Raw genomic sequence first — 55,580 nt, forward strand, 5'->3', positions numbered from 1 at the left:
GACGGCACGCTCAACGTGGCGCAGTCCAAGGGCGGCCAGTTCGGTGCGGGCATTTACCGCCTGATCGACTACACCGGCACGCTCACCAACAACGGCTTGGACATCGGCAGCGTGCCGGTTGCGGCCACAGACCTTCAGGTGCAGACCTCGGTGGCCCAGCAGGTCAACCTGGTCAACCGCGCGGGCCTCGAGCTGAAATTCTGGGACGGCGGCGACGCCGGCAAGTACAACGACGGCAAGATCGCCGGCGGCGCGGGCACCTGGCGCGTGGGCGTGCCCGGCGACGGCTGGACCGGCACCGACGGCAAGATCAACGCGGCGTGGGCACAGGACCAGGTCGCGGTGTTCGGCGGCACGGGCGGCACCGTCAATGTCAGCAACGCGGGCGGCACGGTGCGCATCATCGGCGCGCAGTTCGCGGCCGATGGCTATGTGGTGCAGGGCGATGCGATCGAACTCGGCGCCTCGGGCACGGTGGTGCGCGTGGGCGATGGCTCGGGCATCGACACCGCGCGCAGCGCGACGATGAATGTCGCGCTCACCGGCACGGGCGGCCTGGTCAAGGACGACGTGGGCACGCTGGTGCTGCGCGGCACCAGCAGCTACACCGGCGGCACCACCGTCAAGGCCGGCGTGCTGGTGGGCGACACGCTGAGCCTGCGAGGCAACATCGTCAACAACGCGGAGGTCGTCTTCGACCCGAACCTGTTCGTCGTCGGTTCCTATAACGGCGCGATGAGCGGCAGCGGCCGGCTGCGCAAGATCGGCGGCGGCATTCTGCTGCTGGGCAGCGCGAACAGCTACACGGGCGGCACCTTCGTCGATGGCGGCTTGCTCTCCACCGATGTCACCGGCGCCCTGGGCAGCGGCCCGGTGAGCGTCGCGGCCCCCGGCAGGCTGCTGTTCGGCATCAACGCCGATGCGGGCGGCGCGGCCATCTACAACCAGGGCTCGGTGCGCTTCCAGACAAAGGCAAGCGCCGGCACGTCGACCATCACCAACGCCGCGGGCGGGGTGCTGGACTTTGCCGACTACGCCTCGGCCGACAAGGCCACGGTGATCAACCAGGCCGGCGCGCAGGTGCGCATCGACCAGGCGGTCATCGGCGTGAGCTTCGGTTCGCTCAGCGGCGCGGGCGATCTGGTGCTCGGCGGCAGCGCACTCACGCTCGGCGGCAGCGGCGGCGACAGCACCTTGTCGGGCACGATCAGCGGCACCGGCGGTGCCGGCGGCTCGATCATCAAGGAAGGCGGCGGCACGCTCACGCTGACGGGCGCCAACACCTACACCGGCGGCACCCAGGTAACTGGCGGCACGTTGAGCGTGAACAACAAGAGCGGCAGCGCCACGGGCACGGGTGGCGTGCAGGTGCGGACGGGCGCCACGCTCGCGGGCAGCGGCACGATCGCGGGCGCGGTCTTCGTCGCCGACGGCGGCATCCTCGCCGCGGGCAACAGCCCCGGCACGCTGACGCTCGGCGCGCTCGCACTGGGCGGCGGCGCCACGCTGAACTACGAACTCGGCCAGGCCGGCGTGCCCGGTGGCGCGCTCAACGACCTGATCGATGTCGCGGGCAACCTGCAGCTGAACGGCACGCTGAACATCGCGCAGTCGGCCGGCGGCACGTTCGGACCGGGCCTGTATCGCCTCATGAGCTACGGCGGCACGCTGACCGACTTCGGCCTGGACATCGGCACCGTACCGGCCGGCGCCAAGCTGGCCGACCTGCAGGTGCAGACCTCGGTGGCGAACCAGGTCAACCTGGTCAACCGCGCGGGCCTTGAGCTGAAATTCTGGGACGGCGGCGACAGCACCAAGTACCACGACAACCAGGTGGCCGGCGGCAGCGGCACCTGGCGCGCGGGCAACCCCCAGCCCTCGAAGGACGGCTGGACCGACGTGGACGGCAAGCTCAACGCCAACTGGGCGCAGGGCCAGTTCGCGGTGTTCGGGGGCAAGGCCGGCACCGTGACGGTCGACGGGGCCGGTGGCGCGGTGCGCATCGCGGGCGCGCAGTTCGCGGTCGACGGCTACACGGTCCAGGGCGACGGCCTCACGCTGGACAACGCCAACTCGGTGGTGCGCGTGGGCGACGGCATGGCCGGGGGCGCGGCCATGACCGCCACGGTGAATGTCGCGCTCTCGGGCGCAGGCGGCATCTCGAAGGAAGATGCGGGTCGGCTGATCCTCGGCGGTATCAACACCTACACCGGTGGCACCACCGTGAAGGGCGGCGTGCTGCAGGGCAGCGCCACCAGCCTGCAGGGCAACATCGTCAACAACGCTGAGGTCGCGTTCGATCAGGACAAGACCGCTGGCACCTACGCCGGCGTGATGAGCGGCACCGGCAAGCTGCGCAAGATCGGCGCCGGCACGCTGACGCTGGCCAGTGCCAACAGCTACAGCGGCGGCACGCTGGTCGATGCGGGCACGCTCGCCACCGACACCAGCGGCGCGCTGGGCACGGGCGCGGTCAGCATCGCCCCGGGCGCGGCGCTGCAGTTCGGCGGCAAGGCCGATGCGGGCATGCTCACCATCGCCAACCAGGGCACGCTGCGGCTGCAGGACGGTGCGAATGCCGCCAGCGCCACGGTGACCAATGCGGCCGGCGCGCAAGTGCACATCGACCTGGCCACCACCGGTGCGAGCATCGGCTCGCTCGGCGGCGCGGGCGACGTGGTGCTCGGCGCGAAGGCGCTGACCACCGGCGCAGTCGGCAGCGACAGCACGATCTCTGGCGCCATCAGCGGCGCCGGCGGTTCGCTCGTGAAGGTCGGAGCAGGCACGCTCACGCTCGCAGGCACGGCCAGCTACAGCGGCGAGACCCGCGTGGTCGCAGGCATGCTCAAGGCCGGCGCGGCCAACGCCTTCAGCGCTGCGTCGAGCGGCGTGGTGGCCAGCGGCGCCACGCTCGACCTGGCGGGCTTCAGCCAGCAGATGGCAGGCCTGAACAACGCAGGCACCGTCTCGCTGCTGGGCAGCACGCCCGGCACCACGCTCACGCTGACCGGGCCCTACGTCGGCAGCAACGGCGTGCTGCGCCTGGCCACGAAGCTGGACAACCCCGGCACCGCCGACCGCCTCGTGCTCGACGGTGCTGCCGCCAGCGCGAGTGGTCGCACGACGGTGCAGGTGTCCAACCTCGGCGGCCTGGGCGCACGCACCAGCGGCGCGGGTATCGAGCTGATCAGTGCACGCAACGGCGCGACCACCACCGCGCAGACCACCAAGGACGCCTTCGTGCTCTCGGGCGGCCATGTCGATGCCGGGGCCTTCGAGTACCGGCTGTACGCGGGCGACGCCAGCGGCGGTGGCGAGAACTGGTATCTGCGCACCGAGGCCGAACTGGGCGCTCCGGGCGTTCCAGGCACTTCCGGCGGTGCTGGGCTGCCGACCTACCGCGCCGAGGCTTCGCTGTTCGCGGCGCTGCCCCATCAGCTGCGCCAGGGCAACCTGGGCATGCTCGCGAGCCGCAGCCAACGCGTCGGCGACGACGATGTGCGCGGCGGTGCGGGAGCAACGCCGGGCACCGACGGCAATAACCGTCGCGCCTGGGGCCGGCTGATCTCCACCGACATGGACATCCGCCAGGGCGGCACCGTCTCGCCGCACGGCGAGGGCCGTCTGACCGGACTGCAGGCCGGCACCGACCTGTGGGCCAACCCGGATTGGCGCGCGGGCATCTACGTGGGCCAACTCGACGGCAACGCCCGCACGAGCGGCTTCAGCGGCGGCCTTCTGAACACCGCCGCAGGCAGCAACGATCTGCGCAGCCAATACCTGGGTCTCTACGGCACCTTCACCACTGAGGATGGCTTCTATGCCGATGCGGTGCTGCAGGCCGGTCGCCACCGCTACACGGTGCAGCCGCTCCTGAGTGCGGGCGTCTCGGGCAAGGGCAACAGCTTCCTGGCATCGATCGAAGTAGGCAAGGCCTTCGCGATCGGTGCGAGCGGCTGGTCGGTGGAGCCGCAACTGCAGCTGATCCATCAACGGCTGCGGCTTGACGACGTGTCCATCCCGGGCGCACTCGTGCAGCAGGACGCGGACAGCGGCTGGATCGGCCGCGCGGGCGTTCGCATCAAGGGCAGCTTCGCGACCGGCGCCGGCACGCTGCAGCCCTATGCGCGCCTGAATGTCTATCGCAGCGCCAAGGGCAACGACGTTGCTCGCTTCGTGAACCCGGCGGCCATCACGCCTGTCGGCGCGCCGATTGGTGGCACCAGCACCGAGCTGGCTGCGGGCTTCACGCTGGCGGTGAGCCAGCGCACGAGCCTCTACGGCGAACTCGGCAAGCAGTGGGCCACGGGTGGCGGGGCGCGGGTGGGCAGCTCCATCAATGCGGCGGCGGGCGTGCGAGTGAAGTGGTGAGCAGGTGACGTGAGGCGGCGCGGCGGAACTGCCTGTCGCGACCGCTTCGAAAGAAAGCGTCGGCACGGCCGACGCGCCACCGGTTCAGCTCAGATCAGGTTGCGCATCGCCTGCGCCGTCTCGCGCAGCACCGGCAGCACGCGGGCCACCGCGTCTTCCGAACTCTCGTGCCCCATCGGCATCGTGATGTTGAGCGCGCCCACCAGCGTGCCGTGGCGGTCGCGCAGCGGCACGGCGATGCCGCGCGAGTTCAGGTCGAGCTGCTGCTCCGACAGCGCCCAGCCCTGGGCGCGGATGCGTGCCAGCTCGAGCTTCATGCGCTCCATGCTCGCGATGGTGTGCGAGGTGAACACCGTGAGCTGGCGCGTGGCCAGCCAGCCGTTCAGCTCGGCGTCGCTGCGCAGCGCCAGCATCAGCATGCCCGAGGCCGTCACCTGCGCGGGCACGCGCGCACCCAGCACGTAGCCGGTGCTCATGCTGCGGTTGGGACCGTTGCGCGCGATGTAGACCACCTCGTCGCCGTCCATCACGCTGAGGTACGCGATCTCGTTGGTGCCGGCCGCCACGCGCTGCAAGAAGGGCTGCACCACGCGCGGCAGGCGGGCCGACTCGAGGTACGACTGCCCCAGGCGCAGCACGCGCGGCGTGAGCCAGAAGAGCTTGCCGTCGCTGGCCACGTAGCCCATGTGCTGCAGGGTGAGCAGGTAGCGCCGCGCGGCGGTGCGCGTCATGTTCGTGCGCTGGCCAGCCTGGCTGGCCGTGAGGCGCGGGTTGGCGTCGTCGAAGGCCTCGATGATGCTCACGCCGCGCTCCAGACCGGCGATCCAGTCGCGCTTGTCCAGGCCGGCGGGCGGCGTCGAGTCGTCGGGGCTGGTGCTGTTCATGGGCGGAAGTGTGCCCGCGTCCGGCGCGGCAACGGGGGCCGAATGGCTAAGTAAAAACCCGCAATTTGATCGATTGACGAACTTGAAAGATCGATTATCGAACGTTTGACGCCCAATGTGCCAGCAGGCTGCGCGCGAAGGGACTATAAAGCCCGCTGTTCCGCCCCGAAACGAGCGATTGACGAACGGAAGCACGCCCATGAGCCCTTTCATCACCGGCAGCACCCAGGCCTACCTCATCCCCGGCGACCCGGTCCGCAACGTGCGGCTGCCGCGCATGTTCAACGCGGCCTTCGCGCGCTACGGCATCGACGCGGTGCTGGTGCCCATGCAGGTGCCGGTGCGCGACTTCGCGGTGTTCATGAAGTCGGCCTTCCTGGCGCGCAATGTGCGCGGCATGGTGATCGCGCCGCCGCACAAGCCGCGCGTGGTCGACCTGCTCGACGGCTGCGGCCTGTTCGGCCGCGTGGCGGGCTCGGTCAACGTGGTGCGCCGCACCGAGGGCGACCAGCTCGAGGGCGACCTGTTCGACGGCGAAGGCCTGATCGGCGCGCTCGACCGCTGCAACGTGCCGTTCCGCGGCAAGCGCGTGCTGATCCTCGGCGCGGGCGTGAGCGCCGCCGCCATCGGCGTGGCGCTGGCCGAAGGCGGCACGGTGAACGGCGCCGAGCACATCGCCCTCTTCGACACCGCCTCCGGCAAGGCAGCAGGCGTGGCCGCCAAGCTCGACGCCTTCTTCGATGCGACCGTGGTCGCGGTCGACAGCAACGCGCCCGAGGGCTACGACCTCGTGATCAACGCCACGCCGCTGGGCCTGGCCGAAGACGACGCGCTGCCGCTGGACGTGGCGCGCATGGAACCCCACGCGGCGCTGTTCGACATCCTGCTGCGCAACCAGCCCACGCCGCTGGTGCGTGCGGCGCGTGCGCGCGGGCTCAACGCACAGGCCGGCTTCGAGATGCTGGTGCAGCAGATGCCGCACTACTTCCGCTACTTCGGCCACATCGACGCGGCCGATGCGATGCAGGCCGACGCCGACTTTTTGCGCGAGCTCATCTATCCGCCGGCGATGCACGCCGAGATCGCAATGCCCCTGCGCTACCAATCCCCGAGCGTGGCCTGACCCCGCACCTTCCTGAACAAGACGACTCCCATGATCTCCGGCAAGACCACGCTCATCGCCCACATCGGCTACCCCACCGAGGCCTTCAAGGCGCCGATGATCTACAACCCCTGGTTCGACAAGCAGGGCATCGACGCGGTCGTGGTGCCCATGGGCGTGAAGCCCGAGGACTACGCGGCGTCGCTCGCGCAGATCTTCAAGTTCTCGAACCTGCGCGGCGCATTGGTCACGATGCCGCACAAGGTCACGACGATGTCGCTGGTCGACGAGGTCACGCCCACCGCGCGCGTCGCGGGCGCCTGCAACGCCGTGCTCAAGCGGCCCGACGGCAGCCTGCTGGGCGACCAGTTCGACGGCGCGGGCTTCGTGCGCGGCGTGGAGCGCAAGGGCCGCCTGTTCAAGGGCACGCGCGTGCTGGTGTCGGGCACGGGCGGCGTCGGGTCGGCCATTGCGGCATCGATCGCGGCGGCCGGCGCGGCCGAGCTGATGCTGTTCGACATGAGCGACACCTCGGCGCAGGCACTGGCCGCGCGGCTGCGCGAACACTATCCGCAGATGAAGGTCACCACCGGCTCGAAGGACCCGGCGGGCTACGACGTGGTCGTCAACGCCACGCCGCTGGGCATGAAGGACAGCGACCCGCTGCCCTTCGACGTGGACCGCATCGCGCCCGACACCTTCGTCGGCGAGGTCGTCATGAAGACCGAATACACGCCGCTGCTGCAGGCCGCCAAGGCCAAGGGCTGCCAGGTGCAGGTCGGCACCGACATGCTGTTCGAGATGATCCCGGCCTACCTCGAGTTCTTCGGCTTCGGCACCGCCTCGCCCGAAGAACTGCGCGCCGTCGCGCAATTGAAATACTAGACATCGGAATACGCATGAGCATTTTTGAAGGCTTCCTTTCCACCTCCGAGACGCTGGGCGCCTTCAGCGACCGCGCCTTCGTCGACGCCATGCTGCGCTTCGAGGCCGCGCTCGCGCGCGCGCAGGCGGCCGAGGGGCTGATTCCCGAGAGCGCCGCGCATTCGATCGTCGGCAGCTGCAAGGTCGAGCTGTTCGACGTGGCCAAGATCGTGCGCGAGAGCGGACGCGCAGGCAGCGTCGCCATCCCGCTGGTGAAGGCACTGCGCGAGGCCGTGGGCCTGTTCAATGCCGAGGCGGTGCCCTTCGTGCACTTCGGCAGCACCAGCCAGGACGTGATCGACAGCGCGATGGCGCTGGTCACGCGCGAAGCCGTCGCGCTGGTCGAGGCCGACCTGGCCAAGGCCGCCGACGCACTGCTGCGCCTGGCGGTGCAGCACGCCGACACGCCGATGCTCGCGCGCACGCTGATGCAGCCGGCCTCGGTCACCAGCTTCGGCTTCAAGTGCGCCGGCTGGGCCGCGCCGCTGGTGCGCAGCCGCACCCGCCTGCGCGCCGCCGCGAAGCACGCGCTGCAGCTGCAGCTCGGCGGCGCCGTCGGCACGCTGGCGCAGATGAAGGGGCAGGGCGCCGCGGTGCGCCAGCGCATGGCCAAGGAACTCGGCCTGGGCGACCCCGGCGCCACGTGGCACACGCAGCGTGACGAATGGGTCGCGCTCGGCTGCGAACTCGGTCTGCTCACGGGCAGCCTGGGCAAGGTCGCGGTCGACATTTCGCTGCTCGGCCAGTACGAAGTGGCCGAGGTCGCCGAGCCCAGCGAACCCGGGCGCGGCGGCTCGTCGGCGATGCCGCACAAGCGCAACCCCGTGGCCTCGATGGTCGCCATCGCCGCCGCGCACCGCGCGCCGCAGCGCGTGGCGGCCTTGCTCGGCGCCATGCCGCAGCAGCACGAGCGCGCGCTCGGCGCCTGGCAGGCCGAGCTGGCCGAATGGCCGCAGCTGTTGATGTCGGCGCACGGCAGCGTGCGCGCCATGGCCGGCGCCTTGCCCGGCCTGCAGGTCGACGCCGCGCGCATGCGCGCCAACATCGACCGGCTGCGCGCCGAGCTGCCGCGCGACGCGGCCGACGAATGGTTCGACCCCGCGCTCGCCGTGAATGCGGGGCACATCGCTGTGGCAGAGGTGAAAGCCCTGCAAGCCCAACTCTCATCCGACAAGGAACTCTCGCCATGACCGCCCCCGACACCCCGAGCAATCCTTACGAAGACGGCCTCGTCAACCGCCGCCGCGTGCTCGGCGACGCCTGGGTCGACAAGTCGCTCGCCAACCGCAACGGCTTCAACGCCGAATTTCAGGAGCTCATCACGCGCCACGCGTGGAACGACATCTGGGGCCGCCCCGCGCTGGGCGACAAGACGCGCCGCTTCATGGTGCTGTCGATGATGCTGGGCATCCATGCGTACGAAGAGTTCGCCATGCACGTGCGCGCCGCGCTCGACGGCCCGCCCGAGTCGCGCCTCACGCCCGACGAGATCAAGGAAGTGATCATGATGGCCGCGATCTACTGCGGCGTGCCGGTGGCCAACCACGCCTTCGGCATCGCGACGAACATCCTGCGCGAGAAGGGCCTGCTGCCGCCAGTGGCGGCGCAGTGAGCGCGACGGAAGGCCGGGGCGGCAAGGGCCGCTTCGACGTCGGCTTCACGCTGCTGTTGCCGCTGCTGCTTGCGGCGCAGCCGGTCGCGACCGACAGCTACCTGCCGGCGCTGCCCGCCATCGCCGGCGAACTCGGTTCGGCCAGCACCAGCCTCACGCTGTTCGTGCTGGCCTTCGGCTTTGCGCAGCTGCTGTGCGGCCCGCTGGCCGACCGCTTCGGCCGACGGCCGGTGCTGCTGGCGGGGCTGGCCTGTTATGTGGTCGCGGCTTTCGGCGGTGCCTTTGCGGGCAGCGTGGCGGTGCTCGCGGGCTGGCGCACGCTGCAGGGTTTTTCGATGGCGGCGATTCTCGTGTGCTCACGCGCCGCGGTGCGCGACCTGTATCCGGCGCACGAGGGCCCGCACGTCATGGCGCGGGGCCTCACGGGCCTGGGCATGGTCGGGCTGGTGGCGCCGCTGTTGGGCGCCTGGCTGGTGCAGGGCGCGGGCTGGCGCTGGGTGATGGTCGCGATGGCGGTCTATTCGCTGGCGCTGTTCGCGCTGTGCTGGCGTTCGTTCGATGAAACGCGCCGACCGATGACGGGCGAATCGTCCGCACCGCGCGGCAGCACGCGCGCGGTGTTCGCGAGCCGTTCGTTCCGCGCCTGGGCCTCGGTGGCGGCGACCACCTATGGCGGGCTGTTCTGCTTCCTGCTGCTCTCGCCGATGGTCTACATCGGCTACCTCGGCTGGTCGCCCGCGTGGTACGGCTGGATTCCGGCCGGCGGCTCGCTGGTCTACATCTTCAGCACCACGATGTGCCGCAGCCTGCTGCGCCGTTTCGGGCCGATGCGCACCGTGCGGTTGGGCGCAGTGCTGAGCATCACGGGCGCCTTGATCCAGGCGCTGGGCTGCTGGCTGATGCCGCACAGCGCGGTGCCGCTGCTGGCGGGCCACGCCGTGTACTGCCTCGGCCATGGCATCCACCAGCCCTGCGGGCAGGCCGGCGCCGTGGGCGACCTGCCGCACCTGGCGGGGCGTGCCGTGTCGTGGTCGGGTTTCGGCATGATGATGGTCGCGTTCTGCGTGGGGCAGGTCGCCGCGCTGTTTGTCGACACGCGTTTTTCGTACGGCGCCTGGCCGATGGTGGTGCCGATGCTGATGGCCGGCACCGTGCTGCTGGCCATCGCGTTCCTGTGGCTGCCGCGCCTTGCGCAACCTGCTTCTCCATCCTCTCCGCTGAAGGACTCCACACCATGACCACTTCCTCCCCCCGCCTGAATGTCGTGCGCGAAGGCGACGGCCCCTTCGTCGTGCTCAGCCATGCGCTCGGCTGCGATCTGCACATGTGGGACGGCGTGGCCGCGCAGCTCGCGCGTGCCCACACGGTGATCCGCTACGACCACCGCAACCACGGGGGCTCCGAGGTGGTGCCCGGCGTGCTGCGCGTGGAAACGCTGGCGCAGGACGCGTCCGAGCTGATCGCGCGCGAGACGGGCGGCGAGCCCGTGCATTTCGTGGGCCTGTCGATGGGCGGCATGACCGCGCAGGCGCTGGCGGTGCGGCACGCCGCGCAGCTCAGGACCGTGGTGATCGCCAACTCGGCCGCGCACTACCCCGACCAGGCCCCGTGGCGCCTGCGCGCGGAAACCGTGGCCGCCAAGGGCGTGGCCGCCATCGCCTCGGGCGCCGTGGCGCGCTGGCTCACGCCGGCCTACGCCGCCACGCCCGAGGGCGCGGTGGCCGCGCGCACCTTGCACGACACGCTGGTGCGCACCGACGCGCAGGGCTACATCGAGAGCTGCAACGCCGTGGCCGCCATCGACTTCCGCGACAGCAACCGCCGCATCGCCACGCCCACGCTGGTGATCGGCGGGCTGCAGGACGAGGCCACGCCCCTGGCCATGTCCGAGTCCATGGTGGCGCAGATCCCGGGCGCGCGGCTGGCGACCATCGACGCCGCGCACCTGAGCGCGGTGGAGCGCCCGGTCGAGTTCGCGCAGATGCTGATCGATTACTGGCGCAGCCTCTGAAAAAACGCCCGGCCCGCACCCCCGTGCGGGCTAGGTGTAACCCCTATTTCGTGCGAATGATGATCGGTAGCGTGCGATCATCGATCAGGCAGGGCTGATTTGCGTTGTGGCGCGCCCGGGCTCTTTCTACAGTCCATCCCCATGCACCGCGCCATTGCCACCGTCTCGCTCAGCGGCACCCTCCGCCAGAAGCTCGAAGCCATTGCGGCCGCGGGCTTCGACGGCATCGAGCTGTTCGAAGCCGACTTCGTCAACTTCCGCGGCACCGCCGCCGAGCTGCGCCGCATCGTGGCCGACCTGGGCCTGGCTATCGACCTGTACCAGCCGTTCCGCGACTTCGAAGGCATGCCCGAGGCGCAGTTCCACCGCAGCCTGGAGCGCGCCGAACGCAAGTTCGACCTCATGGAAGCCATGGGCGCGCCGCTGGTGCTGTGCTGCTCCAACACCTCGCCGCTGTCGGTGAACGACCCGGCGCGCGCCGCCGCCCAGCTGCACGAACTGGCCGAGCGCGCCGCGCGCCGCAACCTGCGCGTGGGCTTCGAGGCGCTGGCCTGGGGCCGCCACACCTCGCGCTACGCCCAGGCCTGGGACATCGTGCAGCGCGCCGACCACCCGCACCTCGGGCTGATCCTGGACAGCTTCCACACGCTGTCGCTGAAGGACGATCCGGCGGGCATCGCCGCCATTCCGGGCGAGAAGATCTTCTTCGTGCAAATGGCCGATGCGCCGCTCTTGTCGATGGACGTGCTGCAGTGGGCGCGCCACCACCGCTCGTTCCCGGGGCAGGGCGATTTCGACGTGGTCGGCTTCTTCGAACAGGTGCTGCGCGCGGGCTACACCGGGCCGCTGTCGCTGGAGATCTTCAACGACATCTTCCGCGAGACGCCGAACCGCCGCACCGCCGTCGATGCGATGCGCTCGCTGCTGTACCTCGAAAGCGAAACGCGCGAGCGGCTCGCCAACGGGAATGCCCCCGTGCAGCCGCAGCGCGTGGAGCTGTTCAACCCGCCGCTGGCGCCGGCGCTCTCGGGGCTGTCGTTCATCGAGTTCGCGGCCGACGAGGCCTCGGCCGTCACGCTCGGCGCGCTGCTCGGGCAACTGGGCTTTCGCCGCGTGGGGCGCCATCGCTCCAAGGCCGTCACGCTGTACCGCCAGGGCGGCATCCACTTCATCGTCAACGCGCACCCGGACTCGTTTGCGCGCCGCCGTTTCGAGGCGCACGGCACCTCGGTCTGTGCGCTGGGCGTGCGCTGCGCCGACCCGCTCGCGGCCGTGGGCCGCGCCAGCGCCATGCGTTCGCAGCGCCACGACAGCCCGGTCGGGCCGAACGAGCTGCGCGTGCCGGCCATCGTGGCGCCGGGCGGCAACCTGATCCATTTCGTGCCCGAGGCGCTGGGCGCCAACGGGTTGTACGAGACCGACTTCATCCTCGAGGACGCAGGGCCCGATGCGCACGATGCCGGCCTCACGCGCATCGACCATGTGGCGCTGGGCCTGGCGCTCGACCAGCTCGACACCTGGGTGCTGTTCACGCGCGCCGTGCTCGGCCTGGAGCCCGGCGAGAGCCTGGAGCTGGCCGACCCCTTCGGCCTGATCCGCAGCCGCGGCGTGGCCAATGCCGACCGCAGCCTGCGCCTGGTGCTGAACGTGTCGCTGAGCCAGCGCACGCGCACCGCGCGCACGCTGAGCGTGACCGGCGGCGGCGCGGTGCACCACATCGCGCTGGATTGCGACGACATCTTCGACACCGTGGCCCGGCTGCGCGCCAATGGCACGCGCTTCGTGCCGATCTCGGACAACTACTACGACGACCTGGCCACGCGCATCGACGTGGCGCCCGAGCTGCTGGCGCGCATGCGCGAAGCCGGCGTGCTGTTCGACCGCTCGGCGGCCGGCGACTACCTGCACATCTACACCGAGAGTTTCGACGGCGGCCTCTTCTTCGAGGTCGCGCAGCGCGTGGGCGGCTACGACGCCTACGGCGCGCTCAACGCACCCGCGCGCATGGCGTCGCAGGCGCAGCAGCCCCAACAACAAGACTGATTTTTTCCCCTCGCATCCGACACCTTCGTCACACCACTGGAGACAACCCATGGCCCATCCATCCGCCAAAGAGCCGCAAGGCAAGCACCAGTCGAGGAAAGCCGCCGCCAGCGGCTGGATCGGCTCGGCGCTGGAGTACTACGACTTCTTCATCTACGCCACCGCCGCGGCGCTGATCTTTCCGCAGATCTTCTTTCCCAAGGGCGACCCGACCACGGCCATCATCGCGTCGCTCGCGACCTACGGCGTGGGCTATGTCGCGCGCCCCATCGGCGCCTTCGTGCTCGGCCACTGGGGCGACACGCATGGGCGCAAGCAGGTGCTGGTGCTGTGCATGTTCCTGATGGGCTTCTCGACCGTGGCCGTGGGCCTGCTGCCGACCTACGACCAGGTCGGCCTGCTGGCCCCGGCGCTGCTGGTGTTCCTGCGCCTGGTGCAGGGCTTCGCGGTGGCCGGCGAAATTTCGGGCGCGAGCTCGATGATTTTGGAGCACGCGCCGTTCGGGCGTCGCGGCTTCTTCGCGAGCTTCACCTTGCAGGGCGTGCAGGCCGGCCAGATCCTGGCGGCCGCCGTGTTCCTTCCGCTGGCGCACTACATGCCTGAAGAGTCCTTCAACTCGTGGGGCTGGCGCATTCCGTTCCTGCTGAGCTTCATCGTGATCGTGGCCGGCTACATCATCCGCCGCGAGGTCGACGAGACGCCGGCCTTCGCCGAAGTCGACCAGAAGGGCGAAGTGGCCAAGGCGCCGATCGTCCAGGCGCTGACCGACAGCTGGGGCGACATGCTGCGCGTGATCTGCATGGCGCTCATGAACGTGATTCCCGTGGTCGCCACCGTGTTCGGCGCGGCCTACGCGGTGCAGGCCGCCTACGGCATCGGCTTCCAGAAAGACGTGTACCTGTGGATTCCCGTGCTGGGCAACATCCTGGCCGTGCTGGTGATCCCGTTCGTGGGCAACCTGTCGGACCGCATCGGCCGCAAGCCGCCGATCATCGTGGGCGCACTCGCCTCGGGCCTGCTGTCGTTCGTGTACCTGTACGCCATCAGCATCAAGAACGTGCCGCTGGCCATCTGCATGTCGCTCTTGATGTGGGGCGTCGTGTACCAGGGCTACAACGCGACCTTCCCGAGCTTCTACCCGGAGCTGTTCCGTACCCGCAACCGCGTGTCTGCCATGGCCATCTCGCAGAACATCGGCACCACCTTCACCGCGCTGCTGCCCGCGCTGTTCGCCGCCGTGGCGCCTCCGGGCTCGACCAACATCTGGTTCACCGTGGGTGCGATCACCTTCGCCGTGACCGTGCTGGCCGCGCTGGCCGCCATGAGCGCCCGCGAGACCTACCGCGTCCACATGCACGACCTGGGCAACCCGAACGCCGTGCCGGTCGACAAGGCCGAGTACGACCGGCTGCGCGAAGAAACGCTGGCCAGCGCCCGCACGGAGCGCGAGCGCCGCAAGGCCATGGCCTGAAGACCCCGCGCGCACAAAGGGGTTGTGGCGCCATGAAGAATGGCGCCATGACCGCCCATCTCAAGATCGATTTCGTTTCCGATGTGTCCTGCCCCTGGTGCGCCGTGGGCCTCGGCTCGCTCGAGGCCGCCCTGAAACGGGTGGCGCCGGAGGTCACGGCCGAGCTGCATTTCCAGCCCTTCGAGCTGAACCCGCAGATGCCGCCCGAAGGCCAGGACACCTTCGAGCACCTGAACCAGAAGTACGGCTCCTCGCGCGAGCAGCAGGCCCAGGCCCGCGAGGCGATCCGCCAGCGCGGCGCGGCCGTCGGCTTCGAGTTCAGCGCCGGGGGCCGGCCCCGCGTGTACAACACCTTCAACGCCCACCGCCTGCTGCACTGGGCCGAGCTGGAAGACCCGGCCAAGCAGGTGGCGCTCAAGAAGCTGCTGCTGAAGGCCTACTTCACCGACAGCCAGAACCCTTCGGACATCGAGGTGCTGGTGCGTGCGGCGACCGAGGCGGGGCTCGACGCGGCGCGGGCTCGCGAGATCCTGGCCGGCGACGAGTTCGCGCAGGAAACCCGCGAACGCGAGCGCCTGTACACCGACGCCGGCATCCACTCGGTGCCCGCGATCATCATCAACGATCAGCACCTGATCTCCGGCGGCCAGCCGGTCGAGGTGTTCGAGCGCGCGCTGCGGCAGATTGCGGGCGCGGAGCCGAGCCGTACCGCCACGGCCTGAAGGCCCCGGGGCCGCGGCCCTGCCGTTTCGTCCTGAAACGAAGCTGACCTTCAGCTTTACCTGAGCGCGGGCCGAGGTCGGTCAACCGCCTACATCGCGCGGCGGTTGAAGGGCGCATGATCGACCGCATGCCGTTTCCGAAGCTGCACCGCTCGCGCGCGATCGCCGTGACGCTGGCCGCCGTGCTGGCGCTCACCGCCTGTTCCACCGGCCTGCTGCGCCCCGAGGGCCCGCCGCTCACGGCGCTGGGCCATGCCGCCGACACGCCCGCCGCGCAACTGCGCTGGCTCGACCGCGTGAGCTGGGGCGCCAACGCCGGCAGCCAGGCCGAGCTGGCGCGCGATGGCCTGCCGCGCTGGATGGGCCGCCAGCTGCGTCCCGCGCCGCGTCCGCTGCCCGCGGCGGCGCAGGCGCAGGTCGACGCCATGGCCATCTCGCGCACGCCGCTCGACCAGCTCGTCTTCGCGCTCGATGCCCGGCGCAAGGCCGCCGACGCCTTGCCCGACGAAGAAGCGAAGAAGGCCGCACGCACGGCCTACCAACAGGAACTCAACACCCTCGCGCGCGAGGCGCAGCAGCGCTTCCTGCTGCGCGCGCTGTACTCGCCCAACCAGCTGCAGGAGCAGATGACCTGGTTCTGGATGAACCACTTCAGCGTCAGCATCCGCAAGGACCTGGTGCGCGCGATGGTCGGCGACTATGAAGAGAACGCCATCCGCCCGCACGCGCTCGGCAAGTTCCGCGACCTGCTGGGCGCCACCGCGCGGCACCCGGCCATGCTGCGCTACCTCGACAACGCGCAGAACGCCGCCAACCGCATCAACGAGAACTACGCACGCGAGCTCATGGAGCTGCACACGCTGGGCGTGGGCGGCGGCTACACGCAGGCCGATGTGCAGGAGCTGGCGCGCGTGCTGACCGGCGTGGGCGTCAGCGTGCAGCCGCCCGACGCTACGCCGCCCGCGGTGCGCCCGGCCGTGCGCGCCGACTACGTGCGCCAGGGCCTGTTCGAGTTCCACCCGAACCGGCACGACTACGGCCCTAAGACCTACCTGGGCCAGCCCATCCAGGCGCGCGGCCTGGCCGAGACCGACGAGGCGCTCGACCGCCTGGCGCGCGCGCCGGCCACCGCGCGCTTCATCTCGCGCAAGCTCGCCGTGTACTTCGTGGCCGACGAGCCGCCGCCCGCGCTGGTCGAGCGCATGGCCGCCACCTTCACGCGCAGCGATGGCGACATTGCGGCCGTCTTGCAGACGCTGTTCGAGTCGCGCGAGTTCGCGGCCTCGCTGGGCCGCAAGTTCCGCGACCCCGTGCACTACGTGGTGGCGGGCGTGCGGCTGGCCTACGACGAGCGCGTGGTGCTCAACACCACGCCGATGATCGGCTGGATCAACCGCATGGGCGAGACCCTGTACGCCCACGAGACGCCCGACGGCTACCCGCTCAACGAGGCCGCCTGGGCCAGCGCGGGCCAGATGAACACCCGCTTCGAGATTGCGCGCGCCATCGGCACCGGCGGCGCCGTGCTGTTCCGCACCGACGACAAGGCGCCGCTCGAGAAGCCGCCGTTTCCGCCGCTGGCTGAATCGCGCGCCGTGCATGCGCTGCAACCCGGCCTGAGCGCCGACACGCAGCAGGCACTCGCGCAGGCGAAGAACCCGCCGGAGTGGAACACCTTCCTGCTCGCATCGCCCGAGCTGATGCGGCGTTGAAAAGAGGGACCGCCATGCAACGTCGACACCTGCTGCAACTCATCGCCGCCACGCCGCTGGCCGGCGCCGCCGCGCGCGCGGTTGCCGCGCCCGCGGCCGAGGGCACCAAGCTGCTCGTGGTGTTCCTGCGCGGCGCCTACGACAGCACCAGCCTGCTGGTGCCCACCGCGAACAGCGACTTCTATTACGCCTCGCGGCCTAACATCGCCATCCCCCGGCCCGGCACGCCCGACGGCGCGTTGCCGCTGGACGGTGGCGACTGGGGCCTGCACCCGGCGCTTGCGCAGAGCGTGCTGCCGCTGTACCAGCGCAAGCAGGCGGCCTTCATCGCCTTCGCCGGCACCGACGACCTCACGCGCAGCCACTTCGAGACGCAGGACGCCATCGAGCTCGGCGTGGCGCCCGACAACGCGCGGCGCGACTATCGCTCGGGCTTTCTCAACCGGCTGGCCGGCGTGCTCGGCGCCGGACCGCTGGCCGACGTGTCGCCCATCGCCTTCACCGACCAGCTGCCCATCGTGCTGCGCGGCGACGACGCCAAGGCCGCCAACATGGCGCTCGCGGGCGTGGCGCGGCAGGCCCTCGATGCGCGGCAGAGCCAGATCATTGCGTCCATGTACCGCAACACCGCGCTCGCGCAGCCCGTGGCCGAGGGCTTCCAGGTGCGCGACGAGGTGGTGCGCGCCATGCAGGCCGAGATGGACGCCGCCAGCCGCAACGCCATGAGCCCGAAGGGCTTCGAGCAGGTCGCGCGCCGCATGGCGCTCTTGATGCGCGAGCGCTTCGACATCGGCTTTGTCGACGTCGGCGGCTGGGACACCCACGTGGGGCAGGGCGCGGCCAAGGGCTACCTGGCCAACCGCTTCGAAGAGCTGGGCCGCGGCGTGGCCGGCTTCGCGCAGGAGATGGGCGAGTCCGCCTGGCGCCAGACCGTGGTGGTCGTCGTCAGCGAGTTCGGCCGCACCTTCCGCGAGAACGGCAACCGCGGCACCGACCACGGGCACGGCACCGTGTACTGGGTGCTCGGCGGTGGGCTGGCCGCACAGGCGGGCGGGCGCGTCGTGGGCGAGCAGCAGCCGCTGACGCAGGCCACGCTGTTCCAGAACCGCGACCACGCGGTGCTCAACGAGTACCGGGCGGTGCTGGGCGGGTTGTTCCAGCGGATGTACGGGCTGTCGACGGCGCAGGTGGCGCGGGTGTTCGGCGGTGCGGCGGTGAAGGACCTGCGGCTGGTCTAGCGATCCGGCGCATGCCGCCGCACGGCGCTGGCGGCCACGCCACCGAGAATCGGGGCATGCCTCACGCCGTCTCCCTCCTTCGCGCCGCGCGCCTGGCGCGCAGCGCCAAGCCTTTTCTTGCCCGTGGCGGTTTCAAGCGCGAGCGCTGTGCGGGCTGCCGCCTGGTGCCCAGCCACTGCATGTGCGCCGTGCGCCCTCCGGTGGCCACGCGCGCGGGGGTGTGCCTGCTCATGGCCGACATCGAGCCGCTCAAGCCGACCAATACCGGGTGGCTGGTGGCCGATGTGGTGGCCGACACCTTCGCCTTCGGCTGGGCCCGCACCGAGACCGATCCCGCGCTGCTGGCGCTGCTGAGCGACCCGCAATGGCAACCCTATGTGGTGTTCCCGGGGCAGTACGCGGCGCCCGAGCGCGTGGTGCTGAGCGTTCCTGCATCGCCTGATGCAGCTGGTGGCGGCAGCGCGAAACGTCCGCTCTTCATCCTGTTCGACGCCACCTGGGGCGAGGCGCGCAAGATGTTTCGCCGCAGCCCCTACCTCGACCGGCTGCCGGTGCTGAGCCTGCAGCCCGAGCAGATCACGCAGTACAAGCTGCGCAACTCTGGCCGCGACGACCACTTCTGCACCAGCGAGGTGGCGGCGATGTGCATGGACCTGGCCGGCGAGCAGGCCGCGCAGCAGACGCTGGACGCCTACCTGGGCGTGTTCACGCACCACTACCTGTGCGCGAAAAACCAGCAGCCGGTCGCGTGGGACGGCGCCGCGCACCAGCGGCTGCGCGAGGTGGCCGCGCGGCGCGATCAGGCCGCCTGAGATGGTCCGTCTCAGCGCAGGTCGAACAGCGCCGCCGCGTTGCCCCAGGCGATGCGCTGCGCCACGGCGGGCGGCAGGTCGCCCAGCCAGGTGCGGTAGCCGCGCATGATCTCGTCGTAGGCGCTCCAGCGCTGGTTGACCCAGGTGTCGGAGCCGACCATGAAGCGGTCGGGGTGCTTGAGGATCAGCGCGCGCCATTCGGGGCACAGGCGACCGCCTTCGCAGGTGAGGCCCGGGCGGTACGAGAGTTCGCCCATCAGCAGCGGGTAGCGCTCCAGCATCGCCTGCACGCGCTCGACCGGCGTGCCGCCGATGCCGGTGTGGGCCCAGATGAGGCGCAGTGAGCGGCCCTTCGACGGCGCGTTCGCCATCAGCAGGTCGACGGCCACGTCGTCCACGTGCGCGAGCACCGCGAGCTTTTTCTCTTCGGCCAGTGCGATCAGTTTCTTTGCCACCGGGCCGTTGGCGTTGGCGCTCTCGTACAGGTGGAACTCGCCGAGCCCGCGGTAGGGGCCGCTGGCGGTGCCGCGCGCCAGTTCGGCCAACACCATCTCGTGGATGCTTTCGTCGCGGAACCAGTTGTTGTAGTCGTCGCGGTTGCGGTACAGGCGCACGAAGGGCACCACGGTGACGCCGGCGGCGCGGGTTTCGCGCGCGGCGGCCAGGGTCTGCGTGCCGGCGTTGGGCCGCGAGTTCGCGACGATGGCCTTCACCTGGTTGCGCTGCATGCGCGCGAGCGCCTCGGTGGGCGGGAAGGGGCCGGCGGTGCCGTCCCAGGCTTCCTGGTTGTAGTGCAGGTGGGTGTCGAACAGCGGGCCGTCGTAAGGCGCGGCGGTTTGCCCGTGGGCTTGGGACAGGGCCAAGGCCGCGCAGGCGGCGATGCAGGCAATGAAGCGCATGGGGTTCTCGCGGTGAGGGCCGGGGAGCCGGATTACATCACCCCGGATCACCGCATCGGCACAGCCGCGCCCTTGTCGCCGGGCGCGACCTCGAGGCGATCGCGCGGGCCGGCGTCAGCTGCCGGCCGGGTGCGTCGTCGCCTTGCGGCTGCCATCCAGCGAGTACAGCTGCGGGCGGTCTTCCACCGCGACCGCCACTGCCTCGGTGCCGTGCTCCGCGGCGCGAGGTTGCCGGTACAGCTCGTTCTCGAGCCGCCGGGCACGTTCCGCGTACATGCGGGCGAGGGCGCTGTGATGCTCTGCGGCAGCCTGGTGTTCGATACGCGCCATCTGGGCCTCCTCGAGCAGTGCCGAGGCACGTTTCAAATAGGCCGTGTGGGTGGGCCGAAACAAGAAGTCGAACATGGTTTCACACTCCTTTCCGCTGCAACAACGGTGCAATCATTGTGAACGAATGGCCTCAAAACGCCATCGGTTCCTGTGGCTGCGACGCATCGAAGAAGCGTTCTGTTTCACTTGAGTCAGACAGAATCGGTGGCGAAGAGAGAGGGTTCGATCACCGATGAGCAATGAGGTTCGTTTTTGTCTGGAATACCGGCTTGCCGAAGGCGGGCCCGTGCATGCCGTGCAGACCGCGTGGATGGTCGATTCACCGGCCACGCGTGCGCAGATCGAGGAAATGATTGTTAACGCGCGCGCGATGAATGCCGCGCAGGCGAAGTGGTGGGTGGAGGAGCGCCAGGGGGGCGACGCCCCGCGCTGAAACGGGTCGGCAGGCCTCAGTCGCGCATGTTCGCGAACTTCACCAGCGTCGCGTACTTGGCCGTGTCCTCGCGCATGATCTGCCCGAGGTCTTCCTTGCCCGTGGCGGGAATGGAGCCGCCTTCTTCCAGCCGTCGGCGGATCGCCGGGTCGGCCAGGCCGGCCTGCAGCGCCGCGCGCAGGCTCTGCACGATGGGCGCGGGCAGGTCCTTCGGGCCCGCGAGCGCGAACCAGCCGCTCAACTCATAGCCCTTCAGCTGCGGATGCTCGCCGAGCGCCGGCACCTGCGGCAGGCCCGGAAAGCGCTTGGCCGACGACACGCCCAGCGGCACGATCCGCCCGCCCTGCAGGAAGGGTGCCGCGGCGGTGGGCGACACGATCGCGAAGTCGAGCGTGCCGCCGACCAGGTCGCTCGTGAGCGGCGCGGTGCCGCGGTAGGGAATGTGCGTGAGGAACAGGCCCGCGCGCTGCTTGATCTGCTCGCCCACGAAGTGCAGCGTCGAGCCCACGCCCGAGCTGCCGTAGCTGAACTTGCCGGGGTTGCGCTTGGCCAGGGCGATGAACTCGTCGAGGTTCTTCACGCCCACCTTCGGACTCGCCACCAGCAGCACGGGCGCGACGGCGAGCAGGCTGACGGGGGTCAGGTCTTTCACCGGGTCGTAGCGCTGCGCCGGGTTCACCAGCACCGTGGCCGCCATCTCGTTGCTGGAGCCGGCCAGCAGCGTGTAGCCGTCGGCGGGGCTGCTCACCGCGCGCTGCGCCGCGACCACGCCCGCCGCGCCGGTCACGTTCTCGACCACCACCGTCGCGCCGAGCTTGGCCGACAGGATGTCCGCCGCCACGCGCGCGGCCATGTCGACCGAGCCGCCCGGCGCGTAGCCGACCAGCAGCTTGATGGGCTTGGCAGGGTAGGTACCCTGCGCGAACGCGGGGGCGGCGGCACAGAAGGCGGTGGCGCCGAGCGCGCTCAAGACCACACGGCGCGAAACGGAAGAAGAAGCAAGACGGGTCATCGCGGTTCCAGTACGAAGGAGTGGGAAAGGAAAGGCGAAAGGCCCGCTCAGGCCCGCGCGCCCAGGAAGCGCCGCACCAGCTGCACCCAGTAGCTGGCCGCGATCGGCAGGATCGCGTCGTTGAAGTCGTAGCCGGGGTTGTGGACCATGCAGCCGCCGGTGCGGTGGTGCTCGCCTTCGCCGTTGCCCACGATCAGGTAGCTGCCGGGGCAGCGCTCGAGCATGAAAGAGAAGTCTTCGCTGCCCGTGAGCGGCGCCAGCGGCGGCAGCAGGCCGTCGTCGCCCAGCCAGTCGTGCGCGACCTGCCGTGCGAAGCGCGTGGATTCCTCGTCGTTGACGAGTGCAGGGTAGCGCCAGTGGTAGTCCACCTCGGCCTTCACGCCGAGCGTGGCGGCCTGCGCCTGCGCCAGTTCGGTGATGCGCTCGCGCAGCATGGCGCGGATCTCGGGGCGGTAGGCGCGCACCGTGAGGCGCATCTGCACGCTGTCGGCAATCACGTTGGGCGCATCGCCGCCGTGGATCGCGCCCACCGACACCACCGCCATCTCGCGCGGGTCGACGTTGCGCGACACGATGGTCTGCAGCGCCACGACGATGTGCGCCGCCGCCACCACCGGGTCGGCCGACAGGTGCGGCGCCGAGCCGTGTCCGCCGCGCCCCGTCACCGTGATCGTGACCGAGTCGGACGAGGCCATGAACGAGCCTTCCTTGAAGCCGAACTTGCCCGCCGGAAAGCCGGGCATGTTGTGCAGCGCGAAGATGGCGTCGCAGGGAAAGCGCTCGAACAGGCCTTCTTCCACCATGCGGCGCCCGCCGCCCAGGCCTTCCTCGGCCGGCTGGAAGATCAGGTGCAGCGTGCCGTCGAAGCCGCGCTCCTGCGCGATGACGCGCGCGGCGGCCAGCAGGATGCTGGTGTGGCCGTCGTGGCCGCAAGCGTGCATCTTGCCGGGCACCTGGCTGGCGTAGGGCAGGCCGGTCGTTTCCTGGATCGGCAGTGCGTCCATGTCGGCGCGCAGGCCCAGGCGCCGCGTCCCCGTGCCGCATTGCAGCGTGGCGACCACGCCGGTGCCGGCCAGGCCGCGGTGCACCTCGTAGCCCCACTCGGCCAGGCGCGTGGCCACCAGCTCGCTGGTGACGTGCTCTTCGTAGGCCAGCTCGGGGTGCGCGTGAATCTGGTGGCGCAGGCCGACCATCTCGGGCGCGACCTCGCGCACGGCGGGCAGCACGCTGTCGAGGGCGGCGGCGTTGTCGACGGTGTAGGTCGTCATGGGGGAATCTGTCTCCTTGCTGTCTTGCGGCGAGTCTAGGAATTCGCTGCCTGCGGGGGCAGACAGGCGCCGCCATGCAGGGGCGGGCGCAGCCTGTCGCTGCGGACGGCTGCGGATAATCGGCCGCCATGAAGCTGCACCAGCTCCGCTATCTCGCCGCCGTCGCCTCCGAAGGCAGCATCCGCGCCGCCGCGCGGGCACTGGGCGTCACCCAGGCCACGGTCACGCAGGGCCTGCGCGAACTCGAGGCGCATGCGCAGGTGGCGCTGTTCACGCGCCACGGCGGCGGCATCGCCTTCACGCCGGCCGGGCTGGAGCTGCTGGAGCATGCGCAGCGCGTGCTGGCCCAACTGCGCCAGGCCGAAGACACGCTCTCACGCCACCGCGACACCGGCGCGCAGCAGCGCCTGACCGTGGCCATCACGCCCTGGATCACGCAGACCCTGCTGCCGCGCGTGGTGTCGCTGTTTCGCGAAGAGCTGCCGCACGTGCAGCTCGAGATGTTCGACGGGCTCTCCGCGCTCAGCTATCCGCGGCTGCGCGAAGGCAGCCTGGACCTGCTGATCGGCCGCATCGGCCCCGACGAGGCCATGCAGGGGCTGCAGGCGCAGCCGCTGTTCCGCTACGACATGACGGTGGTGGCGCGCCGCGGCCATCCGCGGGCCGCTGCGCAGTCGATGGCCGAGCTGCTGCAGGACGATTGGGTGCTCAACTTCACGCCGGGCGAGGGCGCGAGCTTTCTCGACAACCTGTTTCGCCAGCACGGCCTGGCCGCGCCCGTGCAGCGCATCCAGCTGGCGCATTCGCCGTCCATGATGCTGGGCCTCGTGCGCAAGACCGACATGCTCACCTTCTGCCCCTGGCCGCTGGTGGAAACCGAGAGCCTGCGCCATGCGCTCGTGACCTTGCAGCTGCGCGAGCGCTTCCACAGCAACGTGGTGGGCATCGTGCGCCGCGCGCAGGAGGCGCCGTCGCACGCGGCGGCGCGTTTCATTGCGCACTTCCTGGCGCAGCTGCCGGTGTGGCAGGCCTCGGACGATCCGGAGCTGCGGCGGGTGCTGCACTCGGTGGATTTCATCGAGGCGGCGCCGGACACCCCGTTGCCTCACCCGTGATAGTCGCTCCACGACATGCGCACCATGCCCGGTGGCGTGGGCGCGCCGGCTGAGGCCAGCGTCACCGGCGGGTCGTCGTCCACGCGGCTTTTGGCGCGCGAGTCCCAGTCGTCGAGAAAGACCTGCTGGTAGTACTGCGCCACTTCTTCGTTGTGGATGATCAGCCCGGCGTCGCGGTTGCGCAGCACGCCGTCGCCTGACCAGTTGGTGCTGCTCACCAGCACCGCCTGGCCGTCCACGATGATGCCCTTGTTGTGAATGCTGCCCTGGACGCGGAACACGTCCTGGTTGCAGCCCGCCTCGACCAGCTTGCGGATGTTGTCGGCCGCGCTGGTGCTGCCCAGGATGATGCGCAGGTCGAGGTCCGGCTCGGTGCTGCGCTGCGCCAGCTTGCGCAGCAGCGCGCGAAAGTCGGCGTCCTTGTCGGCATCGCTCCAGGTCATGTAGGCGAACTGCAGGTACAGCGAGACCTGCGCGCTGTCGATGAGCGCATTGATGTGCGGCAGGTAGTTGTCCGGCGTGAGCACGGGCTGGACTTTCACGGTGGTCTTCACCGCCGGCAGCCGCGCGGGTTCGACCGGCACCACCGGCCCCGCGAAGGCCACAGCCTGCTCCAGCAGGTGGTCGAGCGGCACGAACACGTCGGGCAACGTGAGCTTGGGCGCCACGTCCAGCGCCGCGTCGGCGGTGCCGTCGGCTTCTTCCTTCTCGGAGGCCTTGAGGTCGTGCAGGATGTACTTCTCGAAGACCTTCGAGAGCACGGCGTCGCTGCAGATCACGTGCCACTCGCGGTTGCCCTTGCTGAACATGCCCTTGGCCTGCGCGGGCGTGGCCACGGGGTCGATGTCGGGCTGGCTGCGCTTGCTCCAGTTGCCGCTCGACAGCCAGAAGGCCTTGTGGTCGCGCACCGCCACTTTCTCGTGGTACGCGCTGGCGAAGCGGCGGCCCTTGCCGCACTGCACGAGCCAGGCCCTGAAGTCGGCCTCCTGCTGCAGCTTGCGAAGCTTCTTGCGGATGACCTGTTCTTCTTTCGTCATGCCGTCGTCCCAGCTCAGCGCCGCCGCGATGCCGCCGTCGCGCACGAGGTCGATGAAGACCTGGGCGATGTGGTCGGCGTTGAAGTCGTACATCGCCACGGAGAGCGAGCGCGTGGTGCCTTCGAGAAAGGGCCGCAGCACCGGCCACCCCGCGTCGGGGCCGACGTGGCACAGGAAGGGCTGCTTCACGTTGTAGACCTTGTCGATGGGCTGGCCTGCCGGCGGCTTGTAGACGAGGTTGACGGCCGCTTCGGCGAGCGCGTTCACCGTGTCCTCGAAGTCCGCGCTGGCGGCCAGCTGCCGTGCGGGGTCGGCCTGCATCACGCAGACGCGGTACGGGCCGAGCTGCCGCGGCGCGCGCTCGGCCACGGGCACCTCCGACAAGGGCCGCTTGCGGTCGACCAGCACGATCACCGCGGGCTCGCGCAGGAACCGGCCGTCGACCAGCGGAAAGCCCGGCTCCGCCGCCACGTAGCCGGGCAGGGTGGCCAGCTGCGCCTGGTGGGTGGCGATCACCGTCCGGACCGCCGCGCGCGCGGCATCGTCGAGCACTTTCATGGGTGTTCCTTGGGCTGGGTTGTTGTGGGGCACGCGTGTGCGGGCGCCTGCCGGCATGGCATGCGCGAAGGCAGCGACCCGGGTGGGTCGCGTGTCAGGAGATGTTGGGCAGCCGGCGCGACAGCTCGACCGACTCGACGGCCGGATCGGCTTCGAGCTGCTGGAGCTTGTCCAACGGAATCTCGGCCGAGAACAGGCCCGGCGAGATGTCGGCACGCGCGGCGATGTAGTCCGGGCGCTCGGCGCCCTCGCACAGCTTGACCAGCACGACGACGCGCTCGCCCGACACCGGCGCGGGGGCGGCCGAGAAGTCGAGCTTCTTGAGCGAGCGCAAATCGATGGGCATGAGAGGGCAGATGGGGGCGGGAACACAGATTACACCCCCCGCTCGGGTTCGGCACAACCGCACCGGGCGTGGGGGTCATGGCTGGATCGTCAGATCGCGCCGCTGCCGGCCCGGCCATCGCCGCGCTGCGGGTCCCAGCCGGCCGGCCCCGCGCCGGGCTTGACGCCCGCCTTCAGTTTGGCTCGGATATCGGCGATGGTCAGCTTCTTTCCCGCTTTGTGGGCCTTGGCCAGCATCAGCGCGACCAGCCCTGTCACCGCCGGCGCCGCCATGCTGGTGCCCGACTTCTTCACCATGCCGTCCTTCGTGCGCGACTGCGCGGCCTTCACCTGCACGCCGGGTGCGCTGACCTCGGGCTTGGGCCGGCCGTCGCGCGTCGGGCCCGCGCTCGAGAAGCTGGCGGCGGGCTCGCCCGTCTTGCGGGCGTCGTAGGCGCCGACCACGATCGACAGTTTTCCCGTCGACAGCGAGCCCAGCAGGTGCGACTTCACCGGCTGGCCGAAGTACGACTGGCCGCTGTCCAGGCGTTCGAGCCATGCGTGGAACGGCACGTCGTCGGCGGCCAGGGCATGCAGCCGCACCTTGAACTCGCCGTCGGGCCAGTTGGGTGCGAGCCAGATGCCGATCACGTTGTCCTTGTTGTTCGGGTCGGTGATGCGGCTGCTGAGGAACGCGGCGATCTCGCCGTTGCCCGCGCCGAGCGGAAAGTTTTCGCCCGGCGCCACGCTCGCGAGCACCTCGCCGTCGGGGCCCAGCAGCTCGGCGCGCAGGCGCTGGCTGCCGCCGTACCAGAGCTCGAACTCGCCGCCCTTGCCGTTGACCAGGGTCCACGACACGTCGAGGTGCCCGTTGCCGGGCACCGTGCCCGCCGTGTGCGTGTTGTCTTCCTGCGAATTGCCGGCCGCCAGCACGATCGCGCGGTTGGGCTTTTGCGACACGAGCGCGTCGAAGCCCTGCTCGACCAGCGAGGTGCCGTCGTGCGGGCCGCCGTTCGTGCCCAGGCTCAGGTTGACGACGCAGGGCCTGTCGCCGGCGCGGTCGAAGATGAACTTCACCGCCTCGAGCATCTGCACCGAATCGCCGAAGGAGCTGAACACCGCGTTGTGGCCGGTCCACGCGATGTCGCGGGCCGACATCTCGACGAAGATCAGGTCGGCCTTCGGTGCCACGCCGGGTTGCAGCGACCCCCGGCCGTTGCCGCCGGCGATGTCCATCACATGCGTGCCGTGCGAACCCGGGCTGCCCGGCATGCCCGCACCGGGGTCGTAGCCCAGCGCCTTGTACGGGTCGGCCTTCTTCAGCGCCTTGTCGATGTCCGCCGCCTCGAAGAGCCGGCCGTAGCCGTAGGGGCTGTTGGCCTTGGCCGGCGCGCCTTGCTGCCACAGGGCCAGCAGGCGCGTCTTGCCGTTGGCTTTCAGGAAGTTCTGGTGCGCGAAGTCGCCGCCCGAGTCGACCACGCCGATCACCACGCCGGCGCCGCCCGCCGTGCCGGCGAGCGCGGGGTTGTCGGCCTGCACGCCCATCGACGCGATGGTGTTGTTCAGCGCCGGCAGCACGGGCTGCGAGGCCTTCATGCTGAGCACGGCCGGATGCTGGCGGATCGCCTCGGCCTTGCCCAGCGGAATGCGGCCCGTGACGAGCACCGTGCCGTCGTCGGCGGTGCCGATGTCGGAACCCGCATCGACATCGGGAATGTCGGCCCACTCGGCATGGCTGGTGACGCGCGCCACCACCGGCACCGAGTCGCCGTCGGCGGACGAGATGGGCATGCTCTGCTTGCCCGCGCGGCGGTTCATCACCGCCAGCTGCAGGCGCGGGTCCATCGAAGTCTCGACGTCCATCGGCAGGCGTTGCAGCTGTGCGAGCCCGAAGGTCGACACGGGCGAGAGCCGCGTGCACAGCGCGTCGGCCGTGCCGGCGAGCGCGGCGGTGAGGGCGGGGGAGGCTTCGCCCGGCAGGTGGCCCGCGGCGGGCGCATCGGCGTGGGCCGACTGCGCCACCATCGCGGCGGCCATCTCGGGCGGAAGGTCGACCCAGCTGTTGAGCAGCTTGATCTGCCCGGTCACGTGCAGCCGCACGCTGCCCGACGACAGCGCCGGCGTCAGCGCCCCGTGCGGCATCCTGGGGACTTTCGTATCAGCGGGCGAGGGCTTCTTCGCGGCGACGCGCTTCTTGGCTGGGGCCATCGGTCGGATCTCCTTGCGCAGGGGGACGGGTGGGTACCGCGAGGTGTAGCAGATTGCCGTGTCATCTGTCACCCCGGCTTGGGCAAGGAGGCGGTCAGAATCGCCGCATGAAAGTGGTGTTCAAGCTTCTGTTCGCGTACCTGGTGGCGAGCCTGCTGTCGACCGGCCTTGCGCTGGTTCTTTTTCCGCTGCACGCGCATGTGCCCGCGGTGGTGGTGCTGCTTGCGTTTCCGCTGGTGCCGTGGACCTTGCTTGGCAACCTCGCGAGCGAGGGCTTCAGGGCCCGGGAGGTGGGGCCGTTGCTGGTGTTCGTGCTGGCGTTTGGCGGCGTGGCCTGGCTGGCGTTTCGGTCGTCATCGAAGGCCGCGCAGCGATAGCCGCGCCGGGCTCACTTCGCCCCGATCTCGAAGACATCGCCGTTCGTCGGCGTCGCGTTCTCGTGGTAGATGTCGTAGAGGTACTGCGCGAGGTCGGCCGGCGCCACGTCGGGCGGAATCGCGAGCTGGGCGAGTCCCAGTTTTCCATCGGGACCGACCCAGTGGCTGCGCCAGCGGGCGTCGGTCATTTCGACGCGCAGGGTGCGGCCGAACACGTTGAAGAGATGGCGCATCGTCGGGGCTCCGGGCATGCACGAAAAGAGACGAGGGGACAGCGACTGTAGCGCCCTCGTCGTATGCACAATGGGCCGGATCGCCCGTCACATCCACTCCAGAGTCCGCATGGCAGACCTCAACGTACGCAAGACCTACGAAGCGGCCGTGGCCGAGCTGGGGCCTGCCGCTGCGCGGATGCTGGCCGACGGTGTGAGTGAAGAACAGGTGGCGCGCTGGATCTTCGCGCAGCGGGACGATCTCAAGCTGCACTACCGCGCGCTGACGCCGTCAGCCGAACTGCAGGCCCTCGAAGCCAGGTCGCACAGCCGCTACGGCAGCACGCTGGGCCCGTCGATCGAGCAACTGCGCAGCGCGGGCAAGTCGTGGCGGGACATCATCGATTCGGCGGCGCGGCCGGGGAACCACTACCGCCAGGGCGATTGATCGCTACTCGGCGCTGCGCCAGCGGCCCGAGCTCGCGCAGACCTCGGCCGGTTCGCCGTTCACCCAAACCTGTTCTTCACCGAGCCGCGACGCGGTGACCGGATCGACATCGAAGCCGACGCCGAGCAGACGCGCCACCTGTGCGTCTTCGATCGACAGCTCCCAGGTCAGGAACAGCTGCGTGCGATCGAGCGAAGACGGGAAGTCGGCCGCATCGAAACCGTGGTCGCTGCCGCGCGGCACGACGGCGTGGGGCTGGCCGGTGTCGAACAGCAGGGCCGTGCCCCGCGTGAGCGGGATGCGGTGACCGGTGACGGGAAAGTGCACGTCCAGGCCCTTGTCCTCGCTGAGGAACAGGTTGCAGAAGGCCGCGCCGCCGTACTGCGCACCGTCGTGGTGGTAGCGCGCGCCGCGGCAGGCCATCAGGGCGACGTCGCTGGCGGGCAGCAAAGATGCGGGCAGGCCCAGCGTGCCGAGCCAGCCGGACATCGCCTGCACGCACCGCGCGTAGTCGGGCCAGCGCGTGCGCGCGCGGGCCAGCGGCATGGGCTCGACATCACCGGGTTCGAGCGGCACGTTCGTGGCGATCTCCCGCTGCCAGTCGGCCACGAGGCGCGCCGGGGACTTGGGCACGTCGAGCAGGGCCGCGTGCACGATGCCGCTCACGCTGCGGCTGCGCAGCGTGTCGCCGTGCCAGAAATAGGAGGTCAGCAGGTCGTGCATGCGGGGGCTTTCAAGGCACGGAGGGTACACGCGGCGCGGCGCCGGGCACCAGGGAGCGACGGCCGATGCGGCATACTCCCACCCCCTCCCAACTCGCCAGAATTCCGCTGAATGGACAAGGAAGTCGACCCCTCCGTGCTCGCCGCCATCGATGAGATGCGGCTCTCCGGACCGCGCCTCACGCCGGTCGAAATCGTCGCCAAGATGGGGGTGTTCGACGCACGCGACAAGCCGTTCGAGCACGCCTGGCTCGCCACCGGCGACAACGTCATCGCCACCATCTGGGGCGAGTACGTGAGCGTGGCGGCCGGTGGCCGCTGGTTCTACCTGGAATCGCTCGACGCCCAGCGCCGCCCCGGCGGCGGCGTGCGCAGCGCCCAGCAGGCGCAGCGTGCCAAGGACCGCCTGGCCCTGCTCAAGCGCACCTTCGACGCCGGCCAGGGCTTCCGCGCCGTGCTGCAGACCAACCGCGTCGCCATCGCCGAGCTCGAGAGCAACAAGAGCGCCAAGGTGTCGACCCGCGTGCGCGACGACGCCGAATGGCACGTCGCGAGCTGGGAGCCTGAACAACAGCTCGCCGTGCTGGTGCGCGGTGCGCGCGGCTGGGTGCCGACCGAGGCCGACATCACGGCCGCGAAGGCCCGTGGCGGCGTGCCGGCGGCCGACGACGCCGACGCCGCCGACGCCGCCCCGGCCGGCCCGACTACGACGGACGCCGTGCAGGCCGCCGCCATGGCCTATGTCATGGGCCACTTCAAGGGCTACGGCTACAACGCGGAAGACGTCACCAGCAAGGCGCTGGGCTACGACATCGAGGTGTCGAACGCCAAGGGCGCGATGCTGCTCAAGGTGGTCGTGAAGGGCACCGCCCCGGCGCTGCCGACCTTCGCGCTCACGCCCGACGAAAGCATGTGCGCCGTGCGCGAGCCGCTGTGGCGCCTGCTGGTGGTGGCCGACGCGGGCAGCGCGACGGCGGCGCACAAGATCTACAAGCCGACCGAAGTGGACCAGGCGCCGGGCTTCCAGCGCAAGGCCTGACCGGCCTCCCGGGGCCTCCCAGGCCACGCCGCGGCTGCACCAGTGCGCCGCGGGCGTTTCCAAATTCTTACAACTGAGCCCCCGGAAACCCGTCGTTTCCAACGGTAAAGTTCCGCCGTCCGGCGCGAACAGTTCGTGCCTTCGCCCCCTCTGTTCGCCCCCCTTCATGTCCAACCTCATCGTGCACGGCGGTACGCCCCTTCGCGGCCGCATCATTCCCTCCGCCAACAAGAACGCGGTGCTGCCGGTGCTGTGCGCCACCTTGCTCACCGGCGAGCCGCTGCGGCTGCACGGGGTGCCCGACATCACCGACGTGCGCAAGATCCTCGACATCTTCCGCACGCTGGGCAGCGAGGTCCGCATGGACCACGAGAGCGGCACGCTCGAGCTGCACCACCGCGCCACCACCTTCGATGCGGCGCTCCACCGCCTGCCCGAGGAAATGCGCTCGTCGATCATGCTGGTGCCGCCGCTGCTGGCGCGCTTCGGCGTGGCGCGGCTGGAAGACAACGTCAAGGGCTGCACGCTGGGCGTGCGCGAGATCGATCCGCACGTGGAGGTGTTCCAGCGCTTCGGCGGCCAGGTGGAGCGCACCGAGGGCTCGCTGCTGGTGTATGCGCCTGGCCGCCTCACGCCCACCGACCACTGGCTGGACTACGCCTCGGTGACGACCACCGAGAACTTCGTGCTGTGCGCGGCCGCCGCGGGCGGCACCTCGACGCTCACCAACGCGGCCTCGGAGCCGCACGTGCAGGAGTTCTGCCGCTTCATGGCCATGATCGGCGTGCGCATCGAGGGCATGGGGACCTCGCGGCTCACGGTGCATGGCGGCGGCGCGCTGGGCGGTGGCGAGTTCCGCTTCGACGAAGACTTCCACGAGATCACCACCTTCCTGGCGCTGGGCGCGATCACGGGCGGCGATGTCGTGGTGCGCAACAGCGCGCCGGGCAACTTTCCGCTCATCGACCGCACCTTTGCCAAGTTCGGCGTGCAGATCGAGCATGCCGACGGCTGGTCGCGCGCCATCCGCAGCGGCCCGCTGAAGGTGCAGACGCCGTTCACCAGCAACGTGCTCACCAAGGTGGAGGCCGCGCCGTGGCCGTACTTCCCGGTCGACCTGCTGCCGATCTTCATTGCGCTGGGCGTGCGCGCGCAGGGCAACGCGATGTTCTGGAACAAGGTGTACGACGGTGCGCTGGGCTGGACCGGCGAGCTGTCGAAGTTCGGTGCGCACGTGTTCTCGTCCGACCCGCACCGGCTCATCACCTTCGGCGGCCACGCGCTCACGCCGGCGGTGGTCGAGAGCCCCTACATCATCCGCGTGGCGATCGCGCTGTTCATGGTGGCCGCGAGCATCGAGGGCAAGTCCGAGATCCGCAACGCCACGCCGATCCGGCGCGCGCACCCGCGCTTCGTCGAGAACCTGCGCAGCCTGGGCGTGCAGGTGGAGTGGACCAGCGAGGAGTGAGCCTGCGGGAGGCTGCGCGCTGCTGCGGCTGACCTGTCCCGCTGCCCGATGACCCCGCGGGCGCCGCGCTCAACGGCTTGGCCGGACAATGCCGTGCATTCGACACACGGACACAGGAGCGCACCCCGAATGACGACGTTGCAACAGATCCTCGGCACCGAACTTCCATTGATCCAGGCGCCGATGGCCGGCGCGCAGGCCAGCGCGATGGCGATCGCGGTGTGCAACGAAGGCGCGCTGGGGTCGCTGCCGTGCGCGATGCTCGGCCCCGATGCGATGCGCAGCGAACTCGCGGCGATCCGCGCGGGCACCGACAAGCCCTTCAACGTCAATTTCTTCGCCCACACCCCGCCCACGCCGGACGAGGCACGCGAGGCCGCCTGGCGCGGCGCGCTCGCGCCGTACTACGCCGAGTTCGGCATCGACCCCGCGGGCATCCCGACCGGCCCCGGGCGCAACCCCTTCAGCGCCGAGGTGGCCGACCTGCTGGCCGAGTTCAAGCCGCCGGTGGTGAGCTTCCATTTCGGGCTGCCGCCCGAGCCGCTGCTGGCCAAGGTGCGCGGCTGGGGCGCGAAGGTGCTGGCCTCGGCCACCACCGTCGAGGAGGCGCTGTGGCTCGAAGCGAAGGGCGTTGATGCGGTGATCGCGCAGGGGCTGGAGGCCGGCGGGCACCGTGGCCACTTCCTGTCGCATGACCTCACGAAGCAGCTCGGCACCTTCGCGCTGCTGCCGCAGCTGGTGCGCGCCCTGAAGGTGCCGGTGATCGCGGCCGGCGGCATCGCGGATGCCGACGGTGTGGCCGCGGCCATGGCGCTGGGCGCGGCCGGCGTGCAGGTCGGCACGGCCTACCTGCTGACGCCCGAGGCCACGACCAGCGCACTGCACCGCGCGGCGCTGAAGAGCGAGGCCGCGCGCCACACGGCGCTCACCAACCTGTTCACCGGCCGGCCGGCACGCGGCATCGTCAACCGCGTGATGCGCGAGCTGGGCCCGATCGGCCCGGCGCCGGAATTTCCGCTCGCCACCTCGGGCATCGCGCCGCTGCGCGCCAAGGCCGAGGCGCAGGGCAGCGGCGATTTTTCTCCGCTGTGGTCGGGGCAGAACGCCACCGGCTGCCGCGAGGTGTCCTCGGCCGAGGTCACGCGGGCGCTGGCCAAGGGCTTTCGCTGAGCCGCGCCGTCCCTCATTTTTTTCGAGCCCCTCCGACCTATGACATCGCTCCATCTGCCCCTGCAGTTCCTGCACCATCCCGCACCCTCGGGCGGCCCTGAACCCTGGCTGCTCGTGCTGATGCACGGCGTGGGCAGCAACGAGCAGGACCTGTTCGGCCTGGCGCGCATGATGCCGCCGCAGTTCCATGTGCTGAGCCTGCGCGCGCCGTACGTGCTGTCGCCCGGTTCCTACGCGTGGTTCGAGTTCCAGGTGCTGGCCGACGGCGGGCGTCGCATCGACGAAGAACAGGAGCGCGAAAGCCGCTTCCTCATCGGCGAGATGGTCACGTCGGCGTCGCAGCAGCTGGGCATTCCGCCCGAGCGCGTGGTGGTCGGCGGCTTCAGCCAGGGCGGGATCATGTCGCTGTCGCTGCTGCTCACGCAGCCCGAGAAGCTGCGCGCCGCGCTGGTGTGGCACAGCCGGCTGCTGCCCGAGGTGGTGCCGCACATCGCGCCGCCCGAGGCCTTCGCGGGCAAGGCGCTGTGGGTGAGCCACGGCAGCGCCGACAACGTGATTCCGCCGAGCGCCGCGCAGGCCACGCGCGAGCTGGCGCGCGGGCTGCCGCTGGCGCTGTCGGGCTCGGACTTCCCGGGCGCGCACGAGATCCGCCCGGCCGAGCTGCAGGGCACGCTGGCGTGGCTGCAGGCGCTCAGCGCGCCAACAGCCGCGCCGTGACCATCGCTTCCATCTCGGCGACCCACGCATCGCCCGTCGCGTCGTCGGGCTGCACCAGCAGCCGGTAGCGGCGCCCGCCCCAGGCCGCGGTCAGCAGCGCCTGCACGGTGGCGGGCGAGGGCGGCGGCTGCAGGTCGCGGCAGGCGGCGAAGGCCTGCGTCCAGCGTGCGAGCAGCTCGTCGTACACGCGCCGGTGGTGCTTGGGTTCGGCCACGCGGTGTTCGAGCATCAGCATCTCGTGGTCGAAGGCGGGCAAGCCGTCGATGCGCGTGTCGCAGGTGAGGCGCACGAGGCGCTTGATGCGTTCATGCCAGTCGATATCCGGTGGCGCAATCACCTCTTCGTCGAGCCGCGCCAGCAGCGCCTCGACGCAGTGGCGCACATAGCCCGAGAGCAGGGCTTCCTTGTCGGGAAAGTAGTCGTAGAAGGTGCCGACGGCGATGCCGGTTTCGAGCGCCACGGCGCGCGTGGTCACGCCCTCCCAGCCCTGCGTGCGCCAAATCCGAACAAAGGCGTCGTAGATGGCCTGCACGGTGAACTTGCCGCGCGCCTGGGTGGGGCGTTTCAGGGGCTTGGAGCGGGGTGCGGCGGGCATGGACCGGGTTTCCGAACCCGCGGCGAAGCGGGCCGTCCTACAGTTTGCGAATGAACAACGCATTCACTTTAACCCGCCTCGAAACGCGCAAGAACGCACTCGGGACCACCCGCATCGTCACTTCGGAAGACGCCGGCAGCCTGCAGCCGGGCGAGGTGCTGATGCAGATCGAGCGCTTCTCGCTCACCACCAACAACATCACCTACGCGGCCTTCGGCGATGCGGTGATGAAGTACTGGCAGTTCTTTCCCACCGGCGACGCCGACTGGGGCCACATGCCGGCCTGGGGCTTTGCCGACGTGGTGGCGTCGAATGTCGAAGGCGTGGCCGTGGGCGAGCGCTTCTACGGCTACTTCCCCATCGCGAGCCACCTGCGCATGCAGCCGGTGCGCGTGACGCCGCGCGGCTTCTACGACGGCGCGGCGCACCGCAGCGAACTGGTGTCGGCCTACAACCAGTACATGCGCTGCAGCCACGACGCGGGCTACGTCGCCGCGCTGGAGGACTACCAGATGCTGGTGCGCCCGCTGTTCATCACCTCGTTCATGCTGGCCGACTTCCTGGAGGACAACGGCTTCTTCGGCGCGACGCAGGTCGTGGTGTCGAGCGCATCGAGCAAGACGGCGTTCGGCACGGCCTTCTGCCTTGGCCGCCGCGAAGGCCTGCAGCTGATCGCGGCCACCTCCGAAGGCAACCGCGCCTTCGTCGAGGCGCTGGGTTGCTACGACCGCACGGTGGCCTACGGCGAGATCGCCACGCTGGCGGCCGACGTGCCCACGCTGTACGTCGACTTCGCGGGCCACGACGACCTGCGCGCCACCGTGCACCACCACTTCGGCGAATCGCTGGTGTACGACTGCTATGCGGGCTCGGCGCAGAAGACCGAATTCCTCGGCGACACCAGCGCGCTGCCCGGCCCCACGCCGAAGCTCTACTTCGCGCCCGTGCAGATCCGCAAGCGCAATGCCGACTGGGGGCCGCAGGAGGTCAATCGCCGCTTCAACGACGCGCAGGGCCGCTTCATCGCGGAGCTGAGCCGCCCGGGCAACCGCTGGATGACGCTGGCGCAGGGCCGCGGCTTCGCGCATGCGCAGGCCGTGATCGCCGACCTGCACGCGGGCCGCGTCGATCCGCGCGAGGCGCATGTGGTGCGCATCGGCGGCGAATGAGGGGTTGAGCGACTGAACTTCGGCGCAGGTGGGGCGTCACAGGGGGTTACGAGAACGTGGCGATCGTGCGGGCCGTGCAGGCCATCCTGGTGCACCATTGCCTTTCGTCTCCCCACTGCCATCCCGCAAAAGGAAACCGCCCATGTCCGACGCCGACTCCCCCCGCGACACCCCCGAATTCCGACCCCGCAAGGAAGCGCCGATGGGCACCATCGTCGGCCTGGCGCTGGTCGTGCTGGTGGCGGCTTATTTCGGCTGGCGCTGGTACCAGCAGCAGCAACTGGCGCCGCTGCCGACCGCGCCCGTGGCCGTCGCCCCGACCGACGCGCCCCCCGAGCCACCGAAGGCCGAAGAGCCGAAGGGCCCGCAGAACCCGGTCGAAGCATTGGCCCCGCCCGATGCCGCGCTGCCCGCGCTGGGCAATTCCGACTCGCGCGTGATGAAGGCGCTCACCGAGCTGCTGGGCGGCAAGGCCGTGGCGGCCTACCTGCAGTCCGACGGCGTGGTGCGGCGCTTCGTCGCCACCGTCGACAACCTGCCGCGCGAGCAGGCACCCGCCAGCAAGTGGCCCGTGCAGCCCGCGCCGCAGCGCTTCATCACCGAGGGGCCGCAGCAGGGCGGCGTGCAGACCATCGCGGCGAACAACGCGGCGCGCTACAACGGCATCGTGATGCTGGCCGGGGCTGTCGATCCGGCCAAGGCGGCGGCGGTGTATGCGCGGCTGTACCCGCTGTTCCAGCAGGCGTACGAAGAGCTGGGCTATCCGGGCCGCTATTTCAACGACCGCTTCATCGCCGTGATCGACCACCTGCTGCAAGCGCCCGAACCCACGGGCCCGGTGCAGGTGAAGCTGGTCGAGGTGAAGGGCGACATCCCCTCGCAGCGACCCTGGGTGCGCTACGAATACGCCGACCCGAAGCTCGAGTCGCTCTCGGCCGGCCAGAAGATCCTGGTGCGCATGGGGCCCGAGAACGAGCGCAAGATGAAGGCCAGCCTGCGCGGGCTGCGCGCGCAGATCGCCACCGGCGAGATCGCGAAGAAGAAGCAGCCCTGAGGCGCGATGCACTGACAGCGCCCCGCCTGCACGCCCTGTAGGCGCGGGCCGATTGCATGCGGCGCGAAGGGTCGAGATGATTTGCGCCTACGACTTCGAGGGCAAGCCATGAACCTGATGAGCGTCGATCTTTACCAGAGCACCACCGACCCCGGGAAATTCCTGGCGCTTCCCGCCGGCACCGACCCGACCGAACTCATGGGCCCGATGACCTTCGATCGGGACTACGCGCACATCAAGCGCTACCAGGCGGCCTTCGCCTTCGATCCGTCCGAAACCTACGCGGGCGTGAACGCCGCGAAGATCGCCGCGGACCTGCTCACCGTGAAGTGGGCGATGTACCGGCGCGAAGGCTGAACGGCGGGCGGCTTGCGCCGCCTCGCCTTCGTCAGGCCTCTTCGGTTTCCTGGTACTCGCCCACCGGCACGCAGCTGCAGAACAGGTTGCGGTCGCCGTAGACGTTGTCGACGCGCCCGATCGGCGGCCAGTACTTGGCCTGCTTGAGTTCGGCCAGCGGGAACGCGCCGAGTTCGCGCGAGTACGGGTGGCTCCACTCCGTGCCGAGCAGGCTGGCGGCGGTGTGCGGCGCGTGCTTGAGCGGGTTGTCGTCCTTCGACCAGACGCCTTCTTCCACGCGGCGGATTTCTCCGCGGATGGCGATCATCGCGTCGACGAAACGGTCGAGCTCGGCCAGCGGTTCGCTTTCGGTGGGCTCCACCATCAGCGTGCCGGGCACGGGGAAGCTCAGCGTGGGCGCGTGGAAGCCGTAGTCGATGAGGCGCTTGGCCACGTCTTCGGCGGTGACGCCGCTGGTGTCCTTCAACGGGCGCAGGTCGAGGATGCACTCGTGCGCGACGTGGCCGTTGGGGCTCGCGTACAGCGTGGGGTAGTGGTCCTTCAGGCGGGCGCTGATGTAGTTGGCGCTGAGGATGGCCGTTTCGGTCGCGGCCTGCAGGCCCTTGGCGCCCATCATGCGGCAGTACATCCAGCTGATCGGCAGCACGGCTGCATTGCCCAGCGGCGCGGCCGACACGGCGCCCACGCCGTTCGAGGGCACGCCGGCCGTGGCGTGGCCCGGCAGGTAGGGCACGAGGTCTTCGACCACGCAGACCGGACCGACGCCCGGGCCGCCACCGCCGTGCGGAATGCAGAAGGTCTTGTGCAGGTTCAGGTGGCTCACGTCGCCGCCGAACTCGCCCGGTGCCGCCACGCCAACCAGCGCGTTCATGTTGGCGCCGTCGACGTACACGCGGCCGCCGTGCTCATGCACGAGCTCGCACAGTTCCTTCACGCGGGTTTCGAACACGCCGTGCGTGCTGGGGTAGGTGATCATCACGGCGGCCAGGTGGGCGCTGTGCTTTTCGCAGGCGCGCTTCAGGTCGTCCATGTCGACGTTGCCCTGCGCGTCGCAGGCCGTCACCACCACCTGCAGGCCCACCATCTGGGCGCTGGCCGGGTTGGTGCCGTGCGCCGACGAGGGAATCAGGCAGATGTTGCGGTGGCCCTGGCCCTTGGCTTCATGGAAGGACTTGATGGCCAGCAGGCCCGCGTACTCGCCCTGCGAACCCGCATTGGGCTGCAGGCTGATGCCCGCGTAGCCGGTGGCCTCGCACAGCCAGGCGCGCAGCTGCGCGTCGAGCTGGGCGTAGCCCTGCAGCTGGTCGGCGGGCGCGAAGGGGTGGATGTTGGCGAACTCGGGCCAGGTGATGGGGATCATCTCGCTGGTCGCGTTGAGCTTCATGGTGCAGCTGCCCAGCGGGATCATGCTGCGGTCGAGCGCGAGGTCCTTGTCCGACAGGCTGCGGATGTAGCGCAGCATCGCGGTTTCGCTCTTGTGGGTGTTGAACACCGGGTGCGTGAGGAAGGCGCTGGTGCGGCGCAGGTCCTCGGGAATCAGCGGCGTGGTGCTGGCGGCCAGTTCGTCGAAGCGCGGCATCGCGGTGCCGGCGGGCACGAACAGGGCCCACAGGGTTTCGATGTCGGCGCGCGTGGTGGTTTCGTCCAGCGAGATGCCCAGGTGCTGCTGCAGGCGTTGGCGCAGGTTGACGCCGCCGGCCTGTGCGCGCTCGATGATCGCGGCCGTGTCGTCGCCGGTGCGGATCGTCAGCGAGTCGAAGGCGGTGGTGTTCACCGGCTCGCGGCCCATCTGCGACAGGCCCTTGGCGAGGATGGCGGTGAGCACGGCCACGCGCTGTGCGATGCGCGTGAGGCCGTCGGGGCCGTGGTACACGGCGTACATGCTGGCGACCACGGCCGGCAGCACCTGCGCGGTGCAGATGTTCGAGGTGGCCTTCTCGCGGCGGATGTGCTGCTCGCGCGTCTGCAGCGCGAGGCGGTAGGCGGGCTGGCCGTGCGTGTCGACGCTCACGCCGACGAGGCGGCCGGGCAGCGATCGCTTGAACGAATCGCGGCAGGCCAGGTAGGCGGCGTGCGGGCCGCCGTTGCACAGCGGCATGCCGAAACGCTGCGTGGTACCGCAGACGATGTCGGCATCGAACTCGCCGGGGGCGACCAGCAACGTCAGCGCCAGCAGGTCGGCCGCGACGATGAAGGCGGCATCGCACTGGTGCGCGTGGCCCGCGAGCGGGCGCAGGTCGTGCACGTGGCCAGTGGTGGCGGGGTACTGCGCGAGCACGCCGAAGAACTCGCCGCTCACCATCAGGTGCGGCAGCGTTTCCGACACGGTGCTCACCTTGACTTCGATGCCCAGCGGGGCGGCGCGCGTCTTGATGACCTCGATGGTCTGCGGGTGGCAGTCGCCCGACACGAGGAACACGTTGCTCTTGCTTTTCACGCTGCGCTTGGCGAGCGTCATGGCCTCGGCGGCGGCCGTGGCCTCGTCGAGCATCGAGGCATTGGCGATGGCCATGCCCGTGAGGTCGCACACCATCGTCTGGAAGTTGAGCAGGGCTTCCATGCGGCCCTGCGAGATCTCGGCCTGGTAGGGCGTGTAGGCGGTGTACCAGGCGGGGTTCTCCAGGATGTTGCGCAGGATCACGCCCGGCGTGTGCGTGCCGTAGTAGCCCTGGCCGATGAAGCTCTTGAACACCTTGTTCTTCGACGCCAGCGTCTTCAGCTCGGCCAGCGCGTCGGCCTCGGTGACCGGCGCGGGCAGGCGCATCGGCCGGGCGCGGCGGATGGCCGCGGGCACGATGCCGTCGATGAGCTCCGCGCGCGTTTCCGAGCCGATCACCGGCAGCATGCGCGCCTCGTCCGCCGCATCGATGCCGATGTGGCGGGCGAGGAATTCTTCGGCGTTCTCTAGTTCTTGCAAAGAGGGAAGGGCGGGAATCGGCATGGCGGTGAAGGCTCGGGGAGAAGGAACGAAGGTGCGAGGAAGCTGCTGTTCAGCGGATCAGGATTCGGCGGCGAACTTGTCGTAGCTGGCGGCGTCGAGCAGGGCGTCGAGCTGCGCGGGCTCGCTCAGCTTGACCTTGAAGAACCAGCCGGCGGCCAGCGGGTCGCTGTTGGCCAGCGACGGGTCGGCGCGCAGCGCTTCGTTCACTTCGGTGATCTCGCCCGACACGGGCATGAACACATCGGCGGCGGCCTTCACCGACTCGACCACACCGGCGACCTCGCCTTGCGCGAAGGTCTTGCCCACTTCAGGCAGGTCGACGAACACCACGTCGCCCAGCGCGTCCTGCGCATGCACGGTGATGCCGACGGTGGCGGCGCCGCCTTCGGCCGCCACCCATTCGTGGTCCTTGGTGTATTTGATGCTCATGAAAAAACTCCTCGTGGAAAAAATGGAATCGGGGTGCAGAGCCTAGCCGGGTCTGCGGTGTTCAGTGTCGGTCAGCCGCGGTAGTAGCGCGTCGGAACGAAGGGCATGGTCGAGACTTCCATCGGCACCGGCTTGCCGCGCACGATGGCCTGCACGCGCGTGCCGGGCTCGGCAAAGGCGGCGGCCACGTAGCCCATGGCCACGCAGCGGTCGGCCGTGGGGCCGAGCAGGCCGCTGGTGACGGCGCCGATGTCGTGGCCTTCGAGCGACTGCAGCAGCGTGCCGTCGCGCACCGGAATGCGTTCGAGCGCCACGAGGCCGACGCGCTTGCGCGTGAGCGTCTTGTGGTCGGTGTGGCCGGCAGCGCCCGAGGCGACGGCGGCCAGCTGGGCCAGCACCTTGGCCGCGCCCGGAAAGCCGCCTTCGCGCGCACCGCCGGCGCGGCGCACCTTCTGGATCGCCCAGTTGAGGGAGGCTTCGACCGGGGTGGTGGTGGTGTCGATGTCGTTGCCGTACAGGCACAGGCCGGCTTCGAGCCGCAGCGAGTTGCGCGCGCCCAGGCCGACGGGCTTCACTTCGGGCTGGGCCAGCAGCAGGCGGGCGAGGGCGTCGGCGTCCTTTGCGGCCACCGAGATCTCGAAGCCGTCTTCGCCGGTGTAGCCGCTGCGGGTGACGAAGGCCGCGACGCCGCCGATCTGCACCGCGCCGCCGGTCATGAACACGAAGCGCTCGATGCCGGGCGACAGGCGCGCCAGCGTGGCGGCCGCCTGCGGGCCTTGCAGCGCCAGCAGCGCGTGGTCGGGCAGGGGCTGCACCTGGCAGCGCGCGCCGATCCTGGCCTGGATGTGGGCGATGTCGGCCACCTTGCAGGCGCCGTTCACGATCACGAAGAGCGAGCCATTGCCTTCGTTGAAGAACATCAGGTCGTCGAGGATGCCGCCCTCGTCGTTCAGCAGCAGGCCGTAGCGCTGCTTGCCGGCGGGCAGGTCGATCACGTCGACGGGCATCAGGGCTTCGAAAGCGGCGGCGGCATCGGGGCCGACGAGGCGCAGCTGGCCCATGTGCGAGATGTCGAACAGGCCGGCCGCATCGCGCGTGTGCTTGTGCTCGGCCATGAGGCCGGCGGGGTACTGCACGGGCATGGAGTAGCCGGCGAAGGGCACCATGCGGGCGCCGAGCTCCACGTGGAGGTCGTACAGCGGTGTCTTGAGAAGTTGGGCGTCGGAAGCGGAGGAAGCAGCCACGGGGCACTCCAAAGGGGCAGTCGAAATCCATGGCTGCAACGCCACGGGCCACCCCTGCTGTCCGCTTTACCTGAGAGATTCGCCCCACGATCGGGGTTTGCTCCTTCGGTGGGCCGCGTGCAATGCCACGGCCTCTCTCCAGCAAGGAAACGCCGGTGGTTGCCGGCGTCTTGTCAGTCCTTTTGCCTGAGCGTTCGGGGAACCCCTGCGCCTTCGGCGGCCCCGTCGCGCGGGGCTCTCTCCTGACCCGGCGAGTGTAGTGGATCGCGGGGCCGGGGCTGGCGGCTCAGTGCACGGTTTCCGCCGGCGGCAGCAGCTTGTCGATGCGCTCGCGCAGCGAGTCGGCGCGCTCGGGGCCGGCGGCCTTCTCGATCTCGGAGAGCATCAGCGCGGCGATGGTCAGCATGGCCTCGCGGTCGCGGGCCTCGCGCAGGGCGTCGCGCATCTGGTTGGCGAAGCGCGGGTCGCGGCGCACGAACATGCGCTCGCAGATGTCGAACAGGAACATGCGCGTGGTGGCCAGCGAGCGCTTGCCGTCGAAGCTGTCGGCCGAGGTGGCGACCTGGATCGGCTCGGCGGCGGGGACGGGCGTGGGGGCCGGTGCGGGCGGTGGCGCGACCGGGCGCGCGACCTGCAGGTAGCCGCGCTGCATCAGCCCCTGGATCGCCTGCTCGGCCTCGACGCGGCTGGGGAACAGCGGGCTGAAGTCGGTCAGCGAGCGCCGGCCGTCGGCCATGAGCAGCAGGGCGCGCTCACGCTGGCTGAGCGTGCGCTGCCCGGCCTGGAGTTCGTCGCGTGCCTTCTCGGTCTTGGTGGGGAACATGGCGGCCACAGCTTTCGGAGGTCGAAGGCTGCAGCATCGTTGCAAGTGGTGACATCTTCGTGAACCATTTGCCTTACAGGGACAAGGCGGCGCGCGTCAGTTGCCCGCGCTCTCCTTGCGGATCAGCCAGCGCGGGCCCACGCGCTGCAGCTCGAGGGTCTTGCGGTCGGTCTCGGTGAGCGCGTCGGCGCTGTAGACCTGCCGGAACTGCGCGCTGGCCGAGGTGCCCTGAACGCTGATCACCAGCCCCTCGATGCCCACGCTGATGCGCGACTTGCCCGTGATGCGGGCGCGCCGGTCGGCCTCCCAGCGCTCGCGGGTCTGGCCGCGCGCGGGGGTGAAGTCGCTCGCGTAGGCCGCGAGGTAGCGCTCCACGTCGCGCGCGGACCAGGCGGCGGCCCAGGCGCGCACGGCGCTTTCCACTTCGGCGAGGTGGGTGACGGGATTGGTGGGATTGGCGGGGGCGGCTGCTGGTGCAACGGCTGCAACGGGCGCGGCGGCCGGCGTGGCCGCGATACCGGCGGTGGCCAGCAAGCCGGCAGCGACAAGGCTGCTGCCCTGGGCGACGATTCGGTGCATGGCGTCCTTCTCTTTCCTTCTTCTTGTCTGTCAGGCTCGACGTCGAAGCTTGCGTCGATTCTGGCAGTGAAAGAGGAGGCGTGCGGCGTTGAATCGCCCACGGATTTCGGTGGTCCGTGGTTCAGGGCGCGTCCATAGGACACCGGGAGCGCGGGGCAGGGCTCAGGCCGCCGCAGCCTCGCCCGCCATCACCTGCACCGTCCGATTGCGAAGCCGCAAGGCCAGCACGGTTGCGACGCACAGCACGCACAACACCACCGTGAGCGTGACGCCGAGTCCGCGCGCATCCGACAGCAGGCCGAACAGGGGCGACACCAGTCCGCCGACCGAGAGCGCGAGGCCGAGCGTGATGCCGCTGGCGGTCGCCGGGTTGCGCGGCAGGTAGTCCTGCGCGAGCGTCACCTGCGCGGCGAAGGGCAGGAACATGCTCATGCCGAGCCACGCCGTGCAGGCCAGCGCCGCGCCGGGCGTGGAGGCGAGCACGAGGCCCGCCATGGCCGGCAGCGCGAGCAGGTAGCCGCAGCGGATCGTGCCCATGCGCCCGATGCGGTCGCCGAGCCAGCCGCCGGCCAGCGTGCCCACGGCCCCTGCGGCGGTGAAGGCGGTGAGCGCCGCGGCGCCCTGGAAGGTGCTGCCGTGCAGGTCGCGCGTGATGCGCAGCGAGAGCATCGACAGCACCGTGACGTAGGGGATCGACCAGCCCACGATGGTCGCCACCAGCAGGCTGAAGGCGCGCCAGTCGTTGTGCGGCTTCAGCACCTGGGCGCGGGCCTGCGCGGCGCGCGCCGCCGCGGCTGCCGCGTTGCTGGCGACTGCACCGCGCCGCGCGTTGGCCGCGACCCACACCACGCCCATCGCCAGCGCGGGAATGCCCAGCAGGTAGCTGCGCGACAGGCTGCCGCCACCGACCACCGTGGCCGCCAGCACCGGCGCGAACGAGGCGCCGATGGTGCCGCCCACCGAGAACACGCTCATCGCCTTCTGCGAGGCGCCGCCGGCCGCGCGCGCGGCCACGGTGGCGGGCGGGTGGTAGGCCGCGATGCCCAGCCCGCACAGCGCGACCGCGATCCAGGTCAGCAGATAGCTCTGGCTCAGGCCCGCCAGCACCACGCCCAGCGCCGCCAACAGGAAGCCCACGGGCACCAGCCAGGCGCGCGGGTGGCGGTCGGCGTACAGGCCGAACAGCGGCTGCACCACGCTCGACAGCCCGGTGGCCGCCAGCATCAGGCCGCTCACGGCCGTGTAGCTGTAGCCGCGCTCCAGCACCATGAAGGGCAGCAGCGCGGGCACGAGGCCCTGGTAGAGGTCGTTGACGGCATGGGTGCCGGTGAGCAGCCCGAGTCGGCGCGTGTTCATGCGATGGCTTCTTTCTTCGATGTCCGGTTTGAGAAAAAGGGAGGAAAAGCCATCGTAGGAAGACACGGAAAGATGTTCTCGCTATGAATGTGCAAACATCGTCGTGAAATGGACAAACTGAATCTGCGCCCCGACGAGGGCGAATCGACCCCGCGCGCCGTGGCCGTGCTGGCCACCGATCCGGCGGGCGACGCCTTCATTCCGCCGCATGCGCACCGGCGCGGGCAGCTCATTCATGCGATTTCGGGCGTGATGATGGTCGGCGCCGCAGCCGGCAGCTGGGTGGTGCCGCCGGGGCGCGGCGTCTGGGTGCCGCCGGGCATGACGCACCAGATCCGCATGGCGGGCGAGGTGAAGATGCGCACCGTCTTCGTCGAGCCCGGCACGCGCGCCGACCTGGGCGCCGACTGCCGCGTGATCCATGTGGGCGCGTTGCTGCGCGAGCTGATCGTGGCGGCCGTGTCGCTGCCGCTGGACTACCCGCCGGGCGGGCGCGACGAGCGCGTGATGGAGCTGATCCTCGACGAGATCGAGGCCGCGCCCGCGCTGTCGCTGCATGTGCCGATGCCGCGCCATGCGCGCCTGGCCTCGCTGTGCGAGGCGCTGATCCGCGACCCCGCGCAGCCCGCCACGCTCGACGGCTGGGCCGCGCGGCTGCACATGAACGCGCGCACGCTGGCGAGGCTGTTCGAACGCGAAACTGGCATGACCTTCGGCGCGTGGTGCCGTCAGGCGCGGCTGCTGCTGAGCCTGCCGCGGCTGGCCGCGGGCGCGTCGATCCTGGAGGTGGCGCTGGCGCACGGCTACGAGAGCCCGAGCGCCTTCACCGCGATGTTCCGCCGCACGCTCGGCGTGCCGCCGAGCCAGTACCTTCACCCGCCGGCCTGAGGCGAGTGCAGGCGCGGACGGGGGCGGCCTGCGCCGCTACTTGAACCCGAGCGCGCGCGGCAGCCAGGTGCTCAGCATCGGCACGAAGGTCAGCAGCATCAGCACCGCGCCGTGCGCCCACAGGAAGGGCACCAGTTCCTTCACCAGCGCCGACATCGGCACCTTCGACACGTTGCAGGTCACGAACAGCAGCCCGCCCACCGGCGGCGTGATCATGCCCAGCGTGAGGTTGAAGATCACGATCATCGCGAAGTGCACCGGGTCGACGCCCAGCTTGATCGCCACGGGCGCAAGGATCGGCGCCAGCACCATCACGCCCGGCAGCGGCTCGATGAAGATGCCGAACAGGAGCAGGAACACGTTGACGATGATCAGGAACATCCACGGCGAGAGGTTCATGCTGATGAGCCATTCGGCCATCTGCTGCGGAATGCCCTCGATGGTCAGCACCCAGGCGAACGAGGCCGACAGCCCGATGATGATCAGCACCGACGCCGACAGCAGCGCCGAGCGCGACAGGATGTCGGGCAGCATCTTCCACTCGAGCGTGCGGTAGATGAACTTGCCGCACACCAGCGCGTAGAACACCGCCACCACCGAAGCCTCGGTGGGCGTGAACCAGCCGGCGCGCATGCCGCCCAGGATCACCACCGGCAGCAGGATCGCAGGAATCGCCTTCCACGTCGTGATGAGAATCTCGCGCAGCGGCGGCGTCTGGCCGTCGCCCTTGTAGTTGCGCTTCTTCGACACGTAGAAGTTCACCACGCACATCGCCACCGCGATCAGGATGCCCGGCACGATGCCGGCCACGAACAGCTGGCCGACCGACACGGTCTCGTCCTGCAGCGCGTAGATGATCATGATGATCGAGGGCGGAATGATCGGTCCCACGATGGCCGTGGAGGCCGTCAGCGCCGCCGCGTACGAGCGGTCGTAGCCGGCCTTGTCCATCATCTTGATGAGCATCGAGCCGGGGCCGGCCGCGTCGGCCAGCGCCGAGCCCGAGATGCCCGAGAAGAAGGTCAGCGACACGACGTTGGTGTAGCCCAGCCCGCCACGGCGGTGGCCGACGAACTGGCCCGCGAAGCGCAGCAGCACCTCGGTGAGCGAGCCGCCGCTCATGAGCTCGGCGGCCAGGATGAAGAAGGGCACGGCCATCAGCGGAAAGCTGTCGATGCCGGTGAAGGTTTCCTTCAGCAGCACCATCAGCGGGTAGCTTTCCGCGAGGATCAGGGTGGCGGCCGTGGCCAGGCCGAGCGCGAAGGCCACGGGCACGCCGATGGCCAGGAACACGCAGGCGGAGACGATCAGGACAATGCTGGCATCCATGGTCTGCTCCTTACAGCGAGGCCGACGCGTTGGCGTCGAAATGCGCGTCCGACGCGAACTCGCGGTTCAGCACGTAGCCGCGCACCACCAGCAGCCAGTGCACGATCAGCAGCACGCCGCCGATCAGCATCGCGCTGTAGATGTAGGCGAACGGAATCTGCGTCACGGCCGTGAGCTGGAACATCGTGCGTTCCATGTAGAGCCAGCCGTACCAGACCATGAAGCCGAAGAAGGCGAACAGCAGCCCGGCCACCACGATGCGCACCGCCACGGCCGCGGGCCGGGGCAGGGCGTCCTGCAGGTTCTCGACGGCGATGTGGCCGCCGTAGCGCAGCACCGGCCCGGCGCCCAGGAAGGTGAGCCAGATCATCATGTGGCGCGACACCTCTTCGGCCCATTCGATCGACTGGTTCGTGGTGTAGCGCAGCACGACGTTGGTGAAGATGATGACGGACATGGCCGCCAGCAGGAGGATCAGCGCCCACCGGTTGGCGGCGAGAAAGTAGCGCTCGAAGGCTTGCACGTTGTGGTTCTCTGTGGTGTCGGAAATGCGAAGCGCCCGGCCCACTGAGGCGGGCCGGGCGCGGTCGGGGCGGAGCGGTCTTACTTGACGTCCGTGATCTTCTTGATGTTGTCGGCGCCGAATTCCTTGGCGTAGCCCACGTAGGCCGGCTTCAGGGCTTCGCGGAAGGCCGCGCCGTCGACGGTGCGCGTGACCTTCATGCCGTCTTTCTCAAGCTGGGCGATGCCGTTGTTCTCGTCGTCGTTGACCTTCTTGCGCTGCGCGATCGAGGCCTTCTTCGCCGCTTCGGTGAACACCTTCTTGTCGGCGTCCGAGAGCTTGTTCCACACCTTGGGCGACAGCAGCAGCAGCGCCGGCGAGTAGACGTGGCCGGTGAGCGACAGGTGCTTTTGCACCTGCGAGAACTTCGAGGACAGGATCACGGGAATCGGGTTTTCCTGGCCGTCGACCGTGCCTTGCTGCAGCGCGCCGAACAGTTCCGGGAAGGCCATCGGCGTGGGCAGGATGCCGAAGGTGCGGTAGCCGTCCATGTGCACCTTGTTTTCCATGGTGCGCATCTTCAGGCCGGCCGCGTCGGTGGGCTTGACGATGTCGCGCTTGCTGTTCGTCATGTGGCGGAAGCCGTTTTCGGTCCAGGCCAGCGCGATGATGCCCTTGCTCGGGAACTTGGTCAGGATGTCCTGGCCGATGGGGCCGTCCATGACCTTGCGGGCGTGGTCGTAGTCGCGGAACAGGAAGGGGATGTCGACGATCTTGACCTCGGGCACGAAGTTGCCCACGGGGCCGGTCGAGGTGTTCAGCAGGTCTTGCGTGCCGAGCTGGATTGCCTCGATCTGCTCGCGCTCGCCGCCCAGAGCCGAGTTGGCGAAGTGCTGGCACTTGAAGCGGTTCTGGGTGTTCTTCTCGACCTCTTCGCAGAACACGGTGGAGCCCACGCCGTAATGCGATTCCTTGGACGTCGCATAGCCGATCTTGAGAACGGTGGGTTGCTGCGCGAGGGCGGCGGTGCCCAGGGCGAGCGAAAGGCAGGCGGCGGCGATGTGGCCGAATTTCATGGTGTCTCCGGGGAGTTGGGGGTCGAAAGCGCGTCAGGCGCAGGTCAGGAAATGACTATGCACCAATAACCAGTTTGACCGCGTCGGGACTTTCACGGACGTAGGCGCGGATCACCGCGTCGAAGCTCTCGTCGGCCGTGAGACCGAGGGCCCGCGCGCGCGGCGTGTCGAAGCGCCCGGGCCAGGTTTTGACGATGCGGCGGATGGCGGCGTCGGGCGTGCGGTCGAGCAGGTCGGTGGCGGCGCGGCCGGCCACGCGTTCGAGCGCGGCGGCCATTTCGCCCACAGTGGTGGCCAGCGAGGGCAGGTTGAGCGCGGTGCGCGGACCCCAGTCGGCGTCGCTGGCTTCGGCGGCGCGCACGATGCCTTCGATGGTCCGAGCCGGCGAGGCGATGGCCACGGGCGTCTCGTCGGGCACCGGGCAGGCCGCGCGCAGGCCGGCGAGCGGCTCGCGGATCATGCCGCTGAAGAAACCCGAGGCCGCGCCGTTGGGCAGGCCGGGGCGCACGCTCACCGTCATGAGGCGCACGCTGCGCCCCTGCACGAAGCCCTTGCGTGTGTAGTCGGCCACCAGCTGCTCGCCGATGAATTTCTGGATGCCGTAGCTGGTCTGCGGCGTGGGCAGCGTGTGGTCGTCGATGAGCGCGGGCAGCGGCTGTTCGGGCGAATCGCCGAACACGGCGAGCGAGCTGGAGAACACCAGCACCGGCCGCGTGCCGAGCGCGCGCAGCTTCTCGAGCAGGCCGTGCGTGGCGGCGAAGTTGCTGCGCATGCCCAGGTCGAAGTCGGCCTCGCATTCGCCGCTGACGGCGGCCGCCAGGTGGAACACCGCGTCGGCCTCGCGCCAGAAGGTGGCGCCGTCGTCGGCCAGCTGGGCGTTGAGGTCGCCGGTGGCGGCCGCGATGCGCGCGTTGGCCGCGAGGTCGGGCGGCGGCGGGGCGCGGTCGACCAGCGTGATGCGCGCGATGTCGCGGGCGGGCGCGCCGGCGAGCGAGAGCTGGCCCAGGGCCAGGAGGGTGCGTGCCAGGCGCGCGCCGAGGAAGCCGGCGCCGCCGGTGATGACGATGTGCATGGGGTCCTGTCTCCTTGTGTCCTTGTGTCGCGAGGATAGCGTCGGTGGTATCGCACAATTTGCGCATGCCCATGCTGCCTCCCGATCTCCTCGCCACCCTGCGACTGCCTGTGCTGCAGGACGCCGACCTCGACACCCAGGCTTCGTTCTTCCAGCGGCCGGAGGTCCGTGCGCTCTACTTCGAGGTGGTGGAGGGCTCGGCGAAGGACGAGGTGCTGCGGGCTGCCATCGCGCGGCTCGGCGAGCTGCATCCGCACCGGGCCGCGTTGCTGGCGGTGTTCTGCGGCGCGCTGGTCGAGAACGGCGCCGATCCGCAGCTCATGTTCGACGCCGTGCGGCAGCTGATGGGGCGCCTGCTGGCGTCGCTGGCGCCTTACTGCGCGGCGCAGCCGTACGAACCCGATGAGGACGAGGAGGAGCCGCAGGACGAGGCAGAACTCGCCGCCTGGCAGGCCGCCGAAGCGGCGCTCGCGGCGCTGTCGCCGCAGGCGCGTTTCGAGGTCGATGCGCTGCAGCGCGCGGTCGACCTGCTGGTGCTGCCGCTCATGACCATGGTGGTGCGCGATGTGCGCAACCACCAGTCGCTGGTGGCGGACGCAGGCCTGCTCGCGCACATCGAGGCGATGTACGCCAACGACTCGCTGCCCTTCGAGGCCTTGCACTTCCTGCGCGCCGCGGCCCAGCTGTCGTACGAGGACGAGCTGGTGGTTCTGCTGCCGACGTCGCGCGCGGGCATGGTCGTTCGCGTCCAGGGCATCAACAACAACTTCCACGCCTTCTCGCTGCTGCAGGACCTGATGGAAACGCACGCCCAGACGCTGGGCATCCGGCAGCCGCCGCGCACGCGCCGCGACGAGGACAGCGACGCCGCCGCCTTCCTCTGGCTGCAGGCGACGGCCTTCGCCCAGGGCGAGCTGGTGGACCGCATGGCGTGGTCCTGGGGCGAAGGCACGCTGCGCGAGAACGCGCGCCGGCAGGGGCGGCTGGTGCTCGTCGCACTGGAGACGGACGACAAGCCCGCACGCGGCTGGACCGGGTTCACCCACGTGCTGCACGCCGAGCAGAACCCGCAGGTGTCGCTGGTGCACTTCCTCACGCCCGACGAGGTCGCCGCGTACCTCGCCTGAAGCGCCATGAAAAAAGCCCTCCGAAGAGGGCTTTCATGCATCGACGCTGCGGGGCTTACATGCCCACGTAGTTCGGACCGCCGCCGCCTTCAGGCGTGACCCAGACGATGTTCTGCGTCGGGTCCTTGATGTCGCAGGTCTTGCAGTGCACGCAGTTCTGCGCGTTGATCTGCAGGCGTTCCTTGCCGGCGCTGGCTTCGTCGGGCACGAACTCGTACACGCCGGCCGGGCAGTAGCGGCTTTCGGGGCCGGCGAACTTGGCGAGGTTGACGTTGACCGGCACCGACGCATCCTTCAGCGTCAGGTGGGCGGGTTGCTGCTCTTCATGGTTCGTGTTGCTGATGAACACGCTGGAGAGGCGGTCGAAGGTGAGCTTGCCGTCCGGCTTCGGATAGACGATGGGCTTGCACTCGGCGGCCGGCTTCAGGTACTGGTGGTCGGGCTTGTTGCGGCGCAGGGTCCATGGGATGTGGCCCTTGAGCAGCCACTGCTCGACGCCGTTCATGACCGTGGCGATGCCCAGGCCCTTCTTGAACCAGGCCTTGAAGTTGCGCGCCTTGTTCAGCTCGGTGTAGAGCCAGCTCTTCTCGAACGCCACCGGGTAGGCCGTGAGTTCGTCGTGCTGGCGGCCGGCCATGACGGCGTCGAACGCGGCTTCGGCGCACAGCATGCCGGTCTTGATGGCGGCGTGGCTGCCCTTGATGCGGCTCACGTTCAGGTAGCCGGCTTCGCAGCCGACCAGCGCGCCGCCCGGGAACACCGTCTTGGGCAGCGACATCAGGCCGCCGGCCGTGATGGCGCGCGCGCCGTAGCCGATGCGCTTGGCGGGCTTGATGCCCTTGGCTTCGTCGCCCTCGAGGTACCAGCGGATATTGGGGTGCAGCTTCCAGCGCTGCATTTCCTCGAACGGGCTCAGGTACGGGTTGCTGTAGTCCAGGCCCGTGATGAAGCCCATCGTGACCTTGTTGTCCTCCATGTGATAGAGGAACGCGCCGCCGTAGGTGTTGTTGTCCATCGGCCAGCCGGCCGTGTGCAGCACGAAACCGGGCTGGTGGCGCTTGGGATCGATTTCCCAGACTTCCTTGACGCCCAGGCCGTAGGTCTGCGGGTCGCGGCCTTCGTCGAGCTTGAACTTGGCGATCAGCTGGCGGCCCAGGTGGCCGCGCGCGCCTTCGGCGAACACCGTGTACTTGCCCAGCAGCTCCATGCCGAGCTGGAAGTTCTCGGTGGGTTCGCCGTCCTTGCCGACGCCCATGTTGCCGGTGGCCACGCCGCGCACCGAGCCGTTCTCGTTGTAGAGCACTTCGGCGGCCGGGAAGCCCGGGAAGATTTCCACGCCCAGGTTCTCGGCCTGCTGCGCCAGCCACTTGGTGAAGGCACCCAGGCTGATGATGTAGTTACCGTGGTTCTGGAAGCAGGCCGGCAGGAAGGCGTTGGGCGTGCGCAGGCCCGACTTTTCGCTCAGGAACACCATGGCGTCGTCGGTCACGGGCTGGTTCAGCGGGGCGCCGAGTTCCTCCCAGTCGGGCAGCAGCTCGTTGAGCGCGCGCGGGTCCATGATGGCGCCCGACAGGATGTGCGCGCCGGGCTCGGAACCCTTCTCGAGCACCACGACGGAGATTTCCTTCTCCTGCTGGGCGGCGAGCTGCTTGAGGCGGATCGCGGTCGAGAGGCCGGCGGGGCCGCCGCCGACCACGACCACGTCGTATTCCATGGCTTCGCGAGGGCCGAACTGGGCGAGGATTTCGTCGTGCGTCATGTGGGTTGGGTCGATAATGATTTTTAGAGGCGCGGGGGCGTCCCGGTTCGCCGGGCATTTTATGCGGCGTCCGGCGGTGGCCTTGTCGCCCGCAGGCGAGGCACCCTGCGTCACCTGCGCGACTCCACAGGATTCAGCTCATGGCTTACAGCATCGATCTCTCCGGCCGCGTGGCTTTCGTCACCGGCGCCTCCAGCGGACTGGGCGCCCAGTTCGCCAAGACACTGGCCCGTGCCGGCGCCGCCGTGGTGCTGGCCAGCCGCCGCGTCGAGAAGCTCAAGGAGCTGCGCGCGCGCATCGAAGGCGAGGGCCATGACGCCCACGTGGTCGAGCTCGACGTGACCGACATCGGCAGCATCAAGGCCGCCGTGGCGCGCGCCGAGACCGAAGTGGGGCCCATCGACATCCTGGTCAACAACTCGGGCGTGAGCGCCACGCAGCGCCTGCAGGACGTCACGCCTGAGGACTACGACTACATCTTCGACACCAACGTGAAGGGCTCCTTCTTCGTGGCGCAGGAGGTCGGCAAGCGCATGCTGGCGCGCGCCCAAGGCAAGGCGCCGGGCACCTACATCGGCGGACGCATCATCAACATCGCGTCGTCAGCGGCGCTGAAGGTCATGCCGCAGATCGGCACCTACTGCATGAGCAAGGCCACCGTGGTGCAGATGACCAAGGCCATGGCGCTCGAGTGGGGCCGCTTCGGCATCAACGTGAACGCGCTGTGCCCGGGCTACATCACGACCGAGCTCAACGAGGAGCACTGGAGCACCGAAGGTGGTGCCAAGCTGGTCAGCATGCTGCCGCGCAAGCGCGTGGGCAAGCCCGAAGACCTCGACGGCCTGATCGTGCTGCTGGCCAGCGGCGAGAGCCATTTCGTGAACGGCGCGGTCATCGCCGCCGACGACGGGTTCGCGATCTGAGCCCCCGGGCCTGGATCGGCATCGCCGCCGGCCTGGGCGCGGGCGCGCTCTGGGGCCTGGTGTTCGTGGCGCCGCGCATGGTCGGCCACTTCGGCATGGTCGACATCACGGCGGCGCGTTTCGCGGTGTTCGGTGCGGTGTCGGCGCTGGCGGTGTTCGCGCGGCCCGCGGCCGTGCGCTGGCCCACGGGCCGGCAGGCGCTGGCGGCGCTCGGCCTGAGCGTACTGGGCTTCAGCGGCTACTACCTGCTGCTGGCCTTCGGCATCGCGGCGGCGGGCACCGAGGTGCCCAGCCTCATCATCGGCACCATTCCCGTCTGGATGATGCTGCTGGGCCGGCCCGCGGGCCTGCACATGCGGGCCTTGCTGCCCGGCCTGCTGCTCACGGGCGCGGGCATCGCGCTGATGATCTGGGGCGCGTGGTCGGCGCAGCACGGTGCAGGTGGAGGCGGCGCGCGCTTCGGCTGGGGCATTGCGCTGGCGCTGTGCTCGATGGTGAGCTGGACGGTCTACGGCCTGCTCAACGCCGCCTGGCTGCAACGGCACCGCGAGGTGCATGCGGCCGACTGGGCCAACTGGCTGGGCATCGCCACCGGCCTGGGCGCCTTGCTGCTGTGGGCGGTGGCGGGCAGCGATGTCGCCACGCTGCAGTCGCAGCCCGACGGCATGCTGTTCATCTGGATCGCGCTGGCGAGCGGTTTCGGCTCGTCGTGGCTCGCGACCATTCTCTGGAACGTCGCGAGCCAGCGCCTCTCGGCCAGCCTGTGCGGCCAGCTCATCGTGAGCGAGACGCTGTTCGCCTTGCTCTATTCCTTCCTCTGGGACGGCCGCTGGCCGCAGGCCACCGAGTGGGTGGCGGCGGCGCTGTTCGTCCTGGGCATCCTCGCATCCATCAAGGCCCACCGATGAGAATCGAAATCCCCGAAAAGAAGAAGCTCGTGTACGAGATGTCGATCCCGATCCGCTGGGGCGACATGGACGCCATGGGCCACCTGAACAACGGCACCTACTTCCGCTACCTGGAAACGGCGCGCATCGACTGGATCCGCTCGCTCGGCGTGGAGCCCACGCCGGGCGGCGAGGGCATGGTGATCGTCAACGCCTTCTGCAACTTCTACCGGCAGATCGAGTACCCGGGCAACGTGCGGATCAAGATGTACGTGAGCGACCCGGGGCGCACCACCTTCGAAAGCTGGGCCACCATGGTCCGCGAGGACGCGCCCGACGTGCTCTGTGCGGCCGGCGGCGCCACCACCATCTGGGTCGACTTTCCGAAGCAGAAGGCGCTGGCGCTGCCCGACTGGCTGCGCGAGATCGTCAGCGACTGAAGGCGCGCTGACGCGTCTACGAAAAAGGCTCAGGCCGGCCGCAGCACGATGCGCGCCTCGAAGCCGCGCGCCATGCCGGGCGGCGGCGAGGCCAGCTCCAGCGTCGCGTTGTGCTTCTCGACGATGGTGCCCACGATCGACATGCCCAGGCCGTAGCCGGCGCGGTCCGAGCCGTGGCGCACATGGCGCTGGTGCAGCGACTGCAGCTGCTCGGCGCTGACACCGGGGCCGGCATCGCGCACCACCAGCACGCACAGCGCCGCCACCTCGATCGTCACGCGGCCGTCGCCGCTGTAGCGCAGCGCGTTCTCCACGAGGTTGCGCAGCGCGATCGCCAGCGCGTCGACGTCGCCGAAGGCCACGGGCGCCGCACTGTCGGGCACCTTGAGCTTCAGGCGCTCGTTGATCTGCGGGTCTTGCCAGAACTCCTGCGCCACCGTGCCCGCCAGCTGCACCAGGTCGACCCGCGCCCGCGCGAGCGAGGCACCCGATTCGGCGCGCGACAGCTGCAGCAGCTTTTCGGCGCGGTGGCTCAGCATCTGCAGCGCCTGCAGCGCGCCTTCGACGTCGGTGCGCTTCAGGTCGTGGTCGAGCGCGGTCTGCAGCCGCAGGCGCGCGGCGGCCAGCGGCGTGCGCAGCTCGTGCGCGGCGTTGGCGGCCAGCGCGCGCTCCACGTCGAGCGACTGCGACAGCCGCTGCAGCAGCCGGTTGACATGGTCGCCCACCGCGCGCAGCTCCTGCGGCAGGCCGGGCAGGGTGATGGGGCGCAGGTCGGCGCCGTTGCGCTTCTC

General features: G+C 69.8%; 52 protein-coding genes and 2 riboswitches (2 of these 54 running past the window's edge). Of the genes, 29 read left to right on the top strand and 23 right to left on the bottom strand.

What is annotated here, in order from left to right:
- A protein-coding gene (locus ACAM42_RS13625; protein ID WP_369632319.1) for an autotransporter outer membrane beta-barrel domain-containing protein crosses the window boundary here: on the top strand, positions 1-4,371 show its 3' portion. 2,610 nt of this gene lie to the left of the window's left edge; the window shows 4,371 of its 6,981 coding nt (coding positions 2,611-6,981); its start codon lies beyond the left edge, outside the window; its stop codon occupies positions 4,369-4,371.
- A gap of 89 nt (positions 4,372-4,460) precedes the next feature.
- Here ACAM42_RS13625 and ACAM42_RS13630 read toward each other — a convergent pair whose 3' ends face one another.
- The gene (locus ACAM42_RS13630; RefSeq protein WP_369632320.1) at positions 4,461-5,255 is read right to left on the bottom strand and encodes an IclR family transcriptional regulator C-terminal domain-containing protein; all 795 of its coding nucleotides are present in this window, start codon (positions 5,253-5,255) and stop codon (positions 4,461-4,463) included.
- A gap of 199 nt (positions 5,256-5,454) precedes the next feature.
- Here ACAM42_RS13630 and ACAM42_RS13635 point away from each other — a divergent pair, with 199 nt between their 5' ends.
- The 12 genes from ACAM42_RS13635 to ACAM42_RS13690 all read left to right on the top strand — a co-directional run bounded on the left by ACAM42_RS13635 (position 5,455) and on the right by ACAM42_RS13690 (position 18,902).
- On the top strand, positions 5,455-6,378 hold the full coding sequence (locus ACAM42_RS13635) for a shikimate dehydrogenase (RefSeq protein WP_369632321.1): 924 nt from the start codon (positions 5,455-5,457) through the stop codon (positions 6,376-6,378).
- 30 nt (positions 6,379-6,408) lie between these two features.
- The gene (locus ACAM42_RS13640; protein ID WP_369632322.1) at positions 6,409-7,242 is read left to right on the top strand and encodes a shikimate dehydrogenase; all 834 of its coding nucleotides are present in this window, start codon (positions 6,409-6,411) and stop codon (positions 7,240-7,242) included.
- 14 nt (positions 7,243-7,256) lie between these two features.
- Complete coding sequence (gene pcaB / locus ACAM42_RS13645; protein ID WP_369632323.1) at positions 7,257-8,471, top strand: 3-carboxy-cis,cis-muconate cycloisomerase; 1,215 nt, start codon at positions 7,257-7,259, stop codon at positions 8,469-8,471.
- Positions 8,468-8,893 carry a carboxymuconolactone decarboxylase family protein gene (locus ACAM42_RS13650; protein WP_095947412.1) on the top strand — a complete coding sequence of 142 codons (426 nt, stop codon included), beginning with the start codon at positions 8,468-8,470 and terminating at the stop codon, positions 8,891-8,893. Before pcaB ends, ACAM42_RS13650 begins: the two co-directional genes overlap by 4 nt.
- Entirely contained in the window at positions 8,890-10,131 is a 1,242-nt protein-coding gene (locus tag ACAM42_RS13655; protein ID WP_369632324.1) for a multidrug effflux MFS transporter, read from the top strand. Before ACAM42_RS13650 ends, ACAM42_RS13655 begins: the two co-directional genes overlap by 4 nt.
- On the top strand, positions 10,128-10,904 hold the full coding sequence (locus tag ACAM42_RS13660; RefSeq protein WP_369632325.1) for an alpha/beta fold hydrolase: 777 nt from the start codon (positions 10,128-10,130) through the stop codon (positions 10,902-10,904). Before ACAM42_RS13655 ends, ACAM42_RS13660 begins: the two co-directional genes overlap by 4 nt.
- A gap of 141 nt (positions 10,905-11,045) precedes the next feature.
- Positions 11,046-12,947: a bifunctional sugar phosphate isomerase/epimerase/4-hydroxyphenylpyruvate dioxygenase family protein gene (locus tag ACAM42_RS13665; RefSeq protein ID WP_369632326.1), complete on the top strand. Its 1,902-nt coding sequence runs from the start codon at positions 11,046-11,048 to the stop codon at positions 12,945-12,947.
- A 49-nt stretch (positions 12,948-12,996) separates the two neighbouring features.
- Positions 12,997-14,418 (top strand): MFS transporter, encoded by a 1,422-nt coding sequence (locus ACAM42_RS13670; RefSeq protein WP_369632327.1) that lies wholly within the window; start codon positions 12,997-12,999, stop codon positions 14,416-14,418.
- Between the two features lie 47 nt (positions 14,419-14,465).
- The gene (locus tag ACAM42_RS13675) at positions 14,466-15,140 is read left to right on the top strand and encodes a DsbA family oxidoreductase (protein WP_062481278.1); all 675 of its coding nucleotides are present in this window, start codon (positions 14,466-14,468) and stop codon (positions 15,138-15,140) included.
- Between the two features lie 116 nt (positions 15,141-15,256).
- Entirely contained in the window at positions 15,257-16,852 is a 1,596-nt protein-coding gene (locus ACAM42_RS13680; protein ID WP_369632328.1) for a DUF1800 domain-containing protein, read from the top strand.
- A gap of 14 nt (positions 16,853-16,866) precedes the next feature.
- Entirely contained in the window at positions 16,867-18,090 is a 1,224-nt protein-coding gene (locus ACAM42_RS13685) for a DUF1501 domain-containing protein (RefSeq protein WP_369632329.1), read from the top strand.
- A gap of 56 nt (positions 18,091-18,146) precedes the next feature.
- Positions 18,147-18,902 (top strand): tRNA-uridine aminocarboxypropyltransferase, encoded by a 756-nt coding sequence (locus ACAM42_RS13690; protein WP_369632330.1) that lies wholly within the window; start codon positions 18,147-18,149, stop codon positions 18,900-18,902.
- An 11-nt stretch (positions 18,903-18,913) separates the two neighbouring features.
- On the opposite strand, the gene ACAM42_RS13695 is transcribed toward ACAM42_RS13690, so the two are convergent.
- Positions 18,914-19,801 (bottom strand): amidohydrolase family protein, encoded by an 888-nt coding sequence (locus ACAM42_RS13695; protein ID WP_369632331.1) that lies wholly within the window; start codon positions 19,799-19,801, stop codon positions 18,914-18,916.
- A gap of 114 nt (positions 19,802-19,915) precedes the next feature.
- Positions 19,916-20,206, bottom strand: coding sequence for a hypothetical protein (locus ACAM42_RS13700; protein ID WP_062474377.1), 291 nt, complete (start codon positions 20,204-20,206; stop codon positions 19,916-19,918).
- Between the two features lie 157 nt (positions 20,207-20,363).
- Between ACAM42_RS13700 and ACAM42_RS13705 the strand changes: the two genes are divergently transcribed.
- Positions 20,364-20,564 carry a hypothetical protein gene (locus ACAM42_RS13705; RefSeq protein ID WP_369632332.1) on the top strand — a complete coding sequence of 67 codons (201 nt, stop codon included), beginning with the start codon at positions 20,364-20,366 and terminating at the stop codon, positions 20,562-20,564.
- Between the two features lie 16 nt (positions 20,565-20,580).
- Here the strand turns inward: ACAM42_RS13705 and ACAM42_RS13710 are convergent, their stop codons facing one another.
- Together ACAM42_RS13710 and ACAM42_RS13715 are read right to left on the bottom strand one after the other, a co-directional pair.
- On the bottom strand, positions 20,581-21,576 hold the full coding sequence (locus tag ACAM42_RS13710; protein ID WP_369632333.1) for a Bug family tripartite tricarboxylate transporter substrate binding protein: 996 nt from the start codon (positions 21,574-21,576) through the stop codon (positions 20,581-20,583).
- Between the two features lie 47 nt (positions 21,577-21,623).
- Entirely contained in the window at positions 21,624-22,844 is a 1,221-nt protein-coding gene (locus ACAM42_RS13715; RefSeq protein WP_369632334.1) for a M20 aminoacylase family protein, read from the bottom strand.
- Between the two features lie 128 nt (positions 22,845-22,972).
- Here ACAM42_RS13715 and ACAM42_RS13720 point away from each other — a divergent pair, with 128 nt between their 5' ends.
- The gene (locus ACAM42_RS13720) at positions 22,973-23,959 is read left to right on the top strand and encodes a LysR family transcriptional regulator (protein ID WP_369632335.1); all 987 of its coding nucleotides are present in this window, start codon (positions 22,973-22,975) and stop codon (positions 23,957-23,959) included.
- On the opposite strand, the gene ACAM42_RS13725 is transcribed toward ACAM42_RS13720, so the two are convergent.
- The 3 genes from ACAM42_RS13725 to ACAM42_RS13735 all read right to left on the bottom strand — a co-directional run bounded on the left by ACAM42_RS13725 (position 23,950) and on the right by ACAM42_RS13735 (position 28,086).
- A complete protein-coding gene (locus tag ACAM42_RS13725; RefSeq protein ID WP_369632336.1) occupies positions 23,950-25,554 on the bottom strand; it encodes a phospholipase D-like domain-containing protein in 1,605 nt (534 codons plus the stop codon). The two genes, ACAM42_RS13720 and ACAM42_RS13725, sit on opposite strands and share 10 nt — an antisense overlap.
- A 94-nt stretch (positions 25,555-25,648) precedes the next feature.
- Complete coding sequence (locus ACAM42_RS13730) at positions 25,649-25,900, bottom strand: hypothetical protein (protein WP_070095020.1); 252 nt, start codon at positions 25,898-25,900, stop codon at positions 25,649-25,651.
- Positions 25,901-25,989: 89 nt separating this feature from the next.
- Positions 25,990-28,086: a S8 family serine peptidase gene (locus tag ACAM42_RS13735; protein WP_369632337.1), complete on the bottom strand. Its 2,097-nt coding sequence runs from the start codon at positions 28,084-28,086 to the stop codon at positions 25,990-25,992.
- Positions 28,087-28,193: 107 nt separating this feature from the next.
- Between ACAM42_RS13735 and ACAM42_RS13740 the strand changes: the two genes are divergently transcribed.
- The gene (locus tag ACAM42_RS13740) at positions 28,194-28,463 is read left to right on the top strand and encodes a hypothetical protein (protein WP_354346453.1); all 270 of its coding nucleotides are present in this window, start codon (positions 28,194-28,196) and stop codon (positions 28,461-28,463) included.
- An 11-nt stretch (positions 28,464-28,474) separates the two neighbouring features.
- On the opposite strand, the gene ACAM42_RS13745 is transcribed toward ACAM42_RS13740, so the two are convergent.
- On the bottom strand, positions 28,475-28,696 hold the full coding sequence (locus ACAM42_RS13745) for a hypothetical protein (RefSeq protein ID WP_369632338.1): 222 nt from the start codon (positions 28,694-28,696) through the stop codon (positions 28,475-28,477).
- A gap of 109 nt (positions 28,697-28,805) precedes the next feature.
- On the opposite strand from ACAM42_RS13745, the gene ACAM42_RS13750 reads away from it, so the two are divergent.
- Positions 28,806-29,123: a hemagglutinin gene (locus tag ACAM42_RS13750; RefSeq protein WP_369632339.1), complete on the top strand. Its 318-nt coding sequence runs from the start codon at positions 28,806-28,808 to the stop codon at positions 29,121-29,123.
- Between the two features lie 3 nt (positions 29,124-29,126).
- Here the strand turns inward: ACAM42_RS13750 and ACAM42_RS13755 are convergent, their stop codons facing one another.
- Entirely contained in the window at positions 29,127-29,846 is a 720-nt protein-coding gene (locus tag ACAM42_RS13755) for a hypothetical protein (protein WP_369632340.1), read from the bottom strand.
- A 111-nt stretch (positions 29,847-29,957) separates the two neighbouring features.
- Between ACAM42_RS13755 and ACAM42_RS13760 the strand changes: the two genes are divergently transcribed.
- The 4 genes from ACAM42_RS13760 (at position 29,958) to ACAM42_RS13775 (ending at position 34,239) form a co-directional block, all read left to right on the top strand.
- The gene (locus ACAM42_RS13760) at positions 29,958-30,884 is read left to right on the top strand and encodes a DUF3883 domain-containing protein (protein ID WP_369632341.1); all 927 of its coding nucleotides are present in this window, start codon (positions 29,958-29,960) and stop codon (positions 30,882-30,884) included.
- A 166-nt stretch (positions 30,885-31,050) separates the two neighbouring features.
- Positions 31,051-32,352: a UDP-N-acetylglucosamine 1-carboxyvinyltransferase gene (locus ACAM42_RS13765; RefSeq protein ID WP_062474398.1), complete on the top strand. Its 1,302-nt coding sequence runs from the start codon at positions 31,051-31,053 to the stop codon at positions 32,350-32,352.
- A gap of 129 nt (positions 32,353-32,481) precedes the next feature.
- Positions 32,482-33,522, top strand: a complete 1,041-nt coding sequence (locus ACAM42_RS13770; protein ID WP_369632342.1) for an NAD(P)H-dependent flavin oxidoreductase — start codon at positions 32,482-32,484, stop codon at positions 33,520-33,522.
- A gap of 39 nt (positions 33,523-33,561) precedes the next feature.
- Entirely contained in the window at positions 33,562-34,239 is a 678-nt protein-coding gene (locus ACAM42_RS13775; protein ID WP_070059384.1) for an alpha/beta hydrolase, read from the top strand.
- On the opposite strand, the gene ACAM42_RS13780 is transcribed toward ACAM42_RS13775, so the two are convergent.
- On the bottom strand, positions 34,214-34,834 hold the full coding sequence (locus tag ACAM42_RS13780) for a TetR/AcrR family transcriptional regulator (protein WP_369632343.1): 621 nt from the start codon (positions 34,832-34,834) through the stop codon (positions 34,214-34,216). The genes ACAM42_RS13775 and ACAM42_RS13780 overlap by 26 nt on opposite strands.
- A gap of 50 nt (positions 34,835-34,884) precedes the next feature.
- Between ACAM42_RS13780 and ACAM42_RS13785 the strand changes: the two genes are divergently transcribed.
- The 3 genes from ACAM42_RS13785 (at position 34,885) to ACAM42_RS13795 (ending at position 37,414) form a co-directional block, all read left to right on the top strand.
- Positions 34,885-36,003, top strand: coding sequence for a DUF2855 family protein (locus ACAM42_RS13785; RefSeq protein ID WP_369632344.1), 1,119 nt, complete (start codon positions 34,885-34,887; stop codon positions 36,001-36,003).
- A gap of 142 nt (positions 36,004-36,145) precedes the next feature.
- Positions 36,146-37,057, top strand: coding sequence for a DUF3014 domain-containing protein (locus ACAM42_RS13790; protein WP_369632345.1), 912 nt, complete (start codon positions 36,146-36,148; stop codon positions 37,055-37,057).
- A 108-nt stretch (positions 37,058-37,165) separates the two neighbouring features.
- A complete protein-coding gene (locus tag ACAM42_RS13795) occupies positions 37,166-37,414 on the top strand; it encodes a hypothetical protein (RefSeq protein ID WP_062474407.1) in 249 nt (82 codons plus the stop codon).
- 31 nt (positions 37,415-37,445) lie between these two features.
- On the opposite strand, the gene gcvP is transcribed toward ACAM42_RS13795, so the two are convergent.
- The 6 genes from gcvP to ACAM42_RS13825 form a co-directional block, all read right to left on the bottom strand.
- The gene (gene gcvP / locus ACAM42_RS13800) at positions 37,446-40,355 is read right to left on the bottom strand and encodes an aminomethyl-transferring glycine dehydrogenase (protein ID WP_369632346.1); all 2,910 of its coding nucleotides are present in this window, start codon (positions 40,353-40,355) and stop codon (positions 37,446-37,448) included.
- A gap of 57 nt (positions 40,356-40,412) precedes the next feature.
- Entirely contained in the window at positions 40,413-40,784 is a 372-nt protein-coding gene (gcvH, locus tag ACAM42_RS13805; protein WP_062474411.1) for a glycine cleavage system protein GcvH, read from the bottom strand.
- Between the two features lie 71 nt (positions 40,785-40,855).
- The gene (gene gcvT / locus ACAM42_RS13810) at positions 40,856-42,028 is read right to left on the bottom strand and encodes a glycine cleavage system aminomethyltransferase GcvT (RefSeq protein ID WP_369632347.1); all 1,173 of its coding nucleotides are present in this window, start codon (positions 42,026-42,028) and stop codon (positions 40,856-40,858) included.
- A 47-nt stretch (positions 42,029-42,075) separates the two neighbouring features.
- Positions 42,076-42,180, bottom strand: a riboswitch (glycine riboswitch).
- 16 nt (positions 42,181-42,196) lie between these two features.
- Positions 42,197-42,283: riboswitch (glycine riboswitch) on the bottom strand.
- Positions 42,284-42,314: 31 nt separating this feature from the next.
- Positions 42,315-42,851, bottom strand: a complete 537-nt coding sequence (locus tag ACAM42_RS13815; protein WP_062474467.1) for a hypothetical protein — start codon at positions 42,849-42,851, stop codon at positions 42,315-42,317.
- A gap of 96 nt (positions 42,852-42,947) precedes the next feature.
- Positions 42,948-43,430, bottom strand: a complete 483-nt coding sequence (locus ACAM42_RS13820) for a hypothetical protein (RefSeq protein WP_159272259.1) — start codon at positions 43,428-43,430, stop codon at positions 42,948-42,950.
- 162 nt (positions 43,431-43,592) lie between these two features.
- Positions 43,593-44,786, bottom strand: coding sequence for an MFS transporter (locus ACAM42_RS13825; RefSeq protein ID WP_369632348.1), 1,194 nt, complete (start codon positions 44,784-44,786; stop codon positions 43,593-43,595).
- Between the two features lie 108 nt (positions 44,787-44,894).
- Here ACAM42_RS13825 and ACAM42_RS13830 point away from each other — a divergent pair, with 108 nt between their 5' ends.
- A complete protein-coding gene (locus tag ACAM42_RS13830; RefSeq protein ID WP_369632349.1) occupies positions 44,895-45,674 on the top strand; it encodes a helix-turn-helix transcriptional regulator in 780 nt (259 codons plus the stop codon).
- A 36-nt stretch (positions 45,675-45,710) separates the two neighbouring features.
- Here the strand turns inward: ACAM42_RS13830 and ACAM42_RS13835 are convergent, their stop codons facing one another.
- The 4 genes from ACAM42_RS13835 to denD all read right to left on the bottom strand — a co-directional run bounded on the left by ACAM42_RS13835 (position 45,711) and on the right by denD (position 49,653).
- Positions 45,711-47,003, bottom strand: a complete 1,293-nt coding sequence (locus ACAM42_RS13835; RefSeq protein WP_062474420.1) for a TRAP transporter large permease — start codon at positions 47,001-47,003, stop codon at positions 45,711-45,713.
- Positions 47,004-47,013: 10 nt separating this feature from the next.
- Positions 47,014-47,526, bottom strand: coding sequence for a TRAP transporter small permease (locus ACAM42_RS13840; protein ID WP_062474469.1), 513 nt, complete (start codon positions 47,524-47,526; stop codon positions 47,014-47,016).
- Between the two features lie 80 nt (positions 47,527-47,606).
- Entirely contained in the window at positions 47,607-48,581 is a 975-nt protein-coding gene (locus ACAM42_RS13845) for a TRAP transporter substrate-binding protein (RefSeq protein ID WP_095744873.1), read from the bottom strand.
- A gap of 55 nt (positions 48,582-48,636) precedes the next feature.
- Complete coding sequence (gene denD / locus ACAM42_RS13850; protein WP_369632350.1) at positions 48,637-49,653, bottom strand: D-erythronate dehydrogenase; 1,017 nt, start codon at positions 49,651-49,653, stop codon at positions 48,637-48,639.
- A gap of 65 nt (positions 49,654-49,718) precedes the next feature.
- Between denD and ACAM42_RS13855 the strand changes: the two genes are divergently transcribed.
- Entirely contained in the window at positions 49,719-50,780 is a 1,062-nt protein-coding gene (locus ACAM42_RS13855) for a hypothetical protein (protein WP_369632351.1), read from the top strand.
- Positions 50,781-50,835: 55 nt separating this feature from the next.
- Here the strand turns inward: ACAM42_RS13855 and ACAM42_RS13860 are convergent, their stop codons facing one another.
- Entirely contained in the window at positions 50,836-52,539 is a 1,704-nt protein-coding gene (locus tag ACAM42_RS13860; protein ID WP_369632352.1) for an electron transfer flavoprotein-ubiquinone oxidoreductase, read from the bottom strand.
- A gap of 140 nt (positions 52,540-52,679) precedes the next feature.
- Between ACAM42_RS13860 and ACAM42_RS13865 the strand changes: the two genes are divergently transcribed.
- The 3 genes from ACAM42_RS13865 to ACAM42_RS13875 are packed head-to-tail and all read left to right on the top strand — an operon-like array spanning position 52,680 to position 54,789.
- Positions 52,680-53,462: an SDR family oxidoreductase gene (locus ACAM42_RS13865; protein WP_369632353.1), complete on the top strand. Its 783-nt coding sequence runs from the start codon at positions 52,680-52,682 to the stop codon at positions 53,460-53,462.
- Between the two features lie 59 nt (positions 53,463-53,521).
- Positions 53,522-54,370, top strand: a complete 849-nt coding sequence (locus ACAM42_RS13870; protein ID WP_369632354.1) for a DMT family transporter — start codon at positions 53,522-53,524, stop codon at positions 54,368-54,370.
- Positions 54,367-54,789, top strand: coding sequence for a thioesterase family protein (locus ACAM42_RS13875; protein WP_070059373.1), 423 nt, complete (start codon positions 54,367-54,369; stop codon positions 54,787-54,789). Before ACAM42_RS13870 ends, ACAM42_RS13875 begins: the two co-directional genes overlap by 4 nt.
- A 29-nt stretch (positions 54,790-54,818) precedes the next feature.
- On the opposite strand, the gene ACAM42_RS13880 is transcribed toward ACAM42_RS13875, so the two are convergent.
- Positions 54,819-55,580, bottom strand: the 3' portion of a protein-coding gene (locus ACAM42_RS13880; protein ID WP_369632355.1) for a sensor histidine kinase. The gene runs 597 nt beyond the window's last position; the window shows 762 of its 1,359 coding nt (coding positions 598-1,359); its start codon lies beyond the right edge, outside the window — the gene reads right to left on this strand; its stop codon occupies positions 54,819-54,821.

It is taken from the genome of Variovorax sp. V35 (assembly GCF_041154465.1).
GTDB lineage: Bacteria > Pseudomonadota > Gammaproteobacteria > Burkholderiales > Burkholderiaceae_C > Variovorax > Variovorax boronicumulans.

Coding starts and splice junctions, on each gene's coding strand:
- ACAM42_RS13770 (WP_369632342.1), top strand. CDS start 32,482: ATGACGACGTTGCAACAGATCCTCGGCACCGAACTTCCATTGATCCAG.
- ACAM42_RS13630 (WP_369632320.1), bottom strand. CDS start 5,255: ATGAACAGCACCAGCCCCGACGACTCGACGCCGCCCGCCGGCCTGGAC.
- ACAM42_RS13715 (WP_369632334.1), bottom strand. CDS start 22,844: ATGACGACCTACACCGTCGACAACGCCGCCGCCCTCGACAGCGTGCTG.
- ACAM42_RS13845 (WP_095744873.1), bottom strand. CDS start 48,581: ATGAAATTCGGCCACATCGCCGCCGCCTGCCTTTCGCTCGCCCTGGGC.
- gcvH (WP_062474411.1), bottom strand. CDS start 40,784: ATGAGCATCAAATACACCAAGGACCACGAATGGGTGGCGGCCGAAGGC.
- ACAM42_RS13660 (WP_369632325.1), top strand. CDS start 10,128: ATGACCACTTCCTCCCCCCGCCTGAATGTCGTGCGCGAAGGCGACGGC.
- ACAM42_RS13735 (WP_369632337.1), bottom strand. CDS start 28,086: ATGGCCCCAGCCAAGAAGCGCGTCGCCGCGAAGAAGCCCTCGCCCGCT.
- ACAM42_RS13640 (WP_369632322.1), top strand. CDS start 6,409: ATGATCTCCGGCAAGACCACGCTCATCGCCCACATCGGCTACCCCACC.
- ACAM42_RS13650 (WP_095947412.1), top strand. CDS start 8,468: ATGACCGCCCCCGACACCCCGAGCAATCCTTACGAAGACGGCCTCGTC.
- ACAM42_RS13670 (WP_369632327.1), top strand. CDS start 12,997: ATGGCCCATCCATCCGCCAAAGAGCCGCAAGGCAAGCACCAGTCGAGG.
- ACAM42_RS13825 (WP_369632348.1), bottom strand. CDS start 44,786: ATGAACACGCGCCGACTCGGGCTGCTCACCGGCACCCATGCCGTCAAC.
- ACAM42_RS13785 (WP_369632344.1), top strand. CDS start 34,885: ATGAACAACGCATTCACTTTAACCCGCCTCGAAACGCGCAAGAACGCA.
- ACAM42_RS13690 (WP_369632330.1), top strand. CDS start 18,147: ATGCCTCACGCCGTCTCCCTCCTTCGCGCCGCGCGCCTGGCGCGCAGC.
- ACAM42_RS13860 (WP_369632352.1), bottom strand. CDS start 52,539: ATGACGCACGACGAAATCCTCGCCCAGTTCGGCCCTCGCGAAGCCATG.
- ACAM42_RS13680 (WP_369632328.1), top strand. CDS start 15,257: ATGATCGACCGCATGCCGTTTCCGAAGCTGCACCGCTCGCGCGCGATC.
- ACAM42_RS13830 (WP_369632349.1), top strand. CDS start 44,895: ATGGACAAACTGAATCTGCGCCCCGACGAGGGCGAATCGACCCCGCGC.
- ACAM42_RS13745 (WP_369632338.1), bottom strand. CDS start 28,696: ATGCGCCATCTCTTCAACGTGTTCGGCCGCACCCTGCGCGTCGAAATG.
- ACAM42_RS13775 (WP_070059384.1), top strand. CDS start 33,562: ATGACATCGCTCCATCTGCCCCTGCAGTTCCTGCACCATCCCGCACCC.
- ACAM42_RS13750 (WP_369632339.1), top strand. CDS start 28,806: ATGGCAGACCTCAACGTACGCAAGACCTACGAAGCGGCCGTGGCCGAG.
- ACAM42_RS13815 (WP_062474467.1), bottom strand. CDS start 42,851: ATGTTCCCCACCAAGACCGAGAAGGCACGCGACGAACTCCAGGCCGGG.
- denD (WP_369632350.1), bottom strand. CDS start 49,653: ATGCACATCGTCATCACCGGCGGCGCCGGCTTCCTCGGCGCGCGCCTG.
- ACAM42_RS13725 (WP_369632336.1), bottom strand. CDS start 25,554: ATGAAAGTGCTCGACGATGCCGCGCGCGCGGCGGTCCGGACGGTGATC.
- ACAM42_RS13700 (WP_062474377.1), bottom strand. CDS start 20,206: ATGTTCGACTTCTTGTTTCGGCCCACCCACACGGCCTATTTGAAACGT.
- ACAM42_RS13710 (WP_369632333.1), bottom strand. CDS start 21,576: ATGACCCGTCTTGCTTCTTCTTCCGTTTCGCGCCGTGTGGTCTTGAGC.
- ACAM42_RS13855 (WP_369632351.1), top strand. CDS start 49,719: ATGCCCATGCTGCCTCCCGATCTCCTCGCCACCCTGCGACTGCCTGTG.
- ACAM42_RS13720 (WP_369632335.1), top strand. CDS start 22,973: ATGAAGCTGCACCAGCTCCGCTATCTCGCCGCCGTCGCCTCCGAAGGC.
- pcaB (WP_369632323.1), top strand. CDS start 7,257: ATGAGCATTTTTGAAGGCTTCCTTTCCACCTCCGAGACGCTGGGCGCC.
- ACAM42_RS13820 (WP_159272259.1), bottom strand. CDS start 43,430: ATGCACCGAATCGTCGCCCAGGGCAGCAGCCTTGTCGCTGCCGGCTTG.
- ACAM42_RS13865 (WP_369632353.1), top strand. CDS start 52,680: ATGGCTTACAGCATCGATCTCTCCGGCCGCGTGGCTTTCGTCACCGGC.
- ACAM42_RS13705 (WP_369632332.1), top strand. CDS start 20,364: ATGAGCAATGAGGTTCGTTTTTGTCTGGAATACCGGCTTGCCGAAGGC.
- ACAM42_RS13835 (WP_062474420.1), bottom strand. CDS start 47,003: ATGGATGCCAGCATTGTCCTGATCGTCTCCGCCTGCGTGTTCCTGGCC.
- ACAM42_RS13875 (WP_070059373.1), top strand. CDS start 54,367: ATGAGAATCGAAATCCCCGAAAAGAAGAAGCTCGTGTACGAGATGTCG.
- ACAM42_RS13740 (WP_354346453.1), top strand. CDS start 28,194: ATGAAAGTGGTGTTCAAGCTTCTGTTCGCGTACCTGGTGGCGAGCCTG.
- ACAM42_RS13760 (WP_369632341.1), top strand. CDS start 29,958: ATGGACAAGGAAGTCGACCCCTCCGTGCTCGCCGCCATCGATGAGATG.
- ACAM42_RS13695 (WP_369632331.1), bottom strand. CDS start 19,801: ATGCGCTTCATTGCCTGCATCGCCGCCTGCGCGGCCTTGGCCCTGTCC.
- ACAM42_RS13675 (WP_062481278.1), top strand. CDS start 14,466: ATGACCGCCCATCTCAAGATCGATTTCGTTTCCGATGTGTCCTGCCCC.
- ACAM42_RS13790 (WP_369632345.1), top strand. CDS start 36,146: ATGTCCGACGCCGACTCCCCCCGCGACACCCCCGAATTCCGACCCCGC.
- ACAM42_RS13685 (WP_369632329.1), top strand. CDS start 16,867: ATGCAACGTCGACACCTGCTGCAACTCATCGCCGCCACGCCGCTGGCC.
- ACAM42_RS13635 (WP_369632321.1), top strand. CDS start 5,455: ATGAGCCCTTTCATCACCGGCAGCACCCAGGCCTACCTCATCCCCGGC.
- gcvP (WP_369632346.1), bottom strand. CDS start 40,355: ATGCCGATTCCCGCCCTTCCCTCTTTGCAAGAACTAGAGAACGCCGAA.
- ACAM42_RS13730 (WP_070095020.1), bottom strand. CDS start 25,900: ATGCCCATCGATTTGCGCTCGCTCAAGAAGCTCGACTTCTCGGCCGCC.
- ACAM42_RS13795 (WP_062474407.1), top strand. CDS start 37,166: ATGAACCTGATGAGCGTCGATCTTTACCAGAGCACCACCGACCCCGGG.
- ACAM42_RS13780 (WP_369632343.1), bottom strand. CDS start 34,834: ATGCCCGCCGCACCCCGCTCCAAGCCCCTGAAACGCCCCACCCAGGCG.
- ACAM42_RS13765 (WP_062474398.1), top strand. CDS start 31,051: ATGTCCAACCTCATCGTGCACGGCGGTACGCCCCTTCGCGGCCGCATC.
- ACAM42_RS13665 (WP_369632326.1), top strand. CDS start 11,046: ATGCACCGCGCCATTGCCACCGTCTCGCTCAGCGGCACCCTCCGCCAG.
- ACAM42_RS13755 (WP_369632340.1), bottom strand. CDS start 29,846: ATGCACGACCTGCTGACCTCCTATTTCTGGCACGGCGACACGCTGCGC.